General features: G+C 61.0%; 46 protein-coding genes, 3 pseudogenes and 1 CRISPR repeat array (1 of these 50 running past the window's edge). Of the genes and pseudogenes, 25 read left to right on the top strand and 24 right to left on the bottom strand.

Translation table 11 applies throughout. The annotated features are described in order from the left end of the window. The 8 genes from cas3 to cas2e form a co-directional block, all read left to right on the top strand. Positions 1-1,820, top strand: partial view of a CRISPR-associated helicase Cas3' gene (cas3, locus tag KB874_RS20880; protein ID WP_212538505.1) — the 3' portion only. Its footprint begins 676 nt before the window's first position; 1,820 of the gene's 2,496 nt are visible here — the last part of the coding sequence; its start codon lies beyond the left edge, outside the window; the stop codon is at positions 1,818-1,820. A 139-nt stretch (positions 1,821-1,959) separates the two neighbouring features. Then, complete coding sequence (casA, locus tag KB874_RS20875; protein ID WP_346346582.1) at positions 1,960-3,468, top strand: type I-E CRISPR-associated protein Cse1/CasA; 1,509 nt, start codon at positions 1,960-1,962, stop codon at positions 3,466-3,468. Continuing rightward, the gene (gene casB, locus KB874_RS20870) at positions 3,465-3,959 is read left to right on the top strand and encodes a type I-E CRISPR-associated protein Cse2/CasB (protein WP_212538503.1); all 495 of its coding nucleotides are present in this window, start codon (positions 3,465-3,467) and stop codon (positions 3,957-3,959) included. Before casA ends, casB begins: the two co-directional genes overlap by 4 nt. After that, on the top strand, positions 3,956-5,050 hold the full coding sequence (gene cas7e / locus KB874_RS20865) for a type I-E CRISPR-associated protein Cas7/Cse4/CasC (RefSeq protein ID WP_212538502.1): 1,095 nt from the start codon (positions 3,956-3,958) through the stop codon (positions 5,048-5,050). Before casB ends, cas7e begins: the two co-directional genes overlap by 4 nt. Further along, the gene (gene cas5e / locus KB874_RS20860; RefSeq protein ID WP_283055209.1) at positions 5,050-5,724 is read left to right on the top strand and encodes a type I-E CRISPR-associated protein Cas5/CasD; all 675 of its coding nucleotides are present in this window, start codon (positions 5,050-5,052) and stop codon (positions 5,722-5,724) included. Before cas7e ends, cas5e begins: the two co-directional genes overlap by 1 nt. Beyond that, on the top strand, positions 5,721-6,392 hold the full coding sequence (gene cas6e, locus KB874_RS20855) for a type I-E CRISPR-associated protein Cas6/Cse3/CasE (RefSeq protein WP_212538500.1): 672 nt from the start codon (positions 5,721-5,723) through the stop codon (positions 6,390-6,392). Before cas5e ends, cas6e begins: the two co-directional genes overlap by 4 nt. Then, positions 6,392-7,354: a type I-E CRISPR-associated endonuclease Cas1e gene (cas1e, locus tag KB874_RS20850; protein ID WP_212538611.1), complete on the top strand. Its 963-nt coding sequence runs from the start codon at positions 6,392-6,394 to the stop codon at positions 7,352-7,354. The genes cas6e and cas1e overlap by 1 nt, the downstream gene beginning before the upstream one ends. Continuing rightward, positions 7,351-7,638 (top strand): type I-E CRISPR-associated endoribonuclease Cas2e, encoded by a 288-nt coding sequence (cas2e, locus tag KB874_RS20845; RefSeq protein ID WP_212538499.1) that lies wholly within the window; start codon positions 7,351-7,353, stop codon positions 7,636-7,638. Before cas1e ends, cas2e begins: the two co-directional genes overlap by 4 nt. Positions 7,639-7,717: 79 nt before the next feature. After that, positions 7,718-10,308: direct repeats of the CRISPR family, unit length 29 nt; unit sequence CTGTTCCCCGCACACGCGGGGATGACCCG. Between the two features lie 604 nt (positions 10,309-10,912). Here the strand turns inward: cas2e and KB874_RS20840 are convergent. Beyond that, positions 10,913-11,185, bottom strand: coding sequence for a hypothetical protein (locus KB874_RS20840; protein ID WP_212538498.1), 273 nt, complete (start codon positions 11,183-11,185; stop codon positions 10,913-10,915). A gap of 66 nt (positions 11,186-11,251) precedes the next feature. On the opposite strand from KB874_RS20840, the gene KB874_RS20835 reads away from it, so the two are divergent. Then, positions 11,252-12,355 (top strand): HAMP domain-containing protein, encoded by a 1,104-nt coding sequence (locus KB874_RS20835; protein ID WP_212538497.1) that lies wholly within the window; start codon positions 11,252-11,254, stop codon positions 12,353-12,355. Here KB874_RS20835 and KB874_RS20830 read toward each other — a convergent pair whose 3' ends face one another. From KB874_RS20830 to KB874_RS20815, 4 genes are all read right to left on the bottom strand, one after another. Further along, positions 12,356-14,341, bottom strand: coding sequence for a glycosyltransferase (locus KB874_RS20830; protein ID WP_212538496.1), 1,986 nt, complete (start codon positions 14,339-14,341; stop codon positions 12,356-12,358). Between the two features lie 8 nt (positions 14,342-14,349). Next, on the bottom strand, positions 14,350-15,516 hold the full coding sequence (locus KB874_RS20825) for an HlyD family secretion protein (RefSeq protein WP_212538495.1): 1,167 nt from the start codon (positions 15,514-15,516) through the stop codon (positions 14,350-14,352). A gap of 58 nt (positions 15,517-15,574) precedes the next feature. After that, complete coding sequence (locus KB874_RS20820) at positions 15,575-16,570, bottom strand: family 8 glycosyl hydrolase (RefSeq protein WP_212538494.1); 996 nt, start codon at positions 16,568-16,570, stop codon at positions 15,575-15,577. Positions 16,571-17,038: 468 nt separating this feature from the next. Continuing rightward, a complete protein-coding gene (locus tag KB874_RS20815; RefSeq protein ID WP_212538493.1) occupies positions 17,039-18,286 on the bottom strand; it encodes a tyrosine-type recombinase/integrase in 1,248 nt (415 codons plus the stop codon). Positions 18,287-19,169: 883 nt separating this feature from the next. On the opposite strand from KB874_RS20815, the gene KB874_RS20810 reads away from it, so the two are divergent. Beyond that, a complete protein-coding gene (locus KB874_RS20810) occupies positions 19,170-20,627 on the top strand; it encodes a hypothetical protein (RefSeq protein WP_212538492.1) in 1,458 nt (485 codons plus the stop codon). Here KB874_RS20810 and KB874_RS20805 read toward each other — a convergent pair. From KB874_RS20805 to KB874_RS20790, 4 genes are read right to left on the bottom strand one after another with little or no spacing between them, the layout of a single operon-like run. Further along, on the bottom strand, positions 20,624-21,004 hold the full coding sequence (locus KB874_RS20805; protein WP_212538491.1) for a hypothetical protein: 381 nt from the start codon (positions 21,002-21,004) through the stop codon (positions 20,624-20,626). The two genes, KB874_RS20810 and KB874_RS20805, sit on opposite strands and share 4 nt — an antisense overlap. Further along, on the bottom strand, positions 21,004-22,326 hold the full coding sequence (locus KB874_RS20800) for a recombinase family protein (RefSeq protein ID WP_212538490.1): 1,323 nt from the start codon (positions 22,324-22,326) through the stop codon (positions 21,004-21,006). The genes KB874_RS20805 and KB874_RS20800 overlap by 1 nt, the downstream gene beginning before the upstream one ends. Continuing rightward, entirely contained in the window at positions 22,323-22,823 is a 501-nt protein-coding gene (locus tag KB874_RS20795) for a DUF2924 domain-containing protein (protein WP_212538489.1), read from the bottom strand. Before KB874_RS20795 ends, KB874_RS20800 begins: the two co-directional genes overlap by 4 nt. Then, positions 22,820-23,038, bottom strand: coding sequence for a hypothetical protein (locus KB874_RS20790; protein WP_212538488.1), 219 nt, complete (start codon positions 23,036-23,038; stop codon positions 22,820-22,822). The genes KB874_RS20795 and KB874_RS20790 overlap by 4 nt, the downstream gene beginning before the upstream one ends. 216 nt (positions 23,039-23,254) lie before the next feature. Here KB874_RS20790 and KB874_RS20785 point away from each other — a divergent pair, with 216 nt between their 5' ends. After that, the gene (locus KB874_RS20785; protein ID WP_212538487.1) at positions 23,255-23,689 is read left to right on the top strand and encodes a hypothetical protein; all 435 of its coding nucleotides are present in this window, start codon (positions 23,255-23,257) and stop codon (positions 23,687-23,689) included. A 136-nt stretch (positions 23,690-23,825) separates the two neighbouring features. Here the strand turns inward: KB874_RS20785 and KB874_RS20780 are convergent, their stop codons facing one another. Both KB874_RS20780 and KB874_RS20775 read right to left on the bottom strand, forming a co-directional pair. Then, entirely contained in the window at positions 23,826-24,653 is an 828-nt protein-coding gene (locus KB874_RS20780) for a uracil-DNA glycosylase family protein (RefSeq protein WP_212538486.1), read from the bottom strand. A 132-nt stretch (positions 24,654-24,785) separates the two neighbouring features. Then, positions 24,786-25,463, bottom strand: a complete 678-nt coding sequence (locus KB874_RS20775) for an XRE family transcriptional regulator (protein WP_212538485.1) — start codon at positions 25,461-25,463, stop codon at positions 24,786-24,788. A gap of 109 nt (positions 25,464-25,572) precedes the next feature. On the opposite strand from KB874_RS20775, the gene KB874_RS20770 reads away from it, so the two are divergent. Then, positions 25,573-26,256, top strand: a complete 684-nt coding sequence (locus KB874_RS20770) for a hypothetical protein (protein WP_212538484.1) — start codon at positions 25,573-25,575, stop codon at positions 26,254-26,256. A 194-nt stretch (positions 26,257-26,450) separates the two neighbouring features. Continuing rightward, positions 26,451-26,633, top strand: coding sequence for a helix-turn-helix transcriptional regulator (locus KB874_RS20765; protein ID WP_428849254.1), 183 nt, complete (start codon positions 26,451-26,453; stop codon positions 26,631-26,633). On the opposite strand, the pseudogene KB874_RS20760 reads toward KB874_RS20765, so the two are convergent. The 11 genes and pseudogenes from KB874_RS20760 to KB874_RS20710 all read right to left on the bottom strand — a co-directional run. Then, positions 26,612-27,027 (bottom strand): annotated as a pseudogene (locus KB874_RS20760) (transposase); the annotation flags it as partial. The gene KB874_RS20765 and the pseudogene KB874_RS20760 overlap by 22 nt on opposite strands. A gap of 201 nt (positions 27,028-27,228) precedes the next feature. Beyond that, positions 27,229-29,316 (bottom strand): BREX system Lon protease-like protein BrxL, encoded by a 2,088-nt coding sequence (brxL, locus tag KB874_RS20755; protein WP_212538482.1) that lies wholly within the window; start codon positions 29,314-29,316, stop codon positions 27,229-27,231. A 5-nt stretch (positions 29,317-29,321) separates the two neighbouring features. Further along, positions 29,322-31,850, bottom strand: a complete 2,529-nt coding sequence (locus KB874_RS20750) for a PglZ domain-containing protein (protein WP_212538481.1) — start codon at positions 31,848-31,850, stop codon at positions 29,322-29,324. Next, positions 31,847-33,655, bottom strand: coding sequence for a DUF262 domain-containing protein (locus KB874_RS20745; RefSeq protein ID WP_212538480.1), 1,809 nt, complete (start codon positions 33,653-33,655; stop codon positions 31,847-31,849). Before KB874_RS20745 ends, KB874_RS20750 begins: the two co-directional genes overlap by 4 nt. Further along, positions 33,652-34,827: a hypothetical protein gene (locus KB874_RS20740; RefSeq protein ID WP_212538479.1), complete on the bottom strand. Its 1,176-nt coding sequence runs from the start codon at positions 34,825-34,827 to the stop codon at positions 33,652-33,654. Before KB874_RS20740 ends, KB874_RS20745 begins: the two co-directional genes overlap by 4 nt. Before the next feature lie 758 nt (positions 34,828-35,585). Beyond that, on the bottom strand, positions 35,586-37,475 hold the full coding sequence (locus tag KB874_RS20735) for an Eco57I restriction-modification methylase domain-containing protein (RefSeq protein ID WP_212538478.1): 1,890 nt from the start codon (positions 37,473-37,475) through the stop codon (positions 35,586-35,588). Positions 37,476-37,477: 2 nt separating this feature from the next. Next, positions 37,478-41,104, bottom strand: coding sequence for a BREX system P-loop protein BrxC (gene brxC / locus KB874_RS20730; protein ID WP_212538477.1), 3,627 nt, complete (start codon positions 41,102-41,104; stop codon positions 37,478-37,480). A gap of 27 nt (positions 41,105-41,131) precedes the next feature. After that, a complete protein-coding gene (locus KB874_RS20725) occupies positions 41,132-41,707 on the bottom strand; it encodes a BREX protein BrxB domain-containing protein (protein ID WP_212538476.1) in 576 nt (191 codons plus the stop codon). Continuing rightward, positions 41,688-42,476 (bottom strand): DUF1819 family protein, encoded by a 789-nt coding sequence (locus tag KB874_RS20720; RefSeq protein ID WP_212538475.1) that lies wholly within the window; start codon positions 42,474-42,476, stop codon positions 41,688-41,690. Before KB874_RS20720 ends, KB874_RS20725 begins: the two co-directional genes overlap by 20 nt. Further along, positions 42,473-42,958 carry a BrxE family protein gene (locus KB874_RS20715; protein WP_249200720.1) on the bottom strand — a complete coding sequence of 162 codons (486 nt, stop codon included), beginning with the start codon at positions 42,956-42,958 and terminating at the stop codon, positions 42,473-42,475. Before KB874_RS20715 ends, KB874_RS20720 begins: the two co-directional genes overlap by 4 nt. A 27-nt stretch (positions 42,959-42,985) precedes the next feature. Then, positions 42,986-43,864: a BrxR family helix-turn-helix transcriptional regulator gene (locus tag KB874_RS20710; RefSeq protein WP_212538473.1), complete on the bottom strand. Its 879-nt coding sequence runs from the start codon at positions 43,862-43,864 to the stop codon at positions 42,986-42,988. A 151-nt stretch (positions 43,865-44,015) separates the two neighbouring features. Between KB874_RS20710 and KB874_RS23410 the strand changes: the two are divergent. After that, a pseudogene (locus KB874_RS23410) lies at positions 44,016-44,423 on the top strand (hypothetical protein); the annotation flags it as partial. Between the two features lie 285 nt (positions 44,424-44,708). Here the strand turns inward: KB874_RS23410 and KB874_RS20700 are convergent. Next, a complete protein-coding gene (locus tag KB874_RS20700) occupies positions 44,709-45,020 on the bottom strand; it encodes an NIPSNAP family protein (protein ID WP_212538472.1) in 312 nt (103 codons plus the stop codon). A gap of 183 nt (positions 45,021-45,203) precedes the next feature. Between KB874_RS20700 and KB874_RS20695 the strand changes: the two genes are divergently transcribed. The 10 genes from KB874_RS20695 to KB874_RS20650 all read left to right on the top strand — a co-directional run bounded on the left by KB874_RS20695 (position 45,204) and on the right by KB874_RS20650 (position 56,358). Then, positions 45,204-45,905 (top strand): TetR/AcrR family transcriptional regulator, encoded by a 702-nt coding sequence (locus tag KB874_RS20695; protein ID WP_212538471.1) that lies wholly within the window; start codon positions 45,204-45,206, stop codon positions 45,903-45,905. A gap of 226 nt (positions 45,906-46,131) precedes the next feature. Next, complete coding sequence (locus KB874_RS20690) at positions 46,132-47,454, top strand: extracellular solute-binding protein (protein WP_212538470.1); 1,323 nt, start codon at positions 46,132-46,134, stop codon at positions 47,452-47,454. A 74-nt stretch (positions 47,455-47,528) separates the two neighbouring features. Continuing rightward, the gene (locus KB874_RS20685; protein ID WP_212538469.1) at positions 47,529-48,449 is read left to right on the top strand and encodes a carbohydrate ABC transporter permease; all 921 of its coding nucleotides are present in this window, start codon (positions 47,529-47,531) and stop codon (positions 48,447-48,449) included. Further along, positions 48,449-49,423 carry a carbohydrate ABC transporter permease gene (locus tag KB874_RS20680; RefSeq protein WP_212538468.1) on the top strand — a complete coding sequence of 325 codons (975 nt, stop codon included), beginning with the start codon at positions 48,449-48,451 and terminating at the stop codon, positions 49,421-49,423. The genes KB874_RS20685 and KB874_RS20680 overlap by 1 nt, the downstream gene beginning before the upstream one ends. Before the next feature lie 13 nt (positions 49,424-49,436). Continuing rightward, entirely contained in the window at positions 49,437-50,552 is a 1,116-nt protein-coding gene (locus tag KB874_RS20675) for an ABC transporter ATP-binding protein (RefSeq protein ID WP_212538467.1), read from the top strand. Then, positions 50,549-51,433: an FAD binding domain-containing protein gene (locus tag KB874_RS20670; RefSeq protein ID WP_212538466.1), complete on the top strand. Its 885-nt coding sequence runs from the start codon at positions 50,549-50,551 to the stop codon at positions 51,431-51,433. The genes KB874_RS20675 and KB874_RS20670 overlap by 4 nt, the downstream gene beginning before the upstream one ends. Further along, positions 51,430-51,924 (top strand): (2Fe-2S)-binding protein, encoded by a 495-nt coding sequence (locus KB874_RS20665; RefSeq protein ID WP_212538465.1) that lies wholly within the window; start codon positions 51,430-51,432, stop codon positions 51,922-51,924. The genes KB874_RS20670 and KB874_RS20665 overlap by 4 nt, the downstream gene beginning before the upstream one ends. Beyond that, positions 51,921-54,308 carry a xanthine dehydrogenase family protein molybdopterin-binding subunit gene (locus KB874_RS20660; RefSeq protein ID WP_212538464.1) on the top strand — a complete coding sequence of 796 codons (2,388 nt, stop codon included), beginning with the start codon at positions 51,921-51,923 and terminating at the stop codon, positions 54,306-54,308. The genes KB874_RS20665 and KB874_RS20660 overlap by 4 nt, the downstream gene beginning before the upstream one ends. Beyond that, positions 54,305-55,189, top strand: a complete 885-nt coding sequence (locus KB874_RS20655) for an NAD(P)-dependent oxidoreductase (RefSeq protein ID WP_212538463.1) — start codon at positions 54,305-54,307, stop codon at positions 55,187-55,189. The genes KB874_RS20660 and KB874_RS20655 overlap by 4 nt, the downstream gene beginning before the upstream one ends. After that, positions 55,186-56,358, top strand: a complete 1,173-nt coding sequence (locus KB874_RS20650) for a M20 aminoacylase family protein (RefSeq protein WP_249200705.1) — start codon at positions 55,186-55,188, stop codon at positions 56,356-56,358. Before KB874_RS20655 ends, KB874_RS20650 begins: the two co-directional genes overlap by 4 nt. 91 nt (positions 56,359-56,449) lie before the next feature. Here KB874_RS20650 and KB874_RS20645 read toward each other — a convergent pair. Next, positions 56,450-56,666: pseudogene (locus KB874_RS20645) on the bottom strand (transposase); the annotation flags it as partial. A 575-nt stretch (positions 56,667-57,241) separates the two neighbouring features. On the opposite strand from KB874_RS20645, the gene KB874_RS20640 reads away from it, so the two are divergent. Continuing rightward, positions 57,242-57,671, top strand: a 430-nt coding sequence (locus KB874_RS20640; RefSeq protein WP_212538462.1) for a tyrosine-type recombinase/integrase, incomplete at its 3' end; no start/stop codon positions are given.

Below are 57,671 nucleotides of genomic sequence, written 5' to 3'. Positions count from 1 at the left end.
GGCTGGCCGGAGCGCCCGTGCGCAAGGGACCGGTCTTTGATTTCGAACTTCGGCCCATGCAGCAGACGTGCCTCGAGATCGAACTGCCGATCGGGCCTGCTCTCGCCATCATCGAGGATGAAACTGGGGCGGGGAAAACAGAGGCAGCTCTGATCCTCGCACATCGAATGGCGATGGCCGGAAAGGGGCGGGGTCTATACATCGCGCTGCCCACCATGGCGACAGCCGATGCCATGTTTGCGCGCATATCGCAGGTGATCGGTCGGGCGTTCGCCCGGCCGAGCCTCGCGCTGGCGCATGGTCGTGCGGGACTTTCAACTGATTATCGCGACCTTGTCGAGGGTGGCGCAGCCGGGGAGGATGAGCCAAGCTGCACGTCGTGGCTCGCTGAGAGCCGCCGCCGGGCGCTGCTGGCAGATGTCGGTGTTGGCACTGTCGACCAGGCGCTGTTGGCGGTCTTGCCGGTCAAGCACCAGAGCCTGCGCCATTTCGGCCTGTCCTCCAAGATCCTCATCGTCGACGAGGTGCACGAGATGGGCGAGCCTTACGTGGCCAAGGAACTCGAGCGTCTGCTTCAAATGCACCGCGCGGCCGGTGGGTCGGCGATCCTGCTGACTGCGACCCTGCCGCTTGCCTTGCGGGAGATGCTGCAAGCAACCTACGGCGGTGCCGCGAGCAGTGCAGCTTACCCGGCCCTGACCATAGCGGGCGGCGCTGCGGTAACGCGGTTCTCGCACGATGACCGGCCAATCAAGGGTCCTGTTCCGGTCACACGGATCGCCACTGTCGAAGAAGCGGTCGAGGTGATCGCCGAGGGGGCAGAGGCAGGTGCGGCGTGTGTCTGGGTTCGCAATTCTGTCGACGAGGCGATCGCAGCCGTCCGTCAGCTAAACCGAAACGGTATCGCGGCACGGCTTCTGCACGCCAGGTTCACCCTTGGAGACCGCAAAAGGATCGAGACGGAAGTGCTTGGCCGAGCCGGCAAGAACGGGTCAGGCAGGGAGAAGTTCGTGCTGGTCGGGACTCAGGTGCTCGAGGCCTCACTCGACCTCGATTTCGACGTGATGGTCTCCGATGTCGCACCTGTTGCCTCCCTCATCCAGCGCGCGGGGCGCTTGTGGCGGCACATGGACGAGAGGCCGGCGGACCTTCGCCCTGTTCCAGGGCCTGTCTTGCATGTCCTGTCACCTGACCCGGCAGCGGTTCCAGATGACAGGTGGTTACAGGAGACACTCGGGCGGGGCTCCTGGGTCTACTCTGTAGCCGATGTCTGGCGCACGGCGCGGGTGTTGTTCGACACGGGCCGGATCGAGGCTCCGGCCGGATTGCGCGCCCTGATCGAGGCGGTGCATGGCGAAGATGGTGAACCGGTTCCGGACGTGCTGCTCAGGGCCGAGAACGAGGTCATCGGCAAGGATGCTGCCAAAAAGATGCAGGCGCTTCACAACCTTGTCGATCTGACTAAGGGCTACAGGATGGGCGGGCGCGGCCACGATGACGCCAGGTATCCGACACGTCTGGGTGAGGAAGCCCTGACGCTTGTCCTCGCCCGGCAGACCGGGGATGGACTGCGCCCTTGGGCCGATGCCGCGCCGCGAGAGGCATGGGCGCTCTCGGAGGTTCAAGCGCCCCGTCGGCGGCTTGAGCGTCTGGACAACCTGCCGGATCAGAACGACCCGAAGATCCTGGCGATCACTCACCAGTGGCCAGACTGGAAACGCGCTGGGGCGTGGCTCTGCCCTGTAGCGGTGGACGGCGCGATCTGTGAGGGGTTACGTTATGACGCTGTATTCGGGTTGATGTTCGAACCAAAGCAATAAGTTCGACTGGTGTTTCGATACATTCGAAATCCCCTTGAGAGATACTCGGCTTCGCGATTTCCACGGACCGAATTTAATTACCTGGGTGTCAATACCTGACACCTTGCCGATTATTCCCTCTTTACGGGAATCGGGCTAGGTGCTGACTTGTTCTCGGACGTATTTCGGAGGCACGCATTTGCTCAACCTAATAAGCGACGCTTGGATTCCTGTTCGTTGCGCTGACGGCTCCAGCCGTGTCATCGCTCCATGGCAAATGGCTTGCACAGATGTCGTAGAGCCGAACTGGCCGCGCCCGGACATGAACATCGCCTGTCTCGAGTTCCTGATCGGGCTGGTCTTTCTGACCGATCCTCCGTCCGACATCGAAGACTGGCGGGGGCGTGCCTCCCCTGACCCGCAGCGACTGCGAGAAAGGCTTGCCGTCTTTGAACCGGCGTTCAACCTTGTCGGCGAGGGGCCGCTCTTCCTGCAGGACCTGGAGCCGCTTGAAGGAGACGTGAACCCGGTCGATCTGCTTTTCATCGACAGCGCCGGGGCGAACTCAGCGAAGAACAACGCCGACCTGATGGTCCACCGGGACCGCTATCCGACACTCGACCTGCCGCAAGCGGCAATGGCGCTCTACACTTTCCAGGGCTTCGCGCCAGCAGGCGGGGCCGGAAACCGCACCTCCATGCGAGGTGGTGGGCCGCTGGTGACGCTCGTCGAGCCACGCGAGGAAGACGGCTGTGGCCTGTGGGAGTTGATCTGGGCAAACGTTCCGGACGGCACGCCTGGTCAAGTGGAAAACCTGCCCTGGATGCGGCCGACGATGGTGTCGGACAGCGATGCCGCCAAAAGGTATCCCCCTGCCGGTGTTTTCAATGGCGAGGCGTTCTTCGGCATGCCGCGCCGGTTGCGGCTAGTCGTCGACAAGGGGACGGTCGTCGGTGTGATTCAGAAACCGAGGGGCAACAATTATGCGCTCTGGAAGCATCCGCTGAGTCCCTACTACCGAATGAAACTCGGCGAGGAATGGCTTCCAAAGCATCCTCGCGCCGGCCGGTTCGGTTTTCGCAACTGGGCCGGCATTCTGGCAGCGAAACCGGGTGACGAGTTGTCCGAACTGGCGCTCTGTGTTCGGGACTGGGATCAGCGCGGTGGATATGGATCGGTGATCGTGGCCGGCTGGGCCATGGACAACATGAAACCGCGGGATTTCACGCTGTCGGTCCAGCCTTTCGTATCGCTCGATCTCGAGGCCGAGGATCGCCTGTTCCAACTCATCGAAGCGGCAGAGGCGGCCGCCGTGGCGCTTCGGGGTGCCTTGGAGCCGATCACCGCAGGCGGCGAGGCGCGGGAGGCGGAACGCGAGAGGTTCTTTGCTGAGACCGAGGTCCAATTCATGGGCCACGTGGACGCCATCAAGGCTGGACAAGACCCTTCCGAGGCCTGGCTCGGCGATATTCGCGCCCAGGCCATGCTGCAATTCGACCAACTCGCCGTTCCCGGGCTCGATCAGCGCGATACCAGCGCGATCAAGAGGATCGTCGATGCGCGCAAGTTCCTCGGCATGGCCTTCGCCGGGTATGGGAAGCAGGGCAAGGCGATCTTTCAGGCCCTTGGGCTCGAGGTGCCGGTTAGCAGGAAAGGAAAAGCCGCATGATCGAGGATCCCAAAGGCCTTGGCGCGGTGGCGCTGGGATGGTGGCGCAGGAACATCGAGCCGCGCGACAATCCGGCCGCGCGGGCGCTGTCTGCGCGACTGCGACGCGGGGCGCCGATGGCCGTTTTGTGCGAGCCGCGCGTGCAGGACCTCGCCCATGAATTGTCGCTCGGCCCCTCCCGTGCGGCCGAGCTTGTCCGGCTGGCCGCGCTGCTGGCAGAACTGCGCGAGAACGACCCGGCTCCTCTGCCGCGCCGGGTCGGCGGCGAGGACCCAGTCCTGTCGCAGTTGCGCTTTCAGCGCCTGCTTCGCGCGGAAGGCGAAGAACTGACCGCGCAGCTGCGTCGTGCGATCGTCATGGCGGACCGGAGCTGCAACGTGGCGGCGCTTGCTTCCGACCTGCTGCGCTGGGACGCGGCTCGTCCACGCTGGTGCTTTCACTATTTCGGGGCCGACGCGCCCGCCAAGGACATCCAGGAGAAAACCGCATGACCACCTTCCTGCAATTTCATCTGCTGACCAGCTACGGGCCGTCGAACCCGAACCGCGACGACCAGGGCCGTCCCAAGCAGGCCGTGGTCGGCGGGGTGCCGCGCCTGAGGATGTCCTCTCAGTCGTTGAAGCGGGCCCTGCGCGAGAGCAGCTTTTTCGCCCTCGACCTTGAGGGGAACATGGGCACGCGCACCAAGCATCTTCAGAGCAGGCTAGTCGCATCGCTCGTCGGCAAAGGCGAGAGCGCCGAGACCGCAGAAACCGCTGCCACGCAGGTCGCCCAGATCTTCGGCAAGCTGGAAACCGCCAAGAAACCGGGTGGATCCGAAACTCGGGCCACAACCCTCGCCTTCATCTCTCCCGCCGAGTGGAAGCAGGCCGAAGACCTGGCCGACAAGATCGTCGCGGGCGATGATCTGCCCAAGGACAAGGACCTCAAGAAACTGGTTCTGCGCAAGGCGGATGGCGCGGTGGACATCGCGATGTTCGGCCGGATGCTGGCGGATGATGCGGACTTCAACCGGGACGCGGCGGTTCAGGTGGCCCATGCCATCACCACGCACACCGCACAGGCCGAAGAGGACTGGTTCTCGGCAGTGGACGACCTCAACAAGAAGGAAGACACCGGCGCCGGACACCTGGGGGAAACAGCCTTCGGCTCGGGCATCTACTACCAGTATGTCTGCGTGAATTGTGATCTCCTGATCGACAACCTGGACGGAGACAGGGAGCTGGCCGCCAAGGGGATCGAGGCGCTGTCCCGTGCCCTCGCGCAGACCACGCCGCGCGGTAAGCAGAACAGCTTTGCCCATCACCCCATGGCCTTTCATATCCGCGCCGAGCGCGGCAGCCGCGCCCCGCGTGACCTGTCCGGGGCCTTCTTCACGCCGGTCGACCGCAAGCTGCGCGAGTTGCAGGTCAACGACCTGGAGACCGGGTCTGTGAAGGCCCTCGAAAAGATCGCCGAGCGCATCGACACGTGTTACTTCGGCGGACAGGCCGAGGACTCCTGCAAGCTAGACACGCTGACCGGCGAAGGCACTCTGGACGAGATCGTCCGGTTCTCGGTCGAAGCGGTTAGGGGTGCCTGATGCAACCGATCCTTGTCTTCGGCCTGACGGCGAATCTCGCCGCGATGGGTGAGCTTGCCGGACATGAAAGGCGCGGCTCGCTGGTCTGGCCCGCACGATCGGCGATCATCGGGATCATGGGTGCTGCGCTCGGCATTCGCCGGGACGGGGACTTCACGGCGCTGGATTCGCTGGAAATCTCGGTCGCGGTTTTTGACGCTGGAGTGCCGCTGCGCGACTATCACACCGTCGAAACCGTGCCTTCTGCAGCTGCCAAGGCGCCAAACTCGCGACCGGAAGCGCTGAGGATCGCCGGAACTCGCAAGAACACGACCATCACCCTACGCGACTACAGGACCGATTGCCTCTACGGGATCGCGGTTCGGGGCGAAGGCCTGACCGGCATCGCAACGGCCTTGCGAGCCCCTTGTTTCACGCTCTATCTCGGTCGCAAGTCCTGCCCGCTTTCCGCGCCGACGGCTGCGAAGGTCGTCGAGGCACGGACATGCGAAGATGCACTCGCCTCACTGGAATTGCCCCCTTGGCGGCCCGGCGCCATCGCCCGGACTCTCGTCGTTGCCGATCCGCAGGGGGACCTGGTCCATGACGTTCCCCGGGATCGCGGCCATTGGCATTTCGCGCCGCGCCGCGTTGCGCTGCGCCCTGTGCACATCGCTGCCGGAGGCGCCGGATGACCCTGTTTCTCAGCCGGGTTCGCCTCTCGCGCAGCCCTTCCGCGAGGGCCTTGGCCCCCCTTCTTCTGCCGTCCGAGGCGGGCCGGCGACGATCGGCCGCGCACAGCCTGCTCTGGTCTGTCTTTGCCGACGACGCCGATCGCAGGCGCGATTTTCTCTGGCGCGAGGACAATTCGGACGGCTATCTAACCCTTTCCGCCCGCCCGCCCATCCAGACCGACCTGTTCCAACCCCACGAGGTGAAGGAATTTACGCCGGTCATGGCGCCGGGAGACAGGATGGAGTTCACCCTCCGGGCCAACGCGACGCGGATGAAAAAGGGGGGCGCGCGGGTGGATGTGGTCATGGACGCCCTTCACGGGATCCCTCCGGCCATGCGTCGCGAAAAACGCCTTGCGCTTGCGACGCAGGCCGGAGCGGACTGGCTTGCAAGGCAGGGAGAGAAGGCTGGCTTCCGCGTGCTGAACGCCGTGGCCGACGATTATGTCACCGCGGTCCTTCCCGACTATCGCGGACCGCGGAAAGGCCAGCCGCAATTCGGGATCATCGATCTGGTCGGCCACCTCGAAGTGACCGATCCGGAGCCGTTTCTGGCACAGCTTGGCAAGGGGTTCGGCCGCGCCAAGGCCTTCGGCTGCGGGCTCATGCTGATCCGGCGCGCGCCGTGATGAAGGATCCGCGGCAGGCAAGAAGCGGCAGTTTGCCAGGTCTCGCCCCGCCCAGTCCGATTCCGCTGAAGGACCGCTCATCGCTGGTGTTTGTCGAGCATGCGCGGCTCGACGTGCTGGACGGCGCCTTCGTTGCGGTGAATGCCGACGGAGCCCAGACCCAGATCCCGGTCGGCGGCCTCGCAGGCATCATGCTCGAACCGGGAGCACGGATCAGCCACGCGGCCGTGGCTCTCGCGGCGCGGGTCGGAACCCTCATTACCTGGGTCGGAGAAGGCGGTGTGCGGCTCTACTCCGCTGGCCAGCCCGGCGGTGCGCGCGCCGACCGCCTGCTGTGGCAGGCGCGGATCGCGCTCGATGATGCGGCGCGGCTTCGCGTCGTCCGCAAGATGTATGCGATCCGTTTCGGCGAGGACGCCCCATCGCGGCGATCCATCGACCAGCTGCGCGGCATTGAGGGCGTGCGCGTCCGCGAGAGCTATGCTCTTCTGGCCGCGCAATATGGTGTTGCCTGGAAGCGCCGCAGCTATGACTCCTCCGATTGGGAGGCGGGGGACATCCCCAATCGCTGCCTCTCCGCAGCCACCGCCTGTCTGCATGGTTTGACCGAGGCGGCGGTGCTTGCCGCCGGCTACGCGCCCGCCATCGGGTTCCTGCATTCCGGCAAACCCTTGTCGTTCGTCTACGACATCGCCGACATCTTCAAGCTCGAGACTGTGGTGCCGGAGGCATTCCGGATTGCCGGACAGGCCGCGAAGGGCAAGCTGGACATGGCCCCGGATCGTGCCGTCCGCCTGGCCTGCCGCGATGCATTCCGCCGCACCGGACTCTTGGGCCGCATCATTCCCATGATCGACGAGGTGTTGAGCGCCGGCGAACTCCTGCGCCCGCCACCACCCCCGGAAGCCATGCCTGTCGCCTTCGAAAACCCGCAATCGGGCAATGCCGGACACCGGGGATGATGGTGGTGGTCGTCTCCAACGCGCCCCCGAGGCTGCGTGGACGGCTAGCGGCCTGGCTGGTCGAACTGCGCGCCGGGGTCTATGTCGGCGATTACTCTGCCCGCACCCGCGAGATGATCTGGGAACAGGTCCTCTCAGGGCTCGATTCCGGCGATGCCGTGATGGTTTGGAAGGCACCGACCGATCAGGGCTATGACTTCCGCACCTGCGGTCGGAACCGGCGCATGCCGGTGGATTTCGACGGCCTGAAGCTTGTGAGCTTTCACCCGAACAAGAACTGGTAGAGCCGTTTCAATGCCGGGGATACCCCGTGCGCTGTTTGACATCGTGAAAACTTCGGTAGATCAACAGCCTGCAAGAAGACTGTTCCCCGCACACGCGGGGATGACCCGTTGCCCCGCAGCACGACCTTGGGATGCGTGCCCTGTTCCCCGCACACGCGGGGATGACCCGACGCCAGTCGACGGGTCGGTGATCTCGAACACCTGTTCCCCGCACACGCGGGGATGACCCGCTGCCGTCGAGGGCTCGATCGAGCCGGGATCGCTGTTCCCCGCACACGCGGGGATGACCCGGCGATCTGACGGTCGATCTGCTGACCGTGCGCCTGTTCCCCGCACACGCGGGGATGACCCGATGCCTGACATCGAGGGGCCGCGCGCGCAGTCCTGTTCCCCGCACACGCGGGGATGACCCGCTGGTGCGGATCGAGGACGCATCGAACATTGCCTGTTCCCCGCACACGCGGGGATGACCCGCTGGTTGTTGACCGGGGTTCCGACCTTCACCACTGTTCCCCGCACACGCGGGGATGACCCGATGGAGACGCAGTTTCCCGAGGGAGCCCCGATCTGTTCCCCGCACACGCGGGGATGACCCGGCCGCGCCTGACGTCCAGGTGACGCAGCAGAACTGTTCCCCGCACACGCGGGGATGACCCGGTAGAAAGATACACCTCCTCGACCCGGTTGCCCTGTTCCCCGCACACGCGGGGATGACCCGCCGACCGGTCATATCGACGCGCCGGACAAGGCCTGTTCCCCGCACACGCGGGGATGACCCGAACAACGTAACGGTTAGCATTCGCACCGGCACCTGTTCCCCGCACACGCGGGGATGACCCGCGGGAGAGGGTGGCGCGGGCTTTGTGCATGACCTGTTCCCCGCACACGCGGGGATGACCCGGAGTAACGACATGACCGACCCGACACCCACTGCTGTTCCCCGCACACGCGGGGATGACCCGGATGGGCCTGCGGTCGAACTTCCAGACGACGACTGTTCCCCGCACACGCGGGGATGACCCGCCTGGAGAACGCAGCAAGGGCGCGATCCTGAACTGTTCCCCGCACACGCGGGGATGACCCGGCGTTAGGCATTTCCTTGTTTCCTTACAGGGACTGTTCCCCGCACACGCGGGGATGACCCGCGGACCAGCAAAGCGCGCAGCATCTCGACTGCCTGTTCCCCGCACACGCGGGGATGACCCGCGTCTTGCCCTGCTCGAGTAGCGCGCGCAGCTCTGTTCCCCGCACACGCGGGGATGACCCGATGCCTTGCACCCGCTCGCTGTCCGAGGTGAACTGTTCCCCGCACACGCGGGGATGACCCGGCCACGCCGAATGGCTCGGTGCGCGACCGGCTCTGTTCCCCGCACACGCGGGGATGACCCGGTCAACGTGTGGGTGGTTTCCGGTCATGCCGGCTGTTCCCCGCACACGCGGGGATGACCCGGCGTGCCACGTCACGCGCTTGTAGTATTCCCCCTGTTCCCCGCACACGCGGGGATGACCCGCACAACCAAGCTGACCGTGGACTATGGCGATCCTGTTCCCCGCACACGCGGGGATGACCCGCATGGAACCACGACTGGACACCTGATTACCTTCTGTTCCCCGCACACGCGGGGATGACCCGTTCATGTTGGCGGTAGGGTCAGCTGGTGGGTTCTGTTCCCCGCACACGCGGGGATGACCCGCGTCGTGCCGTCCAGAGTCGTGCCGTTCAGGTCTGTTCCCCGCACACGCGGGGATGACCCGAACCCGGCAGCCTTCGCAGCGATCTACAAAGCCTGTTCCCCGCACACGCGGGGATGACCCGGCGTGTCTGGCGTTCTCTGCATGAGGGATGCCCTGTTCCCCGCACACGCGGGGATGACCCGCAGGCGATGACGGCACGGCAACCGCAGGCTATCTGTTCCCCGCACACGCGGGGATGACCCGTTGCCGTCCATCTCGTTTCCGAAGGCCGACCCCTGTTCCCCGCACACGCGGGGATGACCCGCGCGAGGAGGAGGTGGGCGGCAAGGGCGGCCCCTGTTCCCCGCACACGCGGGGATGACCCGAATTGCGCCGGCTGGCCGTTCAGCGTGATTCCCTGTTCCCCGCACACGCGGGGATGACCCGGGCGCGGCTACGTCCAACGGGGCGCTGACGATCTGTTCCCCGCACACGCGGGGATGACCCGTTGTTCCCGTCTGGATGCCCCGACAGGGCCACCTGTTCCCCGCACACGCGGGGATGACCCGGCGCAGGCCATCGCGGAGCTGGCGCGCGACTACTGTTCCCCGCACACGCGGGGATGACCCGCGCAGGGCAGGTCTGGATTTTCGGCAACCGCGCTGTTCCCCGCACACGCGGGGATGACCCGGAAGCCGCGCGCCTGCTGTGCCTGCGGGAACCCTGTTCCCCGCACACGCGGGGATGACCCGATGCCCTGCACGTTCTTTTCAAACACTTGGCCCTGTTCCCCGCACACGCGGGGATGACCCGGTGGCAAAAACCCACGTCATCCTGATCCATGACTGTTCCCCGCACACGCGGGGATGACCCGTTGCCGTTCTGGAGCACGATCTCGTCATCCCGCTGTTCCCCGCACACGCGGGGATGACCCGGTCTGCATCCGAGCATGCACGATCCGGCCGCCCTGTTCCCCGCACACGCGTGGATAACCCGGGCCGTAGCAACCGTTTGACCTGCAGTTTGGACTGTTCCATGCACACGGGGTGATGAACGGGCCAGTATTTCCTCTAGAATCCGCAGTTTCTCGGCGGCAGTCCAGCGGCGGCGACACCCCCCATCGGTGATGATTTCTATCTCACACACGAACACCTGCTCTGGCTTGTGCCTAAGCCTCAATGGTTATGCCCAAGTGTCCAGTCGAAACGGGGGCCAGTTCAAGACAAAGTTGGATTTCTGCGCACCTGCTGCCGACCATTCGGGGCCGAGGAAAGGCTTGCGCTTTTGGGATCCGCCGGCAGCTTGGAAGTCCTAGAATGGGGTAGACAGCGCGATCAGGATCGGTCGGGTTCACGCTGTATCTGGGGCTTCAAAACTTCCTGTCCCCTTTGTGCTTCGCCCGCCTCAGATTGAAACCAAGATTGGCCTAGGTCACGTGGAGAAACCCCGCCCAGTCCTCCATCATCCCACGGCGTTTCTTTGTTATGTCGGACCTGCGGTAAGCCTGTTCGACCTTGCTGCCCACGCGATGTGCCAACGCGATCTCCGCCATGTCCGACGGGTAGTCCGTCCTTGCAGCTACCTAATTCCGGAACGTCGATCACAACCCATGCGGCACGGCCGCATCGCCGCTCTTTGGCTCCACAAAGCCTGTCCGCTGAGTGTCAATTTGCGCCTGATAGAGCCTCAGCATGACCGCCCACAATAGCATTTCGGATAACAGCTTACGGTCCATGCCGGCCGCTGTCTGTGCCTTATCATCCCGCCGTGTCCGGTCTGGGGCTGATCGGTCGATGAAGGTGGCAAGGATCAAGCGAAAGGGTTGGCGAGACATATTTTGACCTTGTTGCAGCTCGTGCATCTGCGCCAGCATGAGGAGAATCCATTGCGGGCAACGCGTCGACGCGTGACCTGTGCCGCACAGCCCGGAGATCCGTCCTTGGTCAACCTCAAGAAACCAACACCGCAACTCAGTTTGGCACGCGCCGTCTACGGATTTGTCGTATTTACACTAGTCGTCGTCGCGGTTCTTGCTTCGCTGCTGGTGTCTAACCGGATGAACCGCCTGACCGACGCGGCGCTCGACAGCGCCGTCCGTGTCCGGACCGAAGCGGCGGCGCAGACACTCGCCCGGACGTTGCATTCGGACTGGGGGGACCTGAAGCAGCTGGCCGACATGGTGGGCACCTATCCCGAGAACGCGATCGGCGCGCTAATGGTCGGATTGCGCGGCGATGGCGCGCGCATTTCCTGGGTCGGCTTCGCCGATACCTCTGGCATCGTGCGGGTCGCATCGGACGGCCTGCTCGAGGGGCAGGACGTGTCTGCGCGGCCGTGGTTCAGGAACGGGCTGCAGGGCGGATTCGCGGGCGATGTGCACGAAGCAGCCCTGCTAGCCGATCTTCTTCCTGCACCGCCTGACGGCAGCCCGATCCGGTTCATCGATCTTGCGCTTCCGGTGCGCAACAAGGCGGGCGACGTTACCGGAGTCCTGGGAATGCATATCGATGCAACGTGGATGCAGACCCTGATGACCGAGACCGCGTCGGCCCTGCATCTGAGCCTCTTCCTAGTGTCGGCAAACGGCGCGTTGTCGCTGGCCACGGATGGCGCGGACCCAACCAGCGCCAACCTTTGGGTGCTGCGTGCGGCGCAGGTCGGGGTGGCCAACGCGGGACGAGAGACCTGGCCGGACGGACGGGAATATTTTTCGTCACTGGTGCCCGGCGTCACCTATCGCGACCTGCCGCATTTCGGCTGGCGCCTTGTCGGACGGCTGGAAGGCAGCTCCTTCTCGGTCGCGCTGGAAGGGGCGCTGAACGCGGTGGGCCTGATCGCAGCGGCGGCCATCGCGCTCATGACGGCGTCGACGGCGCTGTTCGTGCACCTCTTCATCCGGCCCATCGAACGGCTGGCGCGCACCGCGACGCGGATAGCGGACGGCGTTGACGACTTTCCCCCGGAAGGTGGGAACACGCGCGAGATGGCGAACCTGTCCGCCGCATTGGTGCGGTTGCAGGAACAGCGAGACGGTCAGGCCTGACTAGCGCAGCCGTGACGTGAAGGAAAAGCGGCGGCCGAGGTCTTCGAGCAGGGCGGCCGTCCGGACGCCCGTGACTCCGGGCGCGGCCCCGTCGGCGTAGAAGCGCAGGAACAGCGCCTCGCGCTGGGTTTCGTCGGGCCGCAGCAGCAGGCGGGCGCCGTCCGCCGTCCGGGCGATGACGCTGGCCGGCACCCGGCCGACGTCACGGATGTCGATCCAGCCTTGTGTGCCTTCGGAGTAGGCGTGGCCGCGAATGCGCACCGTGTCGGCCGTCAGCGAGACCAACCAGACTTTGCGCAAGGCGCCGTCGGCTTCGAACGTCGCGCGTTCCGGGGTGTCGGTGATGTGCCGCTCCCGGCGCGGCAGCTCGATGCAGGCGATGACAGCGATCGAGAGCACCAGCAGGTTGTAGAGCGTCCAGAACAGGATCACCCATTTCCCGTCGCCCGCCTCGTCGAAGGCAAAACGGTCCCAGACGATGCCCAGCGACAGGCCGATGACGGTCAGCGCCAGCAGGATCGCGAACGGCGCCATCAGGCGCCATTGCACGACGATGCGCGAGCGGTCGCCGCCCTTGGCCGTGACCGAGAAGGGATGTCCCTTGGGCTTGAGCATCCCGACGACGGCCGCCCGCGTGATCGGGATCGCGCCGATCAGCTGGCTCACGTCGTTCAGGATCGGCACAACCATGCCCCGGCTCAGCGTGTTAAGGACGATCAATATCCACAGGTAGTAGCAGCCGAAGTAGGTCAAGACATCGGGCAGGCTGGCATCGACGACCGTAATGTTAAAGAACCAGTAGAGCAGAGGGTAGCAGATCGCGGCCAGCCGGAACGGAAACGTGGTGAACCAGTAAAGCACGGAATCCGCCACGCTCCAGCGGTCGCGCAGGCGCAGGTTGTTGCGCGATAGCGGTCCAAGCCGCGAGCGCGCGATCTGCATCAGGCCAAGGCACCAACGGGCGCGCTGGGTAACGTATTCTTTCAGGCCCTCGGGCGCGAGGCCCTCCGTCAGCGCCTCGTCGAGGTAGACCGTGCGCCAGCCCGCGTTCTGGAGGGCCAGCGTCAGCATGAAATCCTCGGTGATACTTTCGGTGGGAAAGCCGCCGACGGCCTCGACCGCGGACCAGCGTGCCACCGACGAGGTGCCGCAACAAAAGGCGATGCCCCAGCCGTCTCGCGCGGGCTGCATGTGGTCGAAAAAAAAGCGCTGTTCATCGGGATAGGAGCGGCTGACCCCGAGATTGTGCTGGATCGGGTCGGCATTGAAAAAGTGCTGCGGCGTCTGGACCAGGCCCACCTCGGGATCGTGAAACAGCGCCAGGCTGCGCGACAGGAATCCCCTGTGCGGCACGAAGTCGGCGTCGAGCACTGCGATGAAATCGGGCACCTCGGCATCCTGGGCCAAAACACCGAGCGCGTGGTTGATGTTGCCGGCCTTGGAGCCCTTGTTGTCCGGTCGGCGCAGGTAACGCACCCCCTGTTTCGCGCAGTAATCGCGCAGCCAGTCGCGCCGCCCGTCGTCGAGAACCAGCACCTGCTTGCGCGGATGGCGCAGTGACTTGGCACCGACGATGGTGCGTTCGAGGACCTCGAGTTCCTCGTTGTAGGTGGCGATCAGGATGGCGACATGGGGCGGCGTGGCGTCGCCCCACCAGCCTTCGTGTCGGTCGGCCTCGGCACCGCGCAGGCGCAGGCGCGACATGATGACGAAGGCGCTCAGGCTGCCCAGCAGCGCCGCCATCTCCAGCGCGAAGAGCGACCAGCTTGCCGCCATGTCGACGGTCCAGCCGGCTGGGGCGAGCGTCTCTGTCGCCCGCCACCACGCGTAGCGGCCCGCCAGCGCGAAGGCGACGGCGAACAGCAACGCACGGTGCAGCGTCCGGGTTCGGTCGATAACGTAAGGCAGCAGAAGGCCGATGCCGGCGACCAAGGACACGTCGATCACACTGGCGGCGAACTCTCCGGGGAACGGATAGCCTAACATGTGCGGCCTCAGAACCGGCGCAGCCAGTCGAGCGGCCGGGCTTCGAAGAACGCGCGCCCGGTCCGTCCGACGAGGCAGCCGTCGTTCTGCGGGTCGTTAAGCTCAGGCACGTTCAGCGTGACGTCGTATCGTTCGAGGTGCTGCTGGCTCGGCGCGACGGCGAGGTGCTGGTAGATGGTCGCAGCGCCGCTGCCTGCGAGGCGGGAAATCGCGGCGTCGTAGACCCGGTCGGAGCCGTTGAGCCGAACCCGCGCCTCCTGCCCGATCTTGAGGCGGTTGTAGACGTTCTCGCTGACCGGCAGCGTGACCATCACCGACCGGCAGTCGACGACCGTTAGCAGTGGATCGCCGCGCTGGACGGTGACGCCGTCGGCCTGCAGCACGGTCCACAGGAACCCGGTCACCGGCGACGCGATCTGTCCACCGCGAAGGGCGTTGACGCGGACCTCCTCCCGCTCGATCCGCTGGTCGACAACCGCAGCCCGTGCCCGCGTTTCGGCAAGCGCAGCATTCAGACCCGCGATCTCACCCTCCAGCACGACCGAGTATTGCTGGGCGTTCGGAGAATCGTTGTATCCGTCACCAAGGAAGACACCGGCCTCGGCCGCGGCCAGCGCGATTTCGAGCACCGCGACCCGCTCGCGCGCGTGGTCCAGCGCGAGGTCGTAGAGGACGGGTTCGGCGGGCAGTCGGTCTTGCTCGGGGTCCACCGCGTCGGTCACGCGCTGTTCCACGGCGTCGATCCCGACCCGCGACTCGAGCAGGTCCAGCCGAGCCCGGGCGTGCAACAGCCGCGTTCGGATCTCCTGCAGCCGGCGGGCGTGAAAAATCTCGCCCCGCGCCTGCTGAGCCTCGAGGATGGCGCGCGTATCGGCGACAAGCATCCCGATCCTTTCCAACTCCGCGTTGAGAAATGCGCGCTCCATCCGCAGGTCGTTGAGCCGGATCACGTCGACCAGCGGGTCGTCGACAGTGGCGAGGACCTCACCCACCTCCACGCGCGACCCGAGCACCCGTTCGGGCATGTCGACGCTTCCCGCGGTGTTTGCGCGGATGACGACGACGCGGGCATTGACCACGGCGTCGCCGCTTGCCCCGGCCATCTGCTCGCCGACGATGATCCACAGTGCCACCATGACGACGATGATGCCGATGAACAGACGGGTGAAACGCATCGGGTCAGGTCCTTTTCATGGATGCCGGCAGCTGCGATTCGGCACAACCCCTCGGTGCTCAGCACGAGGCGCCTTCACGTTTAGCGATCAGCGCCAAAAGATGAAGCGTCGCTGGGTAATAAGGTTGCGAATTCATTTCCTGCGGCGCGACGGACACATCGGCGCACGCCGCGAGGGATAGGAGTGCGCGATATCCGGGCAGATCGCTATGCTCGGTCACGATGCCCCCGGCATCGCGCGTGACGGCGATGCCTGTGGCATCGTCGGACGGCATCAGCGCCTCGACCCCGCGGGCCACCGCCGGATGGTCGCGACGCCCGGACCAAACGAGGTAGAGCGGCACGCGCAGGGCGTCGTATCCCGCGCGCAGGTCGTGGTCGGCCGGGGCAGCGAAACCGCTGGTCGTCACGTCGATCCAGTCCGGCACGAAGCCCGCGGCAGCGAGTTCGCCCAGAACCGTCTCGCCGTGGTCGGCGGCGCGGACGAGGATCGGGCTTTGCGCGGCCTCGCCCAGTTCGCGTAGCGCGCGGCCCATGATGTAGGACGGATTGACCGTGACGCGCAGTCCGTCCCTGCGCGACTCGGCCCCCGGAAGCAGCAGCGGTTCACCCGGTGCCCGCGGATCCGGTGCGACGCAAAGCGCCGCTATGTCGCGCGCAATGGGTTCGGCGCTGGCGGCATCCCATCCCGAGTCACGCGACGCCCGCAGCAGAGCCCAGGCACGGAACAGGTCGCCGTCCGTGGCGGTGCGCCAGTCGGTAACGCCTCGTTCCAGTTCCCATCGCCAGGCCATCAGCGTTTCCTGGCGGATCAGCAGGTGGCGGGTGGTCCAGGCCTCGATCGCTTCGAACGCGTTCCTGTCGCCGAAAGCCTGCGCGAGAAGCAGGCCGTAGCCCTGGCCCTCGGAGTGGCTAATCCCCATTCCACCATCATCGACGACACGGCCATCGTCGCCCAGAAATCTAGACTTCCACGCATCCCACGCGTCCCAAGGTGCAGCCCATGCCGGCGCCGAAGCCGAGCAAAGCAGCGGACTAGCTGCGATCTGAGCCATCGCTCTTCTCCGGTCTACTACCCGCGATGCCAACCCCGTCTACCCCTGCACTGGGCGTATTAGCTGTCGGACCGGGCCGTGGAACCGGGCGCACGGTCAAGCCGGTTAAACCACGCTCGCAGATCGTCCGCCACATGCTACACGAATCCCGCGACAGGCAGGAGCGAAGATCGTCTTGTGGCCGCCTGACGCAGGGGTGGTCAGAACAGGAAATCCGCGCCCGTCAAGTCGGCAAAGTTGAACCCAAGCAACCTGATCGACCCGAACCGCTGACAGCCGCAAGGCCGACAACCGTTGTCCTGGCATCGCCTGAGGCCGCGCCAGCCCCTGTCAACTCTGCGACATTCATTCCGAATGCCGAGGGATCGAGCCTGACCATGATCACGTCATTTGTCCAAGCAGACAAAGCACCGTGGCCAATCCAGGACTGGCGGGCGTCTTTCATTCCGCGCGTGCTCGCCGGAGATATCACTCAGCTATCAGAAAGCCTGCCCAATCCGCCATCATCTGCCGCCGGCGTTCCAGCATATCGCCGCGCCGGTAGGCCCGCTCCACCTCACTGCCGACAGTATGGGCCAGTGCGACTTCAGCCATTTCGCGCGGATAGTCAGTCTTCTCAGCCGCCCAGTCACGGAAGGTCGATCGCAAGCCATGGGGCACAGCCGCGTCACCGCTCCTCGGGTCCACGAAACCAGGCCGCTTGGCGTCAAGCTCGGCCTGGTGCAGCCTGCGCATGACCGCCGACAACGACATATCCGACAACGGCTTACCCTTGTTCGACGGAAACACGAAGGGGCTACCCTGAAAGCGGGGCACGGACTTGAGCAGGTCAACGGCCTGCGGAGACAAGGGCACCTTGTGCTCGCGTCTGGCTTTCATGCGGCCAGCCGGGATGGTCCAGGTGGCTCCCTCGAGGTCGATCTCTTCCCAGGTAGCGCCACGCACCTCCCCAGACCGCGCTGCCGTCAGAGTGAGGAACCTCAGCGCCCAGGCTGACATGCCTTCCCTCTTTGCCAAGGCAGCAAACCAGCGGCTGGCATCGGTCAGAGCAATCGCCGGCTGGTTCCTCGCTTCCTTGACCTTCGCCGGCGAGGGGAGGAGCGGTTGCAGGTTCCCCTTCCAACGTGCCGGATTCCCGCCGGATCTGTGCCCCTTGGCTGTTGCCCAGTCGAGCACGGCCTCGATCCTTTGACGCAACCGCGAGGCGGTCTCGGTCTTGGAGGTCCAGATCGGCTTCAACGCCAACAGAACGTCATCGAGGTCGATCTCGGCGACCGACTTCGTGCCGAAGACAGGCGAGACATAGGTGTTGATCGTCGACTCCCACTGCTTCTGGTGCTTCTGGTTAGATAGTTCCTTGCGCATCTTCTCGTCGAAGAACTGTGCGAAGGCGTCGTCGAACGACAACTCCCGCTTCTGCCGCGCGACCTGCTCCTGTCTTGCTAATGCTCGTGCTTCGACCGGATCGACCCCCTCGGCAACGCGCTGTCTTTCAACCAGAGCTTTCGCGCGAGCGTCGGCCAGGCTAACCTCTGGGTAGGAGCCAAGGCCGATGTGCCGCCGCTTGTCGCCAACTCTGACCCGGAGGATCCACGACCTGGCCCCGTTAGGCGATATGCTCAGCGACAGCCCCTTGACGCCACCCACTGCGTGCCGGCCAGGTTCGCTCAAGCGCTTGACGGCGAGCGCGCTCATCTCATTCGCGACCTTCGGCATTACCACCATCCTTGCCACCATAAGTCATGAGATTGAGTGCAGTTATTTGCAGCAAGATGCAAGGTGGGGCAGGGGCTGTTTGGCAGAAAATTAAATTAAAGCATGCTGTTGTGTGGATGATTGAGGTGTATTGCAGCCATGGTAGAGCGGACACAGCCTCCGCCATCATCCCTGTTGCAAACACGGACAGGCGCCTATCGCAGCGCGGAAATAGTCGTGTTTTCAAAGGGCTTTGCCTCCCCCATCCGAACCTCTGAGACTGCGCGCCAGGCCCGTTCCGGGCTCTGAACGGCGCTCCGTCTCTGTTAGGGCGAACCTCGCCGATTTCGGTTCGGTCGGATTTTTCCACGCTTTTCCAATGGCCTGAGTTTCAACAACGCCAAAACTGCGCGCGCTGTTTCCATCGCTACCGAGCGGAACAGAGAACGAAAAAGCAGGAGGCGAAGGGAGAGGTGACAGAACAGGCCAGCGCGTAGCGGTGGCGGAAGCCGATCAACTTACAAGTTGCCCAACGAGCAATGAGCCCGGCGAGTTTGCTCTGGCGAAGCTCGACGGTATCGAAGATATGTTATGAGAGGATAAGTCGTGCCATGATACAATGGCACTACGCAGTGGCTTCCAACACCAGTGCAGCGTCCCCCTTATCAACTTGCAACCAAGATCGGTACATGCCTCGACTCGATACCTTTTCAGGACGCGGTGTATGGGGCTGAATTTTCGTGGCGGGTGCCTGTGTCGTCGGATCTGGTGTTGCGGACGGAAACCCAGAAATCCATAGTGATGCGGTGTGTTGTGTCCAAGAAAACAACAGAAACCCATGACTTTGTGTGGTCGTTCTCGACTGGATTCTGCGTAAACTCTTAGAGGCTGAGGCGCCTGCATCATGAACGATGACGATAAGCTCGAAATAGCGAAAGAAATATCCTCACTGGTCGGCTCCAGAGAAGAAAAATTAGCGAGGAACGCTAGATGCTTTCCTTCCTACGAGCGTATATTCTTCGAGTCAATTTTAGCTGTTTCTGGCGACCGTGGCCTGTCGATCACCGAGACGATAGATGTGATAAAAGTATATCTCCGCTATGCAAAATGGATTGGGTTGCTAGTGTGCGACTCTTCACCATTTAACGGAAATGGGACACTTGGTGACACTTGGGCACTGGTCCGGCCGGCAGGCATTCTTGCAAGCTTTGGAGGAGGCAAATTTCAGGCGATATACGAGCCGGATTACGACATCGTGGATGACGATGAATATTCGAGTGACGATGATTTATACGATAACGACTCCATTTCTGAAAATGAATTCGGCGGGCTTTCGCAATTTGATGCAGCGGCGGAGAGGTATTTGAAGAGTCTCTTTGGAGTGACTCCCGCGGAAACTGACTTCGATGACGATAGTTATGTAGTTACCCTGCCAGAAGGCTTCAGGAATCCGCTCATACTGGAGCATTTCGCGAACGGTGGCCAAGGTCAGGAAGTTATTGGTGTTTCTGGTCCACTGCTCAGGAGAGACAGGGTGCAAGGAACAGATGAGTGGGTTAAAAAGCACCGCAATCGCCAAGGCACAGCAACAAGCTTCGACATCCTGGCTACTGCGGCGTTAGACTTCCATAATGGTCGACCGGTGGTTCGTCAGCTTCGCTCGTGGACCGAGGATGACTACATTTTAGTCTCTGACGCAGTCTTGATGATGGCAGCTATCTGGCCAAAATATTTGCAGGGTAAGCTCACCTTTGTTTCTTCCCATCATCGATCTTGGATTGTTATAGAGCAAGGCGCAGGGAGGCCAATTCTTTTCGAACGAGAGAATTGGCCAACGAACACAGCCTTGTCGCGCATTCTAGAGCGACTGGTCGGCCTTCGATCGATGCGTGGGATGACATGTTTGTTCGACCTTATGGATTCAGAAACAGTGGCCTTCAACGGAGAATGCGGAAAGATTGTTAGGCCCATATCTGATAAAATTGAATCAAACTCTCAATCTCAAAGAGAAGCTGTTTTGCGGCTGTCGAACAAGCTGATATCGATTGGATATGAATACGATACTGTAAGGTCTGTAATACTTGATCCCCTCCGACTGGCAGAGCTGATTGATCCGGACGGTATGCTTTTGCGAAATCATCGCGCTCACCCCGAACAGCGCCATTTCGAGATGGCGGTTACAATTGAGAACAAAAAGCAGAACTTCGGGAGTAAGAGTATCGGCCGCTACACTGAATCTTTCTCAACATCAGGGCGCGATGAACTATACAATGCACTCGATGGCAATGGACGCGACAAGGTCTATCTCACAGACGGACTATGGATTTCCCCAGACGGTAATGTTTCAGATGAAGGCCGTTAATCGAACACCCGGCCTGGCTGCTCGTCCCACGGCAGGGACGCCACGAAGCACAGATCGTAGATGCTGATCGTGCTGGGCTCGCGGTGGACGACCAGCCTCTCGAGGACTTCGGGCGCTAGCCAGGCGAGGCGCAGGAGTCGGCTGACATAGCGGTCGGAGAGGCCCACCTCGACCGCGAGATCGGCGAGCGTCGTGACGTCGCCGCGTTCCAGCCGCTGCCGCCAGCCCCAAGCGCGGCCGATGGCGCGCAGGAGGTGCGGATCCTGCCCGCGGTCCATGGCGGCCTCGACATGCTTCGGCGGCAGGATCCGGGGGCGGCCGCCGCGGCGGCGGAGTTCCAGCGGGATGTGGATGCGCAGGGTCTCGGGCTGGGGCATCAGGCGACCTCCTTCTTCGGCGGAGCCATCAGGGCCGCGATGGCGCCGAGGCCGTCGTGGCGCAGGTCGATGGCGAGGCCGGCCTCGCTCACCGTGATCCGCGCGACCAGCAGCTGGACGATGCGGGCCTGTTCGGCCGGGATCAGCGCCTTCCACAGGTCATCGAACTGACCCAGTGCAGCGACGACAGTGGTTTCGTCGAGATCGGGGCGCTTCTTTCTGACCGCACGGGCCGTCCGCGCCGCAACCTCGGGCGTGCGCAGCATCCGGCGGATCTCGCCGATCACGGCGTCCTCGACCATGGCACCCGGCAGCCGCTGCGGCCCGCGCAGCTCGGCAGCGGGGCGTTTCCGGATCACGTCCATCGAGGTGTAGTAGCAGTAGCGCTTGCCCTTCCGCTTGGTGTGGTGCGGCGTCATGGCGGCGCCGGTCTCGGTGAAGATCAGCCCGCGCAGCAGCGCCGGTTGCGCCGCGCGCGCCACCGCCCCGCGGGCGACGCGGTTGTTGGCGATGACCTCGTGGACCTCGTCCCACAGCATCTGGTCGATGATCGCCTTGTGCTCGCCGGGGTATTCCTCGCCCTTGTGCACGGCGAGGCCGAGATAGACCTTGTTGTGCAGGAACTTCAGCAGGTAGCCCCGGTCGAACACCGCGCCGCGCTTGGTGCGGACGCCGCGGGCGTGCAGCTCCTTCAGCACCTGCGCCGTGGAACTGGACCGCGCGTAGAGGCGGAAGATCGTCCGGACCTGTTCGGCCTCGGCGGGCTCGATCACCAGCTTGCGGTCCTTCACGACATAGCCGAGCGGAACCGGCCCGCCCATCCACATGCCCTTCCGGCGCGAGGCCGCAAACTTGTCGCGGATGCGCTCGCCGATCACCTCGCGTTCGAACTGGGCGAAGCTGAGCAGGATGTTCAGCGTCAGCCTCCCCATTGAGGTGGTCGTGTTGAAGGACTGCGTGACCGACACGAAGGTAACGCCGTGGCGGTCGAAGATCTCCACCAGCTTCGAGAAATCCATCAGTGCGCGGCTAAGGCGGTCGATCTTGTAGACCACGACGACATCGATCAGCCCGGCCTCGATGTCGGCGATCAGCTGCTGTAACGCAGGCCGGTCCAGCGTCCCGCCGGAAAAGCCACCGTCGTCATAGCGGTCCCGCAGCGTCACCCAGCCCTCGGCGCGCTGGCTGGCGATGTAGGCCTCGCAGGCTTCGCGCTGGGCGTCGAGGCTGTTGAACTCCATGTCGAGCCCTTCCTCGCTCGACTTGCGGGTGTAGATGGCGCAGCGCAGGCGGCGGACGGGTTCGGGCTTGGCACGGCTCATGGGCGGGCCTCCGCGCCATGGGCCAGCCCGAAGAATTTCCACCCGTTCCAGTGACTTCCGGTGATCGCCCGCACTGCGGCTGAGAGCGACTTGAAGCGCCGCCCCTGCCATTCGAAGCCGTCGGTCAAGACGGTGACGACCTGCTCCTCACCCTGCCATTCGCGCACAAGCTTGGTGCCGGGGATCGGGCGGCGTGGATCGGCGATCAGCGGACCCGGCGCGCCGGACGCAACCTCGGCCGCCAGCGCGTCCAGCGTGCGGCGCGTCGCGGGCTTGATCCCGCCATATGCCAGTTCCTGGATGCGGTAGCCGATCCGCAGCTCCAGGTTCCCGCGGCTGGCGTTCGGTGCGGGCTCGCCGAACATGACCCGCCATTTGGCCTGCAACTCGGGCACCGTCATCGCCTTCAGTGCTGCCAGCTCGGCCAGGACATCAATCCCCTCCGCCTGGCGCACGAGCGCGGCCTTCGCGCCTGATTTCCTTATGTTTTTCCTCATGCGTCGTCTCCAACTCGGTTTTGAACCTGTCTCCGACGACGGCGTCTGAGGGCGAGAATGTCCAGCGAACTGTCTCCGTCCAGCGGAGAATTCTCGTTCTCTTCCCGTGGGTTGGTGCGCGCGATGGCGCTGGCGAGAATGGTGGCTAACTCCGCCAGCCGCTCATTTGTGGTGAGCGTCTCGGCGGGCGGCGCGAAGGCGATGTCGTCTTGCATGGGGAGCGAACCTCCTGAGGCGGATTGCTCCGTGTTCGCCGGTCGCGACGAGTGATTTCAAGCTTAAACAATAGATTGTCGTAGGAGAGCGAAGTTATGAGAAGCGAAGCGTTCGCGGAACTTGGACCATGAGAATAGTTTGGGATGCACATGCTTGATCAGCCACCTCGGCTGAAGCACTATGGGTTCGGACAACTAACATTTGGGGACCGTCTCATGAAAGCTATCGTCGTCTCCGCCGCGATTCTGTTTTTTCCGGCGACACCCGGGTTGACGCAACAACTCACCACAACGGTCGAAACGACGGTTACGATTTCAGAGGAAGATATGACGACCGCAACCTTTGCGCAACTTGTCCGTGCAATTAGGTCTTTTGATGGAAGTACTTTGAATGTCTCCGGTCAAATGTATTCGAATCCAATCTTAGAGGATGAATTCACGGTCGTAGTTGAAGATGGCCTGAGCTTCGAAATCAAACTGGATGATGGACGACAAGTAACGCAAAGGGCTCGACAATGCCCTTCCGCTTATTCAAGGCGCGCAAGCGCAGGATGCCAAGTGACGCTTGATATTGAGCTTGATGTTAGTACGGATGGTTATCCCGAGTTTGTCAGATTTTCCGGTGTGGGGTTCAACGTGAATTTTCAATAGACCCGCGCTTCAGGGATGTCAGCGTAAATTTGCGCTGAGCATTTCTGCCGCGAGAATGAGTTGAGAAATTGCTCGATGGCCCGGCATGCTGTTGAGGACCTTGGGCTAGGCCACGTACATTATGTCGACGTCCAGCTCAAACTTGTGGCCACCAAACTATTTCATCCGCTCCAAGCTCCATGAGGGCAGTGTTTGTCCGCAAGAGCGGGTTCGAAGTTTTGTAATAGTGTTGAGCGCGCGAAGGATGTGCATTCGAAACCAAAGCTGAGTTCCTCATTAGAGGTTCGGCGGAGCAGAATCTTCGTTGCGCATCTTCGCCCAGTAGCAAGAATACAACGGGGACATTTTGATCAGAGGAAAGATTTCTTATGAGGGCATTTAAGAACGGTTTCCACAAAGCTAAATGGTGCTTAAAATCCTCTTCCCTGGTGCGTGTAAGTGATGAATTGACGAAAAGCACCCCTTGTTGAGCTAGGCCATTGAAATAGGCATCAAGCTGCGGCAGGACCACTTGTCCGCGTTGGACTGCCTGCCTCACTGCGGGCCAGTTTGCTGTATCGTCTGGCACAGCCAACTCCGCTCCATTGGTAGTGATCGCAGACTGCACTAAACATTTGAGGCTGTCAGCCAGTTGTGTCGGCTCGCCATTCCAAGCTCCATCCTCGAATGCCCTTCCAGTGGCGGAGTGTAGCACTGGGTAAGGGTCTCTCCCGAGAACAACAACACGCACACCATTTCTTTCGATTCCATCGAAAGCTCGAAACAGGTGGGCGCCGTGAGGCGCACCGCCGATCGGGTTATTCCGCCGTCCTGGAAAAACCGGAATAGCTATATCTATTTGGATGTTTTGTGGAATAGAAGCGAGATCAGGTTCTATCTCGTTGAACACATCCAGCCAACCGTTGGGCAAATCATTGCGCCAGTCGGCCAAGAAATCTTCCATTCGATTGCGCAACGCCGCCATGAGCTATTTCCTCGAGCTTGACACCGAGCCACCGTGGTCCCCAGCATGGTTATCGTCTTCTCGACCCCGCGCACCAGCGCTGACTGCGTCAGCGCCGGGTCGGCATCGTCGATCTCCTTGAGCGCGATCACCTCAGATCTCCCGCGCGAACCAACGGATGCGGCCGACGATGTGGATCTCGTCGGCCGTTCTTTCGTATTCGGGGTAGTGCTTGTTGTCGGAGATGACGCGGACCGCGGGCGGGTCGCTGTTGGGAATGTGCTCGAGCCGCTTGGCCACCAGCCCCATCCCGTCGTCCAAGACAAAGATGCCGGGCGGGTTGGGCGCGCGACGGGTCATGTCGACCAGCACGGCGTCGCCGCTCAACAGGGTCGGCGCCATGCTGTCCCCCTCCACATGCATGATGCGCAGTTGCGACGGAGTGGCTTTCAAGGTGTGCCGGATCCATGACCGCCGGAAATGGTACACGCGACCGGGGGTGTCGCCGTCCTCGGTGACGACCGCGCCACCACCCATGGTGGGGCGCGGCGTGGCGTGCGCAATGGCAACGAAAACATCGTCGGGGTTCTCCACGAAGGGAGACGGGCCCTCGACTTCGCCGATCCCGTGGATCAGCCAGTCTCGATCCACTTTCAGCACCCGGGCGATCTCGGCCAGCCGGTCGATACCAGGCCGGGATGAGCGGCCGCGCAGGATGTCGTAGACGAAGGAGCGGTTCACGCCGGCCATCTCGGCGACATGGGCGGGCGCCAGGCCGAGCTGATGGGCACGGGCGCGGAGGCGGTCGGCCAATGTGTGCTGCTCGGTCATGTTTTCCCCAAGGATATGTGGATGAAATGGGATAAAACAGGATTGAAGCAGGGCCGTCAAGAGACTAGAACAAAACCTAAACAATCACACCTGAGAATCGAGGGTCCGGATGGAGATCGAGAAGTCGTATTTCACCCTGCCGGAGATCCTCGAGCGCTGGTCCATGTCCGAGGCAGACCTCGTGTACCTCGCCGAGAACGACCAGTTGCGGCTGTCGATTCGGGTGTTCAACCTGGTGGTTGAGTTCGGCGATTACGAGGAGACGCCGGAGGGGGAAAGGTTCTCCGTACCCTTCGAGCGAGGGCCGTTCAACGGGCTGCTCGATCTCCATGCCCACGACGTCTTCCAGCTGTTCCGGCACGGCGAGGTTAAGCTCAGTCGCTTCCGCTCGCACAGGGCCCACTATGCCTGTCTGACAGGGGCGCGTGAGTGCATAACCGTCCGTCATCGCGATCTTTTCCTGAGGCGCGAGGAGCGCGACCGGTTTGAGGCCGAGACCGGCTTTGGCGGTGCTGTTGCCAGCCCCCAACCCGGCACCTTCCAGGCCTCCGACGATTATCAGGATGTCCGCTGCAACGGGCAGCAGTTCAGACTTGGCCCGATTCAGTCTCAGGTCGTGCGGGTGCTGCACGAAGCTGCTGCGCGCGGCGAGCCGTGGCAGAACGGCAAGGCGATCCTCACCGCCGTGGGCTCGCGCAGCCTCAAGATGTCAGATGTCTTCAAGTCGAAGAAGAACTGGCGCGCACTGATCGCTTCGAACGGCCGCGGTGCCTATCGCCTTATCGGGGTCTGACCGGCCCACCATCCCTCTACGATTCCCTCCAGTTTGACCTCCCGTGTGGGATGGTCTGGGGGATGGAGGGGGATAGTCATCCCACAGTGCGCCCCGCAGCCCCTCATTTCATGGCGTTTTCCATCCCCCTCCGCATCCCCCTGCGATCCTGACGACATCCCACAGACGGATTTCGCATTGTCTCTCCGAAGCACATGCCAACGGAGAGAACGATGCAGCAGAAGACCTGCCTCACCCAGAAGGAGCTCGCGCGGCGCTGGACGATCTCGCACCGCACGCTCGAGCGCTGGCGATGGGCCGGGGAAGGCCCGGCCTACATGAAACTCGGTGGCCGGGTGGTCTACCGGCTCGAGGACAGGCGCTCGCGCAGATCGTGATCGTCGGGGCGTCGGCTGCGGTATCGGATCGAGGTCCGGTCCGCGCCGATCACGGCACACGCCCGCCGCTCGCTCATCTCGTGGCGCTCCACGAGGATCGCGACGGCTTCGCGCCTGGCGGCGGGCGTTACCACTTTCGCGACAGGAGGTCCTTCAGCGCGGCCTGGTCGAGCAGCGACTCCGCCAGGAGCCGCTTCAGCCGGGCATTCTCCTCGTCGAGCGCCTTCAGCCGCTTCGCGTCGGACACGTCCATCCCGCCGAACTTGGCCTTCCAGGCGTAAAACGTCGCGTTGCTGATCCCGTGCCGGCGGCACAGATCCGCCGTCTTCGCACCCGCTTCCTGCTCCCGTAGGATGCCGATGATCTGTTCCTCAGTGAACTTCAATCTCTTCATGGTCCGGTCCTCTTCGTGGGCCAGACTCTAGCATCAGATGGAGGAGTTATCGGGGGTCAGAGCAGTACACCCGCGAGCTCCAGGCACAGGCGACCGAGGATTTGGAGCTGCTGCCACACAGCTCGGCCGTGGTCGAGATGATGAGCGACTATGCCGTTTTGCGGGATCAGGTACGAAAATGCCGATGAGACTGACAGCGCGTTAGCTGTCGGTTTTGATCTTATAAATGTCGACCTTGGTTTCCAGACATTTGCGCAGGCTTAGATCGTGTACCCCAACCTCGAACCAACTCATGGGACGCTGATAAAAGTCAAGTCCTCGACCAATCTTAATTACCCAGCCATTATCCAACCGAATTTCACGGTCATGTATGTTTGGATTAAGCTTGACATCGAGTATGACGTCTACTTCTAGCAAGCTTTGCTTCAAGTCATCAAGTTTCTCGTGTATTTCAGCGAGCTGTGTCCGATCATCATACCCAGTGACGAGCTCAATCTTCTTTACCGTTCCTGATTTAAGTATTGTCTCGCAGAACCTTACAAAATTTTGGATTTGATGCTGAAGGCGGATGTACGGGTCCTCTACAACTACCGACTTCGCACCAGAAAGATATGGGCCGACGATCGACTCGTAGCTGTGGCCCGTGTCTCCGTACATGATGGTGAAGTGTTGTTCGCGAAGCTGCGGCTGAACAGGAGTTGTGTTATCTGTTGTTGATGGAGCGGGACCACTCTGAACCTTGGTGCTACTAGCAACCGACGTTTCGTCTGCATCCGATTGAATTTCCGTCTGCTGCGAGACGTTGAGCATTCTTCTTGTCGGCTCCTGAGTGGCTGCCACGTCCTTCGACTCCGGGCAGTACACAACCACCTCTGCCCCATCTGAGTTGAAGTACGAAAGATTGATCAAGGCAAACTCATCATCTGGTTTACGCTTGTTCATTTGTTCCTTTACCCGACGGCGGCATTCCATTGCATACGCTACATACTCCTCGAATTCCTCGTCGCTCGGCGCGCCATTCGGATGAAGAACCTTCAGGAACGCAGCCACGGTTTTCTTAATTCCCTTCTCGTCACGTCCCTCAACAGCTTTCCCAAGCCGAATGCGTCGGTTCACCTCTTCATATCTATTGGTATGCTTAAATTGATAATGAAAGGCCTCAGAAAGATAGTCAGTGATGAATCCGTACCTGCTGGTCAAAAAAGAACTGCTGTTCTTTGGGAACTCCCAGCCAGGAATATATGCTGCGAACCGGTCCATTATTGCCAGATCTAGTTCGGGCGGCAGCGGCTGAAAGAGGTCGTATTCTGTTGAGTTGACGACCTGGCTCACAGACAGGTCGATGTTGCCTACAAAACTGAGACTGGCATCAGCGATGACTTCCGCGCCGCGCGAAAATCGTCCATTCGCCATGAAGTCCTTCATGATCTGAATCGTATCCGGGTCACGGACCTTGATCCCCCCAACTTCGTCAAATGCCACGGTGTCCCAGTAACCAACCAAACCAACTTTACGACGAGCGTTGTTATAGAACAGCGTCGCTTTTGTTGCCTGACCGCCCGATATGAGCGTCGCGTAGGGCGAAAACTCACTGAAGAAATACGACTTTCCGGTTCCGCGGGGGCCTAGCTCGATATAGTTGTAGTTGGGCTCTACAAGCGGAGCCAACCGAGCCACGAAGTGCATTTTGACCCGTTGGGAAAGCTTGGACGGGTCCAGGCCGACCGATCTCATGATGACGTTGAGCCAATCATCCCGGGTGAATTCGTTGCGGCCATCTGTGTACTGCTGGAAGTCAAAGCGCGAGAGCTGAATCGGGCGTAGATCTTCTATGTAGAAGGCGTAATCATCGTCCTCGATGTCATTATGGGAAAGTGTGACCTCAGCCCAGATTCCACCCTCGAGGAGCCGTTCGTTGTCCCGATAGAATTTTTCTCCAATAGCGATGCGCTGCGAATTGAAATTTTCCAGCGATGCCCAATGCCGCTTTTCCTTTTCAACGTATCTGACGTGAACCTTATCAATGAAGCGGTGCTTACCCTTAGTTGCCACTTTCGATTGAGCGGCATTGGCTTCGTCGGGCCTTACGTAATTATCCTGAAGGGTTGCAAGTACGGCCTCCATACCTGCATCCATTTCTGCCTGATCGTCGCTTGCGCAATAGCGAGCCAACAGGAATTCGAGCACGAATGTTGGTACGTTTGTGCCCTTCTTAATCCGATGCAGCAGATCTTTTCGAACAACCTTGCCATCGAAGGTCGACGTGAGGCGCCGGTCCAGCTCGTCCATGTCACTCATACGGTATAGTCCGTCTCAAGATTCAGCGCGCTTAGGCTTGCTAAAGTTGTTGGGTTCAAGGCCCTTATTGAGAATTTCCCTTCAAAGTCGGGATCCATGCGTAGTGCAATCTGCTTGCGCTGGCCCGGCGTGAGGGTGATTGTTCGCGTGGCGGGGTTTACGTCACCGCCCGCTCGCGACTCGCCGACTACGTTCCCTTTTCCGTCTTGCGCTTCTATTAGAATTTCAACGCTTTCTTCTTGAGCAAACATGTCGTCAGAAACCAAGGCAATTTCCACAACAGGTACTCGCGTGGTAATTCGTCTCGCGCCATTCTTATAGTTGAGCTCGACAGTCATTTTGGCGGCTCTCAAGTGTTCTTCGTTATCGAGGCGGGCAATAATCACAGGTACAACAGACTCCGCTAAGGAAGCTCCGCCGTGGAAGTAAAGGTGTCCTGCTCTGTAAGGAGCCATGCTCTTGGGCAGAGCAACCTGCGCAAAGCTGCCCCGGATGCCAACCCTCTCTGATTTCAGAACAACACTATGAGAGTCGCTGTTTCCGTTTCCGAGTAGGGCTCTATCATGCGCATTGACCGTCCAATTTCCTTGTGGCTTGGTGCAAACGTCACCTGCTGCTGCATGACCATTGAGAAAAAATCCATGGTCGGTGACAATCACGGCCTCTTTGAAACCCATTCCACGCAGCTTGTGCAGTGCGACACGAATGAGCTTCAAGGTGCTTGGTATTAAGCCGAGGGTGGTCTCAGGATTGCTCTCGAGCTGACTATCGATCTCGGTTGATCGTAGGACTAGGAGGTCAACAGTGGACGTGATCTTTGGCTTTCCACGAACGAACTCGCCCAGAGGCATCTCCTGGAACCGATCACCAAGTTTCTTTCGAAGCACATCCATTCTTTGGGTGACGTTCCCAACCTTGGCCGTTCCAAGTTTTGGGGCCAGCGCGTCGCCTTCGATCTCGAGCGACAACTGTGTGCGGGCGCCAGGAAGAAGGCTGGCCATACCGACCAAGGTTATCGTCGGCAATTGGGCGTAGGCTGCTTGCAGTTCGACCGGCCCGTCTTCAGACAGCTGCTTCTCAAGCGTTACGCCAAGCTCATACCGGAGGGCGTCGACCATGAGGTAAGCAACTCTTCGTCCGTTGTCTTTCAGACGGTCGGCCAGAAGTCGGTCATAGACGTCTGCATTTGCTAATCTGCCTTCCGGAGGCCAACCCGCAATCTCAATGTGCTTGATGAAGATTGCTTGGACTTTCTCCGCCAGCCGGCGATACCGGGATCTGGCCTGATCAATGACTTCGTGCATGATGCCGTGGGGATCGAGAAAGTCTCCAACTGCCTGCTCAAATTCGCGTTGAAGGCGGTCCGCTTCGCGCAGGCTTCCAAGGTAGAAATCCAGCAAATCAGCTTGTGATCGGGCATGTTCCGGCAACTGGCGTTCGTTGTCGTCACAGCATTCAATCAGCGCCAGACCCGTGCGGATCAATTCCCACTGGGCTTGGCTTTCGCCTTTGCCGAGCCAAACAGAATTCTTATGGCGGCCGATTATGTGGCGTGTCGTGTCAGTTTCGTTGGTCGAGATGCCCTTGATCGCCGCCTTGAGGAAGGTGCGCTCCTCAAACGGGAATGTATCGCGATCGCCAAGGTCATCGATGTCGCGGCACTGCTCTGGAAGAGAGAGTTCAAGTTCAATTGCCTCTGCGCGCTCAATGTAGGTGTCCCGAGTTGTAGGATTGGTGCGGAGGCGATCGCACACATCCTCGACGATCGGCTTTGCTTCGATTGGCGAGTGAGGAACGCCCTTGAGTGACTCAGGAAGAGGAACCGGCAAATCAAAGACAAACTCGCTGAAGAGAACGAACCTCCAGAGTTCATCGGCGATCGAAGTCCAGGTCTTGCCTCGTGTCTTGACGCTCATCCCCAAGGTAGCGCGCAGGAACTCCCGTGCTTCCTCGCTCCAGCCTTCTTGCGACTTGAGGGCGTCGGCTTGCTTGGCACTCGGCGCCAAGAGTGCCGCCAGGATTTCGCGGCCCGACTCCACCCGAAGCGCGGCTCGGAGCTGCGGCCAGCTGGCGCCACCACCAATCGCATCGATCACAGAAAAAGACGGGCCATTTGGCGATCCTGCGAAAATGCGGCGAATTTCGGTCGCATGATCTGGCTTCGCTCGCAGGCAAAGGCTCAGGTAGTCGTCGCCATCGTCCTGGGGAAAGACCGCTCCACTTTGTGCATAGATTGAGAAGGGATCTGCTTGCTTTTCTTCATCGGTTTCCGTGCGCCGTTGCGGAACATAGACCACCAACGCGTCAATCTCGCGCGTCGTCTTGCCGACTTCACGTAGGGCCATGATCGCTTCCTGGCGGCTCTCGATACTGCTTTCAGAGGCGTCGATCACACGGATGCGGTCATCGCCAAGTCCCAAGCAGAGGTCGTGGTACCGGTGATCGGGGTCATAGACGACCATGCAGCCTGCCTGCAGAAGGCGAGGGCGCAAGACGGTGTCACGGATGAAAGCGGCAATACTCATGGGTGTTCCCTTAGGCCGAGGATTGACTTGACCTCTTTGACCAATACTTTTGAACGCTGTAGGATTGCCTCTTCATTCCACTCCGAACGCTGTGCAAGAGAGGCATTCAGATACAGTCCATTTCTATAACCGATAAAGTCACCAGAATCGTTCTTTCTGTCGCGTTTTCTTGAATACTCCATGGTGCCCAGCTTCGAATTATACCCACTTAGAGTGAGATTTCCGAGATTATGTGCACAGCGTTGTCTTATCGCGTCGGATGAGTCTTTCCCGTTTGCCTCGAGCATTGTGACCCAGCCAGCCGCAAGATTTTCGGTCTTTGGTAATATATGTTCCACCGTAAATACTGGCCGCCCATTAGAATCTTGAGCCCAAAGATCGCGTTTCGTTTCTTTGGTCTGGTGGGTTTCTTCAAGCTTGCAGAGCATGAAGCGGGTCGCTTCATAGTTTTCGAGATACACGTCCCCTAGGAGTCGTGCATCACAGATTTCCTCTGACGGCGCCCTTTGGAGGAGCCACGCCCGCGTTCGTTCAACAAAATCAGACAATCCATTGAACTTGCCACTGCGCAGATTGACTAGAAGGTCGTTGACCAACTCCATAAACATCGGGTCGAGATCACGCGTCGCCGGTGTATCTGTCAGATTTCTCCAAAAGAACCAGCGAGTCAAATACGCGGCCGTCTGCTGGAGAGCATGTCCTTCATCCCATTTCTGGCTCTTCGCGACCTGACTGACCCAGACAAGGAAGGCGTAGGCGGGCGCAGCACCGAGGCGATGGAGGTCTTGAAGTGCCAAGCTGGTGGCGTCGCCCCATTTTTCCTTGGCATCGACTGGATTGATCAACGCAGAATAGGTTTTTGCCTTTTCCTGGAGCTGTTGGAACACCCAGACCGGACGCCTGCGCAAAAGCGTGTCGTAAATATAAATCAAGTTGGATCGCGTCGCCCTCGAGCAACCTTTGACCTCAACCGACTTGAGGTACTTGAACATGTTGTAGAGATGACGAAGGAAGCGTTCCTGCACGGCAGGCTCTGGCAGAAGGTCGATCAGATCCTTCCATTCCTCGAACGCTCTATCGATGCCATATTCTTCGCGTTTGTCGAGCTCCGCCAAGAGGTTGTTCTTGATGATATCAATCGCGGAAAGCGGAATGCCGCGATTGTTGATTGTCTCGAACAGAACGAATGCGTCAGAGTGGCTTGGGACCTCAATTTTCACTAGGATCGCGGCCTTGAGCTTATCCAGAAGGGCCACGGTTTGGTCGTCACTAAGGGCCTCGAGGCGATCCGTGAAATAGGTATAAGCCTTCGCAATGCGCCGATTGCCGAAGTTCTTCAGGCCCTTCGGTGCGGACACCTGCTTCGGAAAAAGATCGCTGAGGATCCGTTGAAAATCCGCCTTGTTCTGGGCTTGTTCACTGGGCTCAAAGCGCCAGGAATTCGTTCCCTTAAGGAAGACCCGGTTCTTCAGGTTCACCAACTCAACCGTCAGATCGTCATCAGGATCGGGATGGGTCTTTAGCTTTCTATAGAGCGCGCAAAACAGCAGACTGATGGTCGTGAACCGCTGCTGTCCGTCGATCAGCTCCAACCGGCTGCCCGCCATCGAGTCCTTTTGGTTGTTCACGCAGATGATCGAGCCGAGGAAATGGCCACTTGGCGCATCCTCAAGGTCGTTGAACAGCGCCTCCCAGTTGTCGCGGCGCCAGACATACTCGCGCTGATACTTCGGGATGAAGAACTGCTGCGCACCGTCCGGATTGAAATAGTGGCTGACGGGATAGTCTTGGACGCTGCTGATCATTCACTGGCCTTCTTGCGGCCGCGGGCCTTTGTGGGTTTGAGGTCTGGCTCGACGTAGAGGTGTTCCAGGTCATGCGCGATGGCGAGGGACTTGTCGGTCTTGCACTTCTCGCGCACGCGGTCGGGCCAGTAGGCCATGACGAGGTGGGCCCAGTCGAAGTCGCCCTTTTCCAGCTTGGTCCAGGTGTCCTTCAGGATCTTCTGCCAGGGCTTGTGGCGGAACAGCTGCCAGAGTGGGGCGGCGGTGATTTGGACGCCGTCGTCGTGGTTCGGGCGATAGGTCTGGGCGATCTGTAGCAGGGTGTCGCGCAGTTCGATCAGTTCGAGCTCGAGGGTCTGGAGCGCCTCGAAGTTTTTCTCGTCGTCGCGGGACCGGGCGCTGCCCTTGGTTCGCAGGGCGGCGACGTCCTGGCCGACCTGCTTCAACTTCGGTTCGATGAAGTCGTTGATTGCAGTGAATAGGGTCTGGTCGGTCAGGCTGGGATAGTAGATCCAGAGCGTGTAGCTGCCCGAACTGGTCGAGATCGGCCAGTAGATCGGGGCCTTGCGACGGCTCTTGCTGTATTGCTTGAGGTGGAGGGGGAAGAAGTCGCGTTGCAGCCAGCGTCGCACATCGGCGGGCACTGGGGCTTCGACGCGGGCCAGGACTTCCTCGATCAGGCGGGCGAGATCATTCGGATGCCCCTGGTCGTCCACCAAGATGCCGGAATGGGCATGGAACGGCTCTTCATCATCGGGCAGCATGCCGGGGCTTTTCGCGGGCAGCGGGTCAAAGGGCTCCGGCTCGGGCGGGGTTTCGCGTTCACCCGTGGCCAAACGCCAGTCGAAACGGCCGAAGGCGACGCCAGCGGCCCAGCTGAGCAGACCGTCTGTCTGGTCGACCGCTTCGGCACCATCGTCATCCTCGCTATCAGCAGCGTCGTTTACATGCTCGTCCTCCGTGCCAGATGATCCAAGCGCCGCGGCGCGGTCTGCGGCGCTGAACGCGTAGAGGTCAAACGCGATGTCATCGATCTCGGCCTGGATATCGGCCAGCTCAGCTTCGATGGTCAGTGGATCGTAGTCCCCTAGACGTGCGCGGAGTGCGGCGGGCAAGTGAAAGGCATGTGAGACTTCATCAACAGTGTCGAGACTTCGCTTCAACGTCCAGGCACGGCTGGAACTGGCTACCATTCTAGCTTTCTCGGCGTGACCAGACTCTGGAACCGGGGTACTTGCAATTATTCCAACTTCGAACGAATGTGCTGCGCCTCCTGGTCTAGCATCACCAGCCGCAAGCTGCAGCTCAACCAAGCTATGAAATGCCCGGCTCGATGTTATTGACAGCAGCCAAAGCAATTCCTCGTGGTCATCGCCAGGGGTGAAAAGGGAGGGACCCTTATCAGCAAATACGCACCTGGAAGGTAAGACACGCATCGACAGCGGTGTCTTCGTTCGACGTGACCACGTTAGACCAGGCGAGAAATAACTACATTCTCGGTGCAATACCCAATTTGCTGTTTCTCCTAGATAGGGATACTTCTTTAGCAGTGCGGCTTCGAGTTCGCGTGCGTCATCCTCCCAATTCACAGCGAGATAAACGTCAGCGTAAAACGGTGAGTATGCGCCCCCTTTTGCGAATGGAAACCAGCGTTCGGTGGGACCATCAAGAGCGTCGAGCTCCCACCACACCCTCAGAAATCGAAAGTCTTCTTTCGTTGACCCACCATGTTGGGCTAACCGCCCTGCGTCGCCGATCCTATCAAGACTACCAAATGCATCCCTCATTGAATCAGTGGCCCAATAGGCAAACGGCGCGCCTGGGAGCGTTTCAAATCCTTCCGCCGAAACATCGAAAATTCGCTGATCAACAAGGTTGCTCCTTGCTGCAAAAACTGCTTCCGACAAAGCAGCTGACTTATCAGTATCAGCAAGCAACCTTAAAAACAGGGTCATGGTCGGCGCTCCAGTACATATGCCGCGGCTTCAACTAACGCGTCATCCATTACCCCCAAACCTAAGTCTGCCATGGTCAAGGGCTGCGAGACTCCAAGCACCACTTCTTCACGCCATTTTCGATAGCTTGAAAGAAAAAAACATGTGCGAGAAGTAATGGCGCCGACTAGTCCATTGGGCCTTAGCATTTCCAGTCCGCGCTCGACAAAGATCGCCAAGAGATCGTTCTTGCTGCAGGGATAAGCCTTGCCTAGTTGTGTCTTGGTTCCCGCCGACAATGCGCCGAAGGGCGGGTTCATTACGACCACATCGAACACTTCGCGGCAGTGGTCGATCATCCGAAGGCCCTGAATGGCATCCTCAGCGAACAGCCGCCCCTGATATGTGGCACGCGCGGCGCGTGCAAATTCGTTCAGGGCTTCTTGCAAACGCGACTCAGCCTTTTGCCATTGCGCCATGTCCTCTTCGCGGAAAAGGTCGCCATGCTCACCGAACACAGCGCGCACGAGAGCTGGCAATTCCTTCTCAACCTGCAACAGTACCCCAAGCTCTGGCAGGCCCTTGAGTAGGAACAGCGTCCTCTCGAACAGCTCTGCATCCAGGGGGTCGAGCTCTTCCATGAACCGCTTGCGCAGGTCCACCTCGGCCGGGGGCGCGACGGCCGCCACCACATGCCCACGTCCCACCTGGGGCCGATCCTTGGCCTTCACGCCCGCCTCATGCCAGGCGCGCTGCGCCCGCAGCCACAGCGCCAGCGATGCGATCTGCGCCGCGCGCGGGTCGATATCGACGCCGTAGATGTTGTGTTCGATGATCAGCCGCGGCACGTCGTGCAGGAACGCGTCCTGGTCGGCATAGGTCTGGCTGAGCGGTTTCAGATCGGCGCTGCCGCCGGTTTCGGTATCCAGGCAACCGGGGCCATGGGTCTGCTCCCACGCCCAGGCCTCGCGATAGATCTCCAGGAACAGATCAAAGGCATAGAGCCCGAAATGCATCGACCCGCAGGCCGGATCGAGAAGCTTGATCGTGCGCGGGTCGCGCAGGCGCTTGGCGGGTTCGGGCTGCTCGTCCGGTTTCACCAGTAGGTATTGGCAGCGGTCGCGCAGGTCGGTCTGCCCGCCCGTCCAGTTGAACCAGAGCCGTCCCAGCGTGTTGTCGACCAGGAACTCCACCACATAGCGCGGGGTGAAGAATTGGTTACGCACCGCCAGCTCACGGCTGTTGCGCGGCGCCTGGGACGCATCGCGCATCGCTTTGCGCTCTTCCTTCGAGTTGAAGTACTGGTAGATCCAGCCGATCGTCTCATCCTCGACCCACAGCGGTTCGATCTCGCCGTGATTGATGAGGGCGAGGACCTGGATCAGCGCGGCCTCACGCGGGAACAGGCGGCCCTGGGGCGAGTAGCGGTCGAAGAGGCCGGGCAAATCCTGTGACAGCTCGTCAAAGACGCTCTGGAGATAGACGCGGTAGGCGTCGCCGGTTTCACCCAGGCCGGTGCCTGCCAGACGGGCGTAGAGCTGGAACCCCTTGGCCTGGTAGCCGTTGCCGACGGATTCCATCAGCAGCCCGCGGGCCTCGGCCATCCTGAGTGCCGCGAGGCGGTTCAGGACGGTGAAGGCCTGTTCGCGCACGATGCGGTCGAGCCCAGTCTTTGTGTCGGTGTCCGCGCTGGCGCAATAGTGGGCCAGCGTGTCGCGCAGGATCCGCGCCGTCTCGCGCTGTTGGTCATTGATGTGGCGTAGGCTTTCGAGCGGAGAGGCCGTGCCGGAAATCGGATCCAGCCCGTAATCATTTTGGAGCTGACGGGTAAATTCCTCTTCCAGCGTGCGGCGGGCATCGGTGACGAAGCGCTGGAGGCGGTTACGGGTGGACTGATCAAACGCCATTCCTACTCCTCACTGCCGAAGCTGAATGAGACTTCGATTTCGTCGTAGAGCGCGAGCTGGGATTTGATCTCGTTGAGTTTGAGGATAAGCGCGTCCAGGTCAGCTGCCGTCGTCATTTTGGTGGGCACAGAAACAGCTTGCTCGAACCTGGCCGGGCCCTTCTTGCCTTTCTCAGCGCGCTCGTCCTCGATCCGCTGGCGGATGCGCTCCTGTCCCTGGCGCTGAATCGAACGCCGAAGCTCTTCGATCGTGCTACTGATGTCATAGTCGCGGGCAAGCAGCTTGCGTAGCCCCGCAAGGTCGTGGGTCGCCGTCAGTTCAAGACTGTCCAGCTGGCCGATGGCGCTGCCACGCTCTTCCTGGGTTAACTCTCCCCATTCAGGCACGCGCTGAAGCTCCTCCGCGCCTTCCTTGATGCGCTGTTTTTGCTGATCTGAAAGCGAAATCACAGCCTCACGGACGCGGCCTTTGACATGCGTGAGCAGCGAGCTGAAGTCCGCACTATGCTTGTAGAAGTCCGCAGTCTTTAGGCGCTCCGAAAGTGCCAATAAATCTTCGCTTAGTTCGTTCCGCAGTTCACCTGGCACGCCTGTATCGGGGAGCGCTTCGATATCTTGGCGATGCCACTGGAGTTCGCGCAGGGTTCCATCAAGGCCGTTGTCCAGCGCACGCTTCACCTCAAGTGCCCATTTGAGGTTGTCGAAGAGGGCTGACGTCTCCGCCCCCAGACGCTGCGGTGCGTCTGACGCGTCGGTGAACAGGACGTCCGCAAGTTCCTGGTTCATCACTCGGACACGATCGCCTCCGGCAAGCCCCAAACCGCTGAGCTTCTCTCCCAGCGAGCCGTAGTCGTGTTGGAAGCGTGGGAAATGCTTTGCTGCGGCTTTGCTGATTTCCTGTTCAAGCGGAATGACAATGTCACCAATTAACTCGGTAAGTCGATCGGCCGCACGGCCAAGCGTTTCGTTGGACGGACGCTCATCCCGAAGGGCAACACCAATCTGCTTGAACGAATTGTTTGTCTTGAGCGCATCGATAGCCTGCTGACCAGCCGCCGTCACCTCTCGACCGGAAACCTTCAATTTGATCTCTCCAGCCATCAGCATGGCCGCAAGAATGTAGCGGGTCGTGTCAGGCGACCATCCAAAAGGATCGCTACTGAAGTCGTCGAGCAGCCGCTTCCCATCTACGGTGCCGCGTTTGTCAATGTAGTCTCGAATGCTTATCATCGCCTTGTGGTCGGTCTTGAACGACGCTCGACCCGAGGTGGCTTGAACAAGGCCAAGCGGATCAATCCCGCTGCTTATCGCGACAGGATTGGCCACCTTCAGGAATTTCTCAGCAGTATCGGTACCTGCACGCACAGGAGCCTCGACATATCTATCGAACACCTGCGTCGCTACATCATTCAGGAGCTTCTTGGCTGCATCCAGCAGATTGGGATCAAGTGCAGACACTGCTGTCGCCTGGCCACGAAAGACGAACGACCCAGCTTGGAGCGTTTGCTTGATCTTGCTTTGAAGTTGTGTGGCCAGCTTGGCCGCCCTATCCAATTGACCAGAGCAGTAGTCGCGGACCTCCTGGTCCGGTTCGTTTCGATGGAGTTCTGCAATGCGTTGGCACCGATAGATCTCGTTTGCTAAGTCATCCAATTCCGCATTGGAGCGCGCAAGCAGACCGATAATGTTCCGCCCAGTACGGCTGCGAGAGTCGTCAAGCATCCTGTTGCGCGCTGCATCATAGTCAGTGGCAGCCACCAATTCCAGGACTGTCTGGACGGTGTTCTGATCTCCGGCAAGGCTAGTTATGGCACTGCCAGACTGGACTTTGATCCCAGAAGCAACAGCCAACGTCCCGTGAAGGCTGACCCTTGGCAAAGGGTCAAATACTTCACGCACAGAGTCGCTGAAGATGCGCCGGACATCGACGGAGCGAAGTGCCAGGGCTCCACGCTCTTGCTCGATGTCCCGAAGTTTCTCGCTCAAGAAGACGAGGTTGCCGTCCTTCTCTCCGAGCGGAACCAACACATCACCCAGCATCTCATCAACAGCTTCTTTTACCTTGTCGAGTTGGGACCCTGAGGTGACAGATGGATGCATCAAGCTGGCGACATTCTGGACGCTAACTGGCAAGTTCCCGAGGATCTGAAGAACCGCGACTGATTTCGCGATATTTTGATGGAGGTCGTCATCTGGGAAGCGGATGAGCACCTTGCCGACAGCCTGATGTATAGACGGGAAAGCTCGTCGAATATCCTTCTCAAGTTCGTCGTAAAGCGTGACGGTCGTCGCAAGCCAGCCAACCGGTTGATCAGCCATAGCGGTCGATCCGCCTTCACCCTTCAAAACATCCTGAATGACCTTGATGGCTGATCGTAGGCCAATGCCGCCGGTCGACTTGGCTAGAGCGCCGAGCAAGTGGAGAAGAATGTCAAAGTGTGCGGGGAGAAACGGGTACAGGTTTATGAACGTCTCGCGGCTGAAGTCGGCATCGTAGTATTTTGCGTCTTGAAGCCGCGTGTTGTGTCGCAGCGCTTGACCATGCGCGTCAAACAACTTCCCGAGCTGCTCTTCACCGCTAGGCGATTTTCCTAGCAACCGCCGATAGCAGATTTCCTTGATATCACTTGATTCCAGGTCGATCTGAATCGGAAAACGATCCTTCAGCTTGTAAAGCTTATCTGAGTTGAGTGCGGCCCGCGGATCGTCTTCGGTGAGCGTTTGCTGAGCCGTTGAGATTATCCAGACTTTGCCATCTCCGAGACGTTTCAGGTTCTTGGCAAGACCATCCAGGTTGAGGATCAGGTTGTCGCGAGAGGCAACATACTGGCCGACCTCATCGACGATAAAGATGATGTTCTGCTTGCCACTCTTGGAGCGAACAATGTCGATCATTTCCTGGACGCGTTGGTCTTCGAACTGGAAGAACCCGTCTGTGCTAGAAGAGAAGCTTCTCGCTTCTGGGAACAACGCCGGATACATCTCGTGCGCGATCTTGGGGATCAGGCCATCAATGGCGAGAGGGTTGTTCTGTACGCGATCCCATGTCGCTCCTGGCAGAGCTTGTGCGACGAGTTGATGTAGCTCTTCGGTGCGGCCATCTTTTTCAACCATTCGCTCAAATGCCGCGACCTTCAGGTTACGGGAGTAGCCAGCCCATTGGAGCACCTTAAAATAGAGGACGGTGGATACTTCCTCCATCGTCGCGCCTGCAAGCATCTCACTTGCCAGATCGAGCATCACAACGGCCGCAGGAAAACGCTGTGCAACCGTGTTCAGCAGAGCTTTGGTTTGCGGCTTATGCAGACGATCCTGCAGATATTTGATGAACGGGGTGCTTTCGATCGTGCGCTTGTCATCGAAGGCAAGGCCAAGGTATTTCGTGAACGAGCTTTTGCCCGATCCATAGAAGCCGGAAACCCACACGCCCACTTCATTTTCGCCGCCGGCCTCCATTGCGAGTTGCATGCGATCGAGAAGCCGTCTGAACTGCTCCTCGATGCTTTCAGTCACAACGTATTCGGCAATCTCCGATTTCAGGCGATCTTCCTGAGCAGCGCCATACGTAATGACCTTCTCGATGGTCCTGTAGATGTCTTTGCTTGGATCGAAGAGAGATCTGATGCTCATTTTGGTATCCCTGAAACCTTTCTGCCTCTAGCCGCCAACGTGGACAGAGCGGTAATTGCCGTCTTCGGGATAGAACCCGAGAAATTTTAGGCGGGTCTTGCCGGTTCGAACCCCTGGGTAGAGGAAGATCGTCGGCACATGAAACTTGCCTTGGAGTTGGCTCTCGATCGCGCCAATTCGGAGGAACGGATGCAGCGCCTCGAGGTCTGTGACCAAGAGCAATGCGCTCGGGTTGCCCTCAAGGGGCTTCAGAGCGTCCTCCAACCTGCGCAATAGGCCGCCAGCATTCGAAACAATATCTGCTAGCGCCAGGTTCGTTCGGGCCCAATCACCAGGGGAGGCTTTGTCCTGTTGAACGCACAATGACCAGAAGGGGTCTTCCTGCAGAAGTTCCCACAGATTTTCGGCCACCGAGAAGACGTGGACGTCCCAGCCTTCTTGGTGCAGCTTTGCCTCCCAGGCGGGGGTTTGCCGCTTAACTTCCAAGATCTGCTCCGGAGAAAAGATAAGGTAGTAGATTGGCTCGAAGCTCGCATGCCCGAGTTCGCGGCCATGCCGAATCCTCTCTCGAAGTTCGTCAAAGTCAGCCCTTAGCGAGGACATCGCAAAGCTCCTCCATGTCGTGTTGCTTCCAGCCCACCCGCACGACATCTCCAGCGGCTTGGATAATGATGAGACCTTTCAGTGAAAGACGCTTCATCTCATCAAGTACGTCGTCCCGCTCCAACCCAAAGAGCTTCCAGTCGTCATGGTTCAGGACGGCATTGTCGCCGATGCCACGGAAATGGAGCTCGTGCGCGAGATATGCACTTGTCGTGGCTGAAATTCGAAACGGAAGAATGCGCCGACTTGACCGCAATCCACGTTCAAGCAACCCATAGTCGGCACAACATCCAGTTAGGTATGCAGATACTCGTCGGACCGTCGATTCAGACCACCGTTTCGATGTCTTCCCATCGTCAATTCCCCGTTCTACAAACGCTCTTGCGTCGTCGCTGGAGATCTCTTGGTAGCCGCCCGCGTAACGTGCCCAGTAGACGTCGCGAATAAAGTCGCCAAGAATGGGGTTCGCTCGACTTGTAAAAACCAGCATGAGCTGGACAAGCTCTGATGCGGGGAGTTCGGCGGATAATTTCTTCAAATGCAGTGCGGGTTCGCCATCGGCCGTCAGGTAACGCGGTGCAAAGCACTCCGAGACAATGTTCCGTAGGCGTCGCGCAGTAATTTCGGGAAATCTCCCGGACTTCAGCGCAATTTCATGCAACTGGCTCGCCGACATGCCCGGTGACCACAACTCGAGAAGAGCTCTCGTCTCGTTCACAAGGCCAAGCCCTGCCTGCAATTGAGTTGTGTATGGCGCCCGTTCCATCATGCGACCAAGTAGGGAAGTGCGTGTGTGTCGGATGACAGCGCGATCTGGTAGATCGCGCCAATTTTGTCCAAAAGAGCGGATGCGCGGAGTTCGTCGATCTTTCCAACCAGCACGGGTCCGACAGCCTCTCCAGCTGCTCCATTGCTGACCTTGGAAAGAGCGTTCAGAGCGGACGCCCGATCAACGATCAAGCCGGGATCAAAGAGCTCGAGCAGTTGTGCCTGCACCATTTCGTGCAGGTCTTGTTCGATCTCTTCTGGAAGCCGGAAGATATGGAATGAACCCACGCTCAAGTTTTCGTCGTGGAACCGACGTGCTGCCTCCACTGCGCCATGGTACTGTGCGAGAGGAGCTGTTCGGGAAAACACCGGCTCGAGAAACCGAATGCTCGACGTCTCGTAAAACGATGTCGGCCACCAATTGCACTGCGATTTCTCACCGAGGAACCCGACAAGATATCGAAGCGCTATTATCCGCCGCATAAAAGTGGACTGTTCACTAAGAACCATCTAGCCTTCACTTTCAATAGAGCTGCCCTGTGGGAAACCTGTGATTGGGGACATAAGGACAATTTGCTGCTCTTGAGGAGGGCGGGCTGCCACGTTGTTGTCGAGCCCCAGTCTCTTGAGAGCATAATAGAGAAGCGCCCGACGAACTTGGATCGTTGCTTTGCCATCTCGCATTCCATAGTCGAGGGCGATCACCTTCTTCTGGCTTTCAGACAACTCTGGGTGGGGGGCGATCTCAAGCGTGACATGCTCTTGCCAGTCCTCATCGGCGGCATCCGTGACCTCACTGGCTTCAACGCCGCGCGTCGAGATGATGCGGGAGAGTAGGAAGTCCTTGAACATCTCGTCCATCTTGCAGAAGGCCCGCGTGTGCCATCGGAAGCCATCGAACCCGATGGCATGGGGCGCGATCCACCGCCAACAAGGCTCAGGGCGTGACAGCGACTGATACTTCACCTCGATGGCCTCTGAACGGCGGATGGCGCCGACAACGGATCGGAGAATGACAGGGTTTACGCCGCGGGTAGGCGTCGGTGCGGCATCATATGACGGCAGCTCAGCGATCCAGGTATCTTCGCTGTCCATTATGCCATCAGCCAAAGAGCGCAGCTGCGCGAGGTAGCGACTGGCGTCAGGCTTGAGGAACTGCGGCTTGAACTCAGAGCCGCGGACGTAGGTCCGCGCGCTCTTGTCGTAGACCATGTTGTCTGGCGCGAAGCCGATGTAGCGATTCAGGTCGGTGGACGCCTGGTTCACCGAGACCCCGAACTGGTCCATCAGATCGCTGCGGTTCACATGTCCCTCCCAGAACAAGCGGAACTCTATGAACTCGAGGCGCTGCTCGACGCCCCATCGAAGTTCCGACCTGTCGTTGTCCATCACGCTCTCCCGGCTCGGGCGATGCGCACGATAACTATGCGCGCCCATTTACTGGGCCTGAGCCGAGGCTAGCCGAGCCGGGAAGGTGGCGCAATCGAAATGCGTCGCAAATCAGAGCTTTGGCGCGTGACTTGCGGCGGGGGGTGAGACATTCCACTGCCGCCATTGCGGCAGGAAGTTGCATGCGGACGTGAACGGCGCCCGGAACATCGCGAAGGCGGTAACCGGTCAGCCGGCGGATCAAGAGACGACCAAGGGGGACGGACGTTCCGCTCTCCCCGGTCTGTCATCGCCCGCCGGGCGGAAACGCTCGCGCAAAGCCTCGTCGTCGCCCCGGACCCGGAGCGTCACGCTCCGCGATCTGGTCCGGCGCTTCGACGAGAGCATGACGGACCTCCGTGCGGTCTCGCGACCGCGGCGGGGAAAGTCGGGCGCCAGGGAGAGCGCCCCGGACCCAAGGCTGACCAACCCCTACTGGAAGCGCCATTCGGCGCTCCTGAAGGGGAGGTCAGATGGACCCCGAAATTCCGTAGCTGCTGGATTTGCAGTAGCTACATAATCTCCACTTCCGCGCGCAGGACGGGTATTTCGCTGCCGATCAGACCTCCTTCTGGGGCTGCAAGGTCGGTTGAGGGAAGCACCCATGGGACGTCGACGATCCCGGGACGGTTTCCTACGAACGGATGCACCTGCCCCCTGACCAGCTGGCGCTCATTGGTCGAAGAGTTCGATGGATTACCAAACTCCCTGGGGAGAGGTCGCCTCGGGCGGGAATGGCTGCTGCTTTATTGCGACGGCGCAGGTCCGTCGCAAGTGCGCGCGTCGGGCGCCCTTGCGCGTCGGTCTACCCGAGTGGTGAAAACGAGGCCGGTGCCAGAAAGAAACTTTCCTGGTGCACCAGGTAGGGAAGGATCTTGGGCACGAAAGCCTGCCATTCAGGGTCTGCACCCAGTTTGGCACGCTGTTCGGTCCGGTGCCCCAGGTCATTGTACGCCCAAAGAAACACGATCGAGTTGAGCGTCCCGCTCTCTGTCGTCCAACATCCGACGAGCTTGGCATAACGGGTAATGATGTGGAGTCCCTCGGCCTCGTAAAGCTTCAGGAACTCGGGCGCCTTGCCGGCAGAAACGCGGTAGGTTCGGTGTTCATAGATCATAGATGCCTCCGGCGTGATGTCGCGAAATAGCGGTTGGCCCGAGACTACGAGCGGATCGCAGCGTTTCACAAGCATGAAGTCGTCAACTGATTACTTGCTTGGTGCGCTTGCTGCAGCCACGGTCAGCATGTATCGGTGCGCAGGCGCGGTGAGATATCCCGGGCAGATACGGGGAATCCGACTTTGAAGGCGAAATCGGAAGCATTGAGGGACGCGGCGACAGGCCGGAAGTCAGCCGAGTCAGCTCGGCCCAAGGCAGGGCGGAAAAGGCTGCCGCACGCGGAACGCAAGGCGCAGATACTGAAGACGGCCACGGAGTTCTTTGCCGATAATGGTTTAACCGCCCAAACCCGCCGCCTGGCGGATGAATGCGGGATCTCGCAACGGCTGCTGTATCGGTTTTTTCCCACCAAGGAGGACCTGCTGGACGAGGTCTACCGGCAAGAGATCCTCGGCGTGTTCAAACCGACCTGGTTTGCCGAACTGCAAGACAGATCCCGCCCCGCCGAGAAACGTATCATATTGTTTTACGAGGATTATCTCAAGGTCACCCTGACACGGAAATGGTTGCGACTGTTCATGTATGCGTCGCTGTCGGAGGCGCGCATGGCACCCGACTACATTTCGGCCATCGTCACCCACCTGATGGAGGTCATCGTGCGCGAGGTGGCAGAGGAAAAGGCTGTGACCCTGCCCGACGACCGCACCGCGCTGCACGAGATGGGATGGACACTTCACGGAGCGATCTCGCACTACGCGATCAGACGCCACCTTTACAAGGCGAGCAATATCCTGCCCGAGCAGAAGGTCATCGCAATGCACGTCCGCACATTCATGGTGGGCTTCGAGTCGATGGTGCAGGACTACGCCGATCATCTGGACTGACCCCGACCCGAGGCGTGGATCGCACTTTTCGACCTTGTTAGCGCCGCGTCCCGCCCACAAAAGCGGCATTTGCCGGATACTGCCCTACAACATATGTCGTCAGTTGACGACTTATAGAATCTTCCCTAGCGTTCTTGTCGAGGGCCAGGGTGTTCGAGGTCAGCGTCTAAAGACCGCCGCGAAGTTGGCTCTGCTCGCAGTCAAGTCGAAATGAAAGGACGAGACCATGTCACGATTTGCGAAGACTCACCTTGGACGGCGCGACTTCCTGAGGACATCTGCTGCGGCAGGGGCACTGACGCTGGCCACGCCCGGCTTGCTGCGCGCACAGTCGGCGGACATTCACATGCAGACCTGGTCGGCGGCAGTCGACACGGTGCAAAGCCACCTTGCGGCGTTCACGGCCAAGACAGGGCTGACGGTGGACTATGGCAATTCGCCCTATGCCCAGTACCGCGACGCCATGGTGACGAAATTCGTCGGTGGCGCGCCGCTCGACATGATGTGGGTCTCCGACGCCTGGCTGCCGGAATGGGCCGAGGCGGGCTGGATCGCGCCGATCGACGAGAATGAGACCTTGATGGCGTACAACGCCGAGGCCGACGATTTCTGCACCAACTCGATGACCTATGGCGGGCGGCAGTACGGCTTGACCTATTACTCGGACTACATGGCGTTCTTCTACGACGCCGAAAAAGTGGCCGCCGCCGGGTTCGACGGCCCGCCGACGACCTGGGCCGAAGTGGTCGAGCAGTCGCTGGCCATGAAGGAAAAGGGCATCTCGGAACATCCGATGATGCTGGCCATGGCGCAGGAAAGCTGGCTGATCGAGTTCATCTCGGCGCTGGTCTTCTCGCACGGGGGCCGTTTCACCGACGAAGCTGGCGCATCGGTGATGACCTCGTCGCCGGGCGTGCAGGAGGCGCTGCAGTGGGTCGTGGACGCGGTGAACACCCACAAGATCATCTCCCCCGCCTGCGTAGAGACCGGCGAGTTGAACGGGCTCAAGGCGTTCTCGTCGGGCAACCATGCCTTTGCCATGATCGCGAAGTACCGGCTGCGCACCCTGAACGACCCGGCGCAATCGTCCATCGCGGGCAACGTGAAGCAGGCAATGATGCCGATGGGTCCGAACGGATCGCACGCCACGGTCGGCTGGATGCGGTTCCATGGCATGTCTGCGGCCGCTGCCGCCGACGCGACGCGTGCGGCCAATACCGCCAAGCTCATCGAATGGTTCGGCGGGAAGGCGGATGGCGCCTACACTTTCCAGAAGCTGCTGTTCCTCGACATCGGCGCCGGTTTCGGCACCAAGCCGCTTTTCCAGGATCCGGACATTCGTGCCGCCTATGACTCCTACGGCGATGTCGACATGATCCAGGCACAGCAGGCGTTGGCTCAGAAAAAGGATGTCGTCACCCCGTGGTTTGGAGAGTGGAACGAGACCAACGGGTCGGCCTGGCAATCGGCCATCATCGGAAACACCGATGCGGCGGCGGCGGTCAAGGCGTCTTCGGATCTGTGGACCGAATTGAAAGACGCCTACTGAGAAGCGTCCAGCGGCGCGGGGGAGTACCCGGCGCCGCCAGACCTGTCTGCTGACCCCCGAAGGAGGACTTGATCGTGACTGCGACCGACATCCCCCACACCCGCAAGCGTGGCGTGTGGGATCGCATCGGCTATGAAGAACGCAGCGCGCTGGTGTTCCTTGCCCCCGTGATGGCGGTCCTGATGGCCGTCGCGGTCTTTCCGATCCTCTATTCCTTCTACATCAGCCTGTTCCGCATCAAGCTGACCCGCCCGAACCGCCAGCCCTTCATATGGTTCGAGAACTACACGGACCTACTGGGCGATCATGAGTTCTGGATGTCCGTGGGCCGGACGGTCACCTTCACGGTCACCTCTGTCGCCGCGATCGCGGTGATCTCGCTCTTGATCGCGCTCTTGTTGAACGAGCAGTTCCGGGGCAGGCGGTTCCTGTCCACAATCCTGCTGATCCCCTGGGCCATTCCCTACGTCGCCAACGCGCTGATGTGGAAATGGATCTACGACTCGGGCTACGGCGCCTTGAACGGTGTCCTGTACCAACTTGATTTTATAGACAAATACATGGTCTGGCTTGGGGATCAGGACAAAACGCTGATGTTGATCGCCAACGCCTTTGTCTGGAAGGAAGTGCCGCTGGCCACGATCCTGTTGCTGGTGACGCTCAAATCCATTCCCGATGATCTCTATGCCGCGGCACGCGTCGACGGCGCCACGGTCTGGCAACGCTTTGTCCACGTGACGCTGCCCGCGATGCGGCCAGGCTTCATGCTGGTGATGATCTACGAAACCATGATGGCGATACGGCACTTCGACCTGTTCTTCGTGTTGACCGAAGGCGGGCCGGGCAGCGCGTCGCATGTGCTGTCCTGGCACATCTATGTCGAGACATTCCGCAACCTCTCGTTCGGAAGCGGCGCGGCGATGTCCTATGTCCTGGCCTTGGCGACGTTCGGGCTGTCGTATTTCTTCATCCGCACATTGGGACGGAGGATGTGATGGACACGGCCATCCAGGTATCCGAACAATCACGCCGGGACGCCGAAGGCTATCGCCGAGCACGCCTGCGGGCGCTCTGGGTGCGGCGCATGGTGATCTTCGTCAGTGCCGTGGTCCTTTCGATCTACGTCCTGGCCCCGGTGGTCTGGCTGGTGTCGTCGTCGGTCCAGACCGAGGCCGAGATCACGTCGGTTCCGCCGCACTGGATTCCCGAAGAGCCCACCCTGCAAAACTACCGAGCGATCTTTTCCGCGACCGAAGAGGAAGAGATCACCTATGAAAACCGCAGCGGGGTCGACCCCGTGTCGGGCGGCTTCATCCCGTCGACGGCGAAAAGCCTGCTTCCGGCCATGGGCAACAGCTTCATCGTGGCCTGTGCCGTGGTGGTGCTGAACCTGCTGGTTGGGGTACCTGCCGCCTATGCCATCGCCAAGATCCGGTTCATGGCGCGCAACGCGTCGGTCTATTTCATCCTGACCACACGGGTCATCCCCGACATCGCGCTTGTGGTGCCCTTCTTCCTGATGATTAAGAACCTTGGCCTGCTCGACACGCTCTCCTCGTTGATCATCACCTACCTCGCGGTCACGGTGCCGTTTACCGTCTTCATCCTCGTGCAGTATTTCGAAGGCTTGCCGGACGAACTGGACAAGGCCGCCCGCGTCGATGGATGTTCGCGCTTCCAGGCGTTGATCCATGTCTATCTGCCGCTGTCTCTGCCGTCGCTGGTGGCGGTCGTGCTCTTCACCTTCCTGACCAGCTGGAACGAATTCCTGCTGGCGCTGATGTTCACCCAGACCGAAGCCTCGCAGACGCTGCCCATCCTGCTGGCGGCCTTCACCTCCGACTTCACCATCAGTTTTTCGTTCATCAATGCCGCTGGCGTTCTGGCCATCGTCCCGCCCGTCATCGTGGCGATCGTGTTCGAACGCTACATCGTGTCGGGCCTGACTGCCGGCGCGGTGAAGGGCTGAGAAAGGACCACCCGTGGCGCGCATCCAGTTCAACAAAGTCAACAAACGCTATGCCAACGGCTTTCACGCGGTGAAAGACCTGAACCTGGAAATCCGCGACAAGGAATTCCTTGTGCTGTTGGGACCGTCCGGTTGCGGCAAGTCCACCACGCTGAACATGATTGCGGGCCTGGAAGAGGTGAGCGACGGCGAACTGTTGTTCGACGACCGCATCGTCAACGATGCACCGCCTCACAAGAGAGACGTGGCGATGGTGTTCCAGTCCTATGCACTCTACCCGCACAAGTCGGTGTACGAGAACATCGGCTTTGGGCTGCGGATGCGGCGGATGGACAAGGCCGAGATCGACCGCCGCGTGCGCGACGCCGCCACACGGCTGGAGATCACCCATCTGCTGGACAGCCGTCCCGGCAACCTCTCGGGCGGGCAACGTCAGAGGGTGGCCCTTGGCCGCGCCATGGTGCGCGAACCCGCGGTGTTCCTCATGGATGAGCCGCTGTCGAATCTCGATGCGGCCCTGCGCATTTCGATGCGGGCCGAAATCAAGGAATTGCACCGGACGATGCAGACAACCTTCGTCTTCGTCACGCACGATCAGGCCGAGGCACTGACACTGGCCGACCGCATCGTGGTGATGCGCGACGGCGTCGTGCAACAGATCGGTACGCCCGACGATATCTATGAGCGGCCGCGCAACACGTTCGTCGCCTCGTTCCTGGGCAGCCCACCGATCAATTACCTGGACGGCCAGATCGACACCGTCGATGGCGGCAGCCTGTTTCGCCGGGGCGATCTGTCCTTGCGGCTGCCCCCGCATGTGGCCGAGCGTCTGGCCGGGCAAGGGGGGCGCCATGTCACCCTGGGTATCCGCGCCGAAGATGTGGATGAACGGCACCAGGCTGGGGCTGACAACCTGTTGCGGGCGCGCGTCAAATCGGTGCTGCCCATCGGATCGGACCAATACCTGGGCGTGCATTTCGACAAGCAGGAGCTTTACTTCCGCGTCGGCAAGGATCTGGCGCACAAGCCCGGCGAAACCGTCGACCTGGCGGTCGATCTCAGCCGACTGCACGTCTTCGACCCGGAGACTTCCAGATCCCTGATCTGGGAGGACGGTGCAGCGCAGTGAAACCCGCCCCCTTCACCTATCACCGCCCCGCTACGCTGGATGCGGTTCTGGACCTGCTGGCCGCGCATGGCGCAGATGCGCAGATCCTGGCGGGCGGGCAAAGCCTTGGGCCATTACTGAACCTGCGCATGGCGATGCCCGAGCATGTGATCGACATCAACGACCTGGCTGACCTAGGGCAGATGCGTCGGCGGGACGACTGGTTCGAGATCGGTGCCCTGGTTCGGCATCATGCCGTGGCCACATCGCCCGAGGGGCGCCGCTGCATGCCTCTGCTGGCCGCTGCTGTCGGCACCATCGGTCATTACGCGATCCGGCAGCGTGGCACGATGGGGGGCAGCCTGGTGCAGGCGGATCCGGCGGCCCAGATCCCACTTGTCGCCCTGGCGCTGGACGCCGAGGTGACGATCCAGTCCCGCAGGGGTGTCCGGTCTGTTCCGGTGGCAGACTTCGTGCTGTCTGCGATGGAGGTTGCCCTCGACGATGATGAAATCGTGACCGGCCTCGGCTTCCCGCTGCAGTCCCCAACGCAGGGCTGGTCATTCCAGAATTTCTGCCGCCGCCGGGGCGACTATGCCCTGGCAAGCGTGGCCGTGATCCTGGACCTCGCAGAGGATGGCACTCTCGCCGATCTGCGCTGTTGCGTGGGCGGGACCGCGCCGGTCGCGCAGCGCCTTGCCGACCTCGAAGCCGGGGCGCGAGGACATCATCCCACGCCGGCATGGCAGAGGGACACGGCGCAACAGATCGCGGCGACCGTTCCGGCCGAAGACGACTCGAAAGCCACCGAGGCCTTCCGCCGCGAGATCGTCGAGGTCCTGTCGATCCGCGCCCTGGCCGAGGCGGTGAAGCGTGCCCGAGTAAGCGAGGTGCAGCCATGACTGGACCTGCAAGACGCGAAATCACCCTGTCCGTCAACGGCGAACGTCGCAGTCTGACAGTTGCACCGCGCAAGCTGTTATCGGACGCATTGCGAGAGGACTTGATACTGACCGGCACCCATGTCGGCTGCGAACATGGCGTGTGCGGCGCCTGCACTGTGCTGATCGACGGACGCCCCGCGCGCAGCTGCCTTGCCTTTGCCGTACAGATGGAAGGGCACGAGATCACCACCATCGAGAAGGTCGCCGAGGGGGGTGAGTTCAGCCCGCTGCAGCAGGCCCTGCATGACCATCACGCCTTGCAATGCGGGTTTTGCACTGCCGGGATCATCATGACCTTCCAGGCCTTTCTGGCCGAGGTGCCCGATCCGACCGAAGACGAGGTGCGCGATGTGTTGTCGGGCAATCTTTGCCGCTGCACCGGGTATCAACCCATCGTGGCAGCAATCCTGTCGGCGGCACGCGTCATGCGCGGCGAGGGGCAGGCATGAGCGGCGACACCCTCTTCACCCAGATCGGCCGCGCCCTGCCGCGCAAGGAGGATCGGCGGCTCTTGCTGGGAAAAGGGCGGTTCCTGGATGACATCGTCCTGCCCGGCGCACTGCATGTCTGCTTTGTCCGCGCGCCACTTGCCCATGCCCGGATTGTCGGGATCGACAGCGCAGAGGCGCAGGCCCTGCCCGGCGTGATCGGCGTCTTTACTGGCGCCGATCTGGCGCGCTGGACGACAAAGCTGCGCCTCGAGCCGGCCATCGAGGGGCTTCATCCGGTCCAAATGACGGCCCTGCCTATCGACAAGGTGCGCTTCCAGGGCGATCCGGTGGCCTGTGTCGTGGCCACCGATCGCTATGTCGCCGAGGACGCGGCAGAGCTTGTCGTGGTGGATTTCGAGCCGTTGGATGCGGTGGCGAGTTTCGAAAAGGCGCTGGAGCCGGGGGCGCCTCTGGTGGACGACTCGCTGCCGTCGAACCTTGTGTCGCACCAGACATTTGCGGCGGGTGACGTGGCTGCGCGCCGGGACGAGGCATTTTCCATCGTCGAGGCGCGCTTCGGCTTGCACCGGCACACCCATGCGCCGCTTGAAACCCGCGGTTGTCTCGCCGACTGGGATGCAGGGCGTGAGCATCTGACCTTCCATATCGGAACCCAGGCGCCTCATCCTCTGCGCTCGCAACTGGCCGCCCGCCTGAAACTGGCGGAATCCCAAGTCACTGTCGTCAGTCCTGATATTGGCGGCGCATTCGGCCAGAAGATCGCCCTTTACCGCGAAGAACTGTGCGTCGCGGCCCTCTCGCGCCATCTCGGCCGCCCCGTTCGCTGGCGCGAGGACCGGCTGGAAAACCTGACGTCGGCCAGCCACGCCCGGGAATCCGTTTGCCGTACACGGGTTTCCGTCGCCGCCGATGGGCGGATTCTGGGCCTTGAACTCTGGCTCACCGAGGATTTCGGGGCTTATTGCTTCTATCCTGCCAACTACATGGCGCGCGTGGTCGCGATGATCTTGACCGGGCCGTATCGGATCGCGGACTACGCCTTCGACGTGCAGGTCGCGCTGACCAACAAGTGCGGCAACGGGCCAATGCGCGCGCCCATGGCCATTACCAGTTGGGTGATGGACGGCACCATCGATGCGATTGCCGCGCGGCTGGGTCTGGATCCCGTCGAGGTGCGGCGGCGCAACACGATCCGGGTCGCGGATCTGCCCTATACCATGCCCACCGGCGAAGTGCTGGAGGACGTCACTCCCCTTGAAACGCTGGAGGCGGCAGTCGCGGCAATCGACGTTCCCGGGTTTCGCGCCCGGCAGGCCGAAGGCAGGGAGCAAGGCAGGTATCTGGGACTCGGCCTGTGTACCGTCGTCGAATCCACGACCTATGGCTCGAAGTTCTACAAGGCGGCCGGGATCCCCGGATCCGGGCACGAGGCGGCCTGGGTCCGCATCGAACCCAGCGGCGCCGTCAATGCATCGGTCGGCTTGATGGGCAGCGGTCAGGGCTATGAATCGCCGCTGTCCCAGGCGGTGGCAGAGGGTTTGGGTGTGACGGCCGAGGCCGTGCGTCTGCAGATGGGCAATACCGATGTCGCCCCCTACGGCATGGGCAGCCGGGGTGGGCGCGGCGCCACTGCAGGCGGCGGAACCCTGTATCTCTGTGCGCAAAAGGCGCAGGCCCATGTATTGCGCCTTGCCGCCCATGTCCTGAACCTGAACGATGCCACCGGGTTGCGCCTGCGCGAGGCGCGAGTCGAACGCCTGCTCGACGGCGACTGGCAGCCGACCAGCCTGACGCTGGCCGACCTCGCGCGCACGGCGTACCTGGACCCGACGGCGCTACCCGCCGGGATGGCGCCGGGTCTCGACTTTTCGCTGACCTACGATCCACCGCCGATGACCTATTCCAACGCGACGCACGCCTGCGAGGTGGAACTCACCCCGGCGACAGGCGAACTCCGCATCCGGCGCTACCTGGTGGCCGAGGATTGTGGCACCGTGTTGAATCCCATTGTCGTGCGCGGTCAGCAGCAGGGCGCGGTGGCCATGGGTCTGAGCGGGGCCCTTTTCGAAGAAGTCGTCTACGATGCCGACGGACAGAACCTGTCGGCGACCCTCGGCGATTACATGATCGCCACCGCGACCGAGATGCCGGAGATCGAAATCCTGGCCCTGCACACGCCCAGCCGGCGGACACCCGCCGGAATCAAGGGTATGGCCGAGGGCGGCATCATGGGCGCCATCGGCGCGCTGTCCAACGCGGTGAACGACGCATTGGCCCCCTTTGGCGTCGTGGCCGATCAGATGCCGTTGTCCCCACAGCGCCTGCGCGATCTGCTGCGCGGCGCGACGTCCAAGAACGCTGGAAAGGTACCTCCGAAATGACACAGGATCCCAGGCTTCCCCCAGTCGGTTTCATCGGGTTGGGCATCATGGGCCAGCACATGGCGGGTCACCTGCTGGACGCTGGATACCCGCTGCATGTCTACAACCGAACCGCGTCGCGCACTGCCGCGCTGGTAGAGCGTGGCGCGACGGCACATGACACGCCGGCGGGTTTCGCCTGCTGCGAGGTGGTGATCACCATGGTCGGCTATCCATCTGACGTTGAACAGGTCTACCTCGGAGCGGAGGGCCTGTTGGCCCATGCGAAGGCGGGCACGACCCTGATCGACATGACGACCTCCAGTCCCGAACTTGCGGCCCGCATCGCCGCGCTGGGGGCCGAAAACGGGATTGGCTGTCTCGACGCGCCGGTATCTGGGGGTGACGTTGGCGCGCGAGACGCCAAGCTGGCGATCATGGTTGGCGGTGATGTCGCCGATTTCAACCGCGCCATGCCGCTGTTCCAGAAGATGGGCGCAAAGATCGCCCACATGGGCCCTGCGGGTGCGGGACAGCATACGAAAATGGCCAACCAGATTGCCATCGCCTCGACAGTCATGGGCACCTGCGAAAGCCTGGCTTACGCCCGGGCGGCAGGCCTCGACGCAGCGCAGGTTCTGGAGGCCATCGGAACCGGCGCGGCGGGCAGTTTCCAGCTGAACGTGCTTGGGCCGAAAATGCTGAAGGGTGACTTTGCACCAGGCTTCTTCGTGCATCACTTCGTCAAGGACATGTCGATTGCCCTGGCCGAAGCCGAGCGGCTGAAGCTGGACCTGCCTGGCCTGGCTCTGGCCCGCAAGCTGTTCGATCGCCTCGTCGAGCAGGGCCACGACCAAGACGGCACCCAGGGCCTGTTCCGCCTCTATGGAGCCTCCACATGACCATCGCGCCCGAGATCCGTGCCATGACACCCTTGCTGGAGCAATGGCGTCACGATCTGCACACCCACCCGGAACTGGCATTCCAGGAACATCGCACCGCCGCCTTCATTGCCCGGGAGCTGCGCGAGATGGGGCTCGAGGTGCACGAGGGCCTGGCCGGAACCGGCGTGGTCGGCGTTCTGCGCAATGGCGACGGGCCGTCGATCGGCCTGCGCGCCGATATCGATGCCCTGCCGGTGCAAGAGGCGACGGGCCTCCCCTATGCCTCGCAAACACCTGGCCGGATGCACGCCTGCGGCCACGACGGACACACCACCATGCTGCTGGGTGCCGCCCGCCACATGGCAGCCCATCCACCCGGGCCCGGAACCGTCGTCTTCATTTTCCAGCCAGCCGAAGAGAACGAAGGCGGCGCCCGCGTGATGGTCGACCAAGGCCTTTTCGACCAGTTTCCGATCAGCCAGGTCTATGCCATGCACAACTGGCCCGGCCTGCCCGCCGGCGAGATTGCCGTGCACGCAGGCCCGGTCATGGCAGCCCTGGACACTTTCGAACTGCGGATCACCGGCAAGGGCAGCCATGCCGCCATGCCCCATGAGGGGATCGACCCTATCACCCTCGCGGCGCAGATCCAGATGGCCTGGCAGACCATCATCAGCCGCGCCGTAAGCCCGACCGAACCGGCCGTGATCAGCATCACGCAGGTCATCGCGGGTGACACCCTCAACGTCATTCCCGAACAGGCCGTTCTGCGTGGAACGGTGCGGTGCTTTTCGTCGGCCACGCAGGACCTGCTTCAGTCCGAAATGACCCGCCGGGCAGAGATGATTGCCGATGCCTTTCACGCCCGGGCCAAGCTGACCTATGAAAGGCGTTATCCCGCTACATTGAACGATCCGAAGGCTGTGACCCTAGCAATGCGGGCCGCCGAAGCCACGGTCGGCCGTAGCTCCCTGCATATCGACAACGCACCCAGCATGGCGGCCGAGGATTTTTCCTTCATGTTGAACACGGTTCCGGGGGCCTATGTCTGGCTGGGCAATGGCAGCGCGGATGGCGGCTGCATCCTGCACAGCCCGACCTATCGCTTCAATGACGCCATATTGCCAACAGGCGTCCAGTATTTTGTTGAGGTCGTGCGCCAAGCCATGCAATCCAACGTAGTTTAGTAACCACCTATGGGACAGCCAGGGCGGTACTAAATTTGTGCCGATTCCCTCCTGGCTCTGAATCCTTGACAAGGTTTGACCGGAAAACTCACGGCAGCGGTCATGCGCTTCAGCCGCCGGTTCTCCTCGGCCATCGCCTTCATCTCACTGATGAGACTGGCGTCCATGCCGTCATGCTTCGCTCGCCATTTGTACAGCGTGGTGCTGCTCATCCCGTGCTCACGGCACAGCTCGGCGGCAGGCACACCGCCCTCCATTTGGCGCAGCACACCCATGATCTGGGCTTCTGTGAAACGTGTCTTCTTCATTGGAAGCTCCTCAGTCATCCTGCCGAGAAAATTCTACGTCCGCATCCCCCCTAAGATCGGGGAGGATTACCCGGGCGCTGTCGATTGGAGGACGGTCGTGACCTCGGAGGCCTCATGATCTCCGCAGGTGTTTGCGGACGCTATTTGTAGCTGAAAGACGGCTCTGAGATGTCGCCTTCGCCTGTCATCTCGGGCATTATCTGGCAGTCGATCCCGATGTCGACCACGCGCCCGCCTTTACGATCAACGCAAAAAACATCCAGCCTAGGCGATCCAAAACTGTGGCCTGGGGTTTCGGACGCAAGAATGCATTCGAAACCGACGTGATCGGCCCATTCCGGACCTTCGAGCGACCTGTGGGTGCCGCAGTGCGGCATCGCTGAAACGGTCGTCGATGACGTCGCGCTGCATCACTCGCTCTGTAAAGGTCAGCTATGCGGGACAAGGACGAAACCGCTCTCGCGGTATTGGCGCTTGTGGCGGGTTATGCGCGCTGAACTTGGCGCTGCGATTTTGTAGATGAGCACGCCTGTCAGACGATTGGGACCTTCTCAATCTGATGACAGGAGGTTTCGATGACGGACCGATATGTGCCTGCGCTGCGCCAACGCTTTCTCGAAGACATGCGGATCAAGGGGCTGCAGCCCAAGACGCAGACGATGTATCTGCGGGCGATGCGGGAGTTCACGCGGTATCTGGGCCATTCGCCTGATAGCGCGACACCGGAGGAGTTGCGGGCGTTTCAACTCGACATGAAGGAGCGCGGCGTGGGCGCGCCGACCTTCAATAATCGGCTGACGGTGTTGAGCTTTTTCTATGCCACGACCTGTCCGCGCCCGGAGATGAAGCGGCACATGCGGTATCAGCGGGCAGCCAAGAAGATACCTGTCGTGCTGAGCGCTGAGGAAGTGACGCGTATTCTCGAGGCCGCACCCGGGCCCGGGCTCCGCTACCGGGCGGCATTCAGCGTGGCCTATGGCGGCGGGCTACGTGCGAGCGAGGTGA

The organism is Thetidibacter halocola (assembly GCF_018224955.1).
GTDB lineage: Bacteria > Pseudomonadota > Alphaproteobacteria > Rhodobacterales > Rhodobacteraceae > Thetidibacter > Thetidibacter halocola.
Note: the sequence above shows the minus strand (reverse complement) of the source record. Positions and strands in the feature narration are given on the sequence as shown.

What these genes read in the sequence shown, in the direction of transcription:
- casB (WP_212538503.1), top strand. Translation starts at nt 3,465, where the DNA reads ATGATCGAGGATCCCAAAGGCCTTGGCGCGGTGGCGCTGGGATGGTGG.
- cas7e (WP_212538502.1), top strand. Translation starts at nt 3,956, where the DNA reads ATGACCACCTTCCTGCAATTTCATCTGCTGACCAGCTACGGGCCGTCG.
- cas5e (WP_283055209.1), top strand. Translation starts at nt 5,050, where the DNA reads ATGCAACCGATCCTTGTCTTCGGCCTGACGGCGAATCTCGCCGCGATG.
- cas6e (WP_212538500.1), top strand. Translation starts at nt 5,721, where the DNA reads ATGACCCTGTTTCTCAGCCGGGTTCGCCTCTCGCGCAGCCCTTCCGCG.
- cas1e (WP_212538611.1), top strand. Translation starts at nt 6,392, where the DNA reads ATGAAGGATCCGCGGCAGGCAAGAAGCGGCAGTTTGCCAGGTCTCGCC.
- cas2e (WP_212538499.1), top strand. Translation starts at nt 7,351, where the DNA reads ATGATGGTGGTGGTCGTCTCCAACGCGCCCCCGAGGCTGCGTGGACGG.
- KB874_RS20840 (WP_212538498.1), bottom strand. Translation starts at nt 11,185, where the DNA reads ATGCTGGCGCAGATGCACGAGCTGCAACAAGGTCAAAATATGTCTCGC.
- KB874_RS20830 (WP_212538496.1), bottom strand. Translation starts at nt 14,341, where the DNA reads ATGTTAGGCTATCCGTTCCCCGGAGAGTTCGCCGCCAGTGTGATCGAC.
- KB874_RS20825 (WP_212538495.1), bottom strand. Translation starts at nt 15,516, where the DNA reads ATGCGTTTCACCCGTCTGTTCATCGGCATCATCGTCGTCATGGTGGCA.
- KB874_RS20820 (WP_212538494.1), bottom strand. Translation starts at nt 16,570, where the DNA reads ATGGCTCAGATCGCAGCTAGTCCGCTGCTTTGCTCGGCTTCGGCGCCG.
- KB874_RS20815 (WP_212538493.1), bottom strand. Translation starts at nt 18,286, where the DNA reads ATGCCGAAGGTCGCGAATGAGATGAGCGCGCTCGCCGTCAAGCGCTTG.
- KB874_RS20810 (WP_212538492.1), top strand. Translation starts at nt 19,170, where the DNA reads ATGAACGATGACGATAAGCTCGAAATAGCGAAAGAAATATCCTCACTG.
- KB874_RS20805 (WP_212538491.1), bottom strand. Translation starts at nt 21,004, where the DNA reads ATGCCCCAGCCCGAGACCCTGCGCATCCACATCCCGCTGGAACTCCGC.
- KB874_RS20800 (WP_212538490.1), bottom strand. Translation starts at nt 22,326, where the DNA reads ATGAGCCGTGCCAAGCCCGAACCCGTCCGCCGCCTGCGCTGCGCCATC.
- KB874_RS20795 (WP_212538489.1), bottom strand. Translation starts at nt 22,823, where the DNA reads ATGAGGAAAAACATAAGGAAATCAGGCGCGAAGGCCGCGCTCGTGCGC.
- KB874_RS20790 (WP_212538488.1), bottom strand. Translation starts at nt 23,038, where the DNA reads ATGCAAGACGACATCGCCTTCGCGCCGCCCGCCGAGACGCTCACCACA.
- KB874_RS20785 (WP_212538487.1), top strand. Translation starts at nt 23,255, where the DNA reads ATGAAAGCTATCGTCGTCTCCGCCGCGATTCTGTTTTTTCCGGCGACA.
- KB874_RS20780 (WP_212538486.1), bottom strand. Translation starts at nt 24,653, where the DNA reads ATGGCGGCGTTGCGCAATCGAATGGAAGATTTCTTGGCCGACTGGCGC.
- KB874_RS20775 (WP_212538485.1), bottom strand. Translation starts at nt 25,463, where the DNA reads ATGACCGAGCAGCACACATTGGCCGACCGCCTCCGCGCCCGTGCCCAT.
- KB874_RS20770 (WP_212538484.1), top strand. Translation starts at nt 25,573, where the DNA reads ATGGAGATCGAGAAGTCGTATTTCACCCTGCCGGAGATCCTCGAGCGC.
- KB874_RS20765 (WP_428849254.1), top strand. Translation starts at nt 26,451, where the DNA reads ATGCCAACGGAGAGAACGATGCAGCAGAAGACCTGCCTCACCCAGAAG.
- brxL (WP_212538482.1), bottom strand. Translation starts at nt 29,316, where the DNA reads ATGGACGAGCTGGACCGGCGCCTCACGTCGACCTTCGATGGCAAGGTT.
- KB874_RS20750 (WP_212538481.1), bottom strand. Translation starts at nt 31,850, where the DNA reads ATGAGTATTGCCGCTTTCATCCGTGACACCGTCTTGCGCCCTCGCCTT.
- KB874_RS20745 (WP_212538480.1), bottom strand. Translation starts at nt 33,655, where the DNA reads ATGATCAGCAGCGTCCAAGACTATCCCGTCAGCCACTATTTCAATCCG.
- KB874_RS20740 (WP_212538479.1), bottom strand. Translation starts at nt 34,827, where the DNA reads ATGGTAGCCAGTTCCAGCCGTGCCTGGACGTTGAAGCGAAGTCTCGAC.
- KB874_RS20735 (WP_212538478.1), bottom strand. Translation starts at nt 37,475, where the DNA reads ATGGCGTTTGATCAGTCCACCCGTAACCGCCTCCAGCGCTTCGTCACC.
- brxC (WP_212538477.1), bottom strand. Translation starts at nt 41,104, where the DNA reads ATGAGCATCAGATCTCTCTTCGATCCAAGCAAAGACATCTACAGGACC.
- KB874_RS20725 (WP_212538476.1), bottom strand. Translation starts at nt 41,707, where the DNA reads ATGTCCTCGCTAAGGGCTGACTTTGACGAACTTCGAGAGAGGATTCGG.
- KB874_RS20720 (WP_212538475.1), bottom strand. Translation starts at nt 42,476, where the DNA reads ATGATGGAACGGGCGCCATACACAACTCAATTGCAGGCAGGGCTTGGC.
- KB874_RS20715 (WP_249200720.1), bottom strand. Translation starts at nt 42,958, where the DNA reads ATGCGGCGGATAATAGCGCTTCGATATCTTGTCGGGTTCCTCGGTGAG.
- KB874_RS20710 (WP_212538473.1), bottom strand. Translation starts at nt 43,864, where the DNA reads ATGGACAACGACAGGTCGGAACTTCGATGGGGCGTCGAGCAGCGCCTC.
- KB874_RS20700 (WP_212538472.1), bottom strand. Translation starts at nt 45,020, where the DNA reads ATGATCTATGAACACCGAACCTACCGCGTTTCTGCCGGCAAGGCGCCC.
- KB874_RS20690 (WP_212538470.1), top strand. Translation starts at nt 46,132, where the DNA reads ATGTCACGATTTGCGAAGACTCACCTTGGACGGCGCGACTTCCTGAGG.
- KB874_RS20680 (WP_212538468.1), top strand. Translation starts at nt 48,449, where the DNA reads ATGGACACGGCCATCCAGGTATCCGAACAATCACGCCGGGACGCCGAA.
- KB874_RS20665 (WP_212538465.1), top strand. Translation starts at nt 51,430, where the DNA reads ATGACTGGACCTGCAAGACGCGAAATCACCCTGTCCGTCAACGGCGAA.
- KB874_RS20660 (WP_212538464.1), top strand. Translation starts at nt 51,921, where the DNA reads ATGAGCGGCGACACCCTCTTCACCCAGATCGGCCGCGCCCTGCCGCGC.
- KB874_RS20655 (WP_212538463.1), top strand. Translation starts at nt 54,305, where the DNA reads ATGACACAGGATCCCAGGCTTCCCCCAGTCGGTTTCATCGGGTTGGGC.
- KB874_RS20650 (WP_249200705.1), top strand. Translation starts at nt 55,186, where the DNA reads ATGACCATCGCGCCCGAGATCCGTGCCATGACACCCTTGCTGGAGCAA.